At 71.4% G+C, this 57,671-nt stretch carries 40 protein-coding genes, 1 tRNA gene and 1 pseudogene (2 of these 42 only partly in view); 33 read left to right on the top strand and 9 right to left on the bottom strand.

Features of this window, described 5'->3' with window-relative positions; all coding sequences use genetic code 11:
• The 5 genes from ACFFIA_RS25195 to ACFFIA_RS25175 all read left to right on the top strand — a co-directional run.
• Nucleotides 1-1,655 carry the end of an NACHT domain-containing protein gene (locus tag ACFFIA_RS25195; protein ID WP_377254480.1) on the top strand. 3,250 nt of this gene lie to the left of the window's left edge, so 1,655 of the gene's 4,905 nt are visible here — the last part of the coding sequence; its start codon lies beyond the left edge, outside the window; it ends in the stop codon at nt 1,653-1,655.
• Nucleotides 1,656-1,696: 41 nt separating this feature from the next.
• Nucleotides 1,697-4,351 (top strand): hypothetical protein, encoded by a 2,655-nt coding sequence (locus ACFFIA_RS25190; protein WP_377254478.1) that lies wholly within the window; start codon nt 1,697-1,699, stop codon nt 4,349-4,351.
• Between the two features lie 107 nt (nt 4,352-4,458).
• A complete protein-coding gene (locus ACFFIA_RS25185) occupies nt 4,459-4,971 on the top strand; it encodes a hypothetical protein (protein WP_377254475.1) in 513 nt (170 codons plus the stop codon).
• Nucleotides 4,972-7,659, top strand: coding sequence for a helix-turn-helix transcriptional regulator (locus ACFFIA_RS25180; RefSeq protein WP_377254472.1), 2,688 nt, complete (start codon nt 4,972-4,974; stop codon nt 7,657-7,659).
• Nucleotides 7,660-7,680: 21 nt separating this feature from the next.
• The gene (locus tag ACFFIA_RS25175; RefSeq protein ID WP_377254468.1) at nt 7,681-10,437 is read left to right on the top strand and encodes an AAA family ATPase; all 2,757 of its coding nucleotides are present in this window, start codon (nt 7,681-7,683) and stop codon (nt 10,435-10,437) included.
• Between the two features lie 7 nt (nt 10,438-10,444).
• Here the strand turns inward: ACFFIA_RS25175 and ACFFIA_RS25170 are convergent, their stop codons facing one another.
• Both ACFFIA_RS25170 and ACFFIA_RS25165 read right to left on the bottom strand, forming a co-directional pair.
• Nucleotides 10,445-12,844: a hypothetical protein gene (locus ACFFIA_RS25170; protein ID WP_377254465.1), complete on the bottom strand. Its 2,400-nt coding sequence runs from the start codon at nt 12,842-12,844 to the stop codon at nt 10,445-10,447.
• Nucleotides 12,845-12,850: 6 nt separating this feature from the next.
• A complete protein-coding gene (locus ACFFIA_RS25165) occupies nt 12,851-14,194 on the bottom strand; it encodes a hypothetical protein (RefSeq protein ID WP_377254463.1) in 1,344 nt (447 codons plus the stop codon).
• A gap of 124 nt (nt 14,195-14,318) precedes the next feature.
• Between ACFFIA_RS25165 and ACFFIA_RS25160 the strand changes: the two genes are divergently transcribed.
• The 5 genes from ACFFIA_RS25160 to mycP all read left to right on the top strand — a co-directional run bounded on the left by ACFFIA_RS25160 (nt 14,319) and on the right by mycP (nt 19,627).
• A complete protein-coding gene (locus ACFFIA_RS25160) occupies nt 14,319-14,609 on the top strand; it encodes a hypothetical protein (protein WP_377254461.1) in 291 nt (96 codons plus the stop codon).
• Complete coding sequence (locus ACFFIA_RS25155) at nt 14,606-14,866, top strand: hypothetical protein (RefSeq protein ID WP_377254458.1); 261 nt, start codon at nt 14,606-14,608, stop codon at nt 14,864-14,866. Before ACFFIA_RS25160 ends, ACFFIA_RS25155 begins: the two co-directional genes overlap by 4 nt.
• Before the next feature lie 181 nt (nt 14,867-15,047).
• Nucleotides 15,048-16,649, top strand: coding sequence for an RICIN domain-containing protein (locus tag ACFFIA_RS25150; RefSeq protein WP_377254455.1), 1,602 nt, complete (start codon nt 15,048-15,050; stop codon nt 16,647-16,649).
• Nucleotides 16,646-18,319 carry a S8 family serine peptidase gene (locus ACFFIA_RS25145; RefSeq protein WP_377254452.1) on the top strand — a complete coding sequence of 558 codons (1,674 nt, stop codon included), beginning with the start codon at nt 16,646-16,648 and terminating at the stop codon, nt 18,317-18,319. The genes ACFFIA_RS25150 and ACFFIA_RS25145 overlap by 4 nt, the downstream gene beginning before the upstream one ends.
• 108 nt (nt 18,320-18,427) lie before the next feature.
• A complete protein-coding gene (gene mycP, locus ACFFIA_RS25140; protein ID WP_377254449.1) occupies nt 18,428-19,627 on the top strand; it encodes a type VII secretion-associated serine protease mycosin in 1,200 nt (399 codons plus the stop codon).
• A 13-nt stretch (nt 19,628-19,640) separates the two neighbouring features.
• Here the strand turns inward: mycP and eccCa are convergent, their stop codons facing one another.
• Nucleotides 19,641-23,612 (bottom strand): type VII secretion protein EccCa, encoded by a 3,972-nt coding sequence (gene eccCa / locus ACFFIA_RS25135; RefSeq protein WP_377254447.1) that lies wholly within the window; start codon nt 23,610-23,612, stop codon nt 19,641-19,643.
• 231 nt (nt 23,613-23,843) lie between these two features.
• Between eccCa and ACFFIA_RS25130 the strand changes: the two genes are divergently transcribed.
• The 11 genes from ACFFIA_RS25130 to ACFFIA_RS25080 all read left to right on the top strand — a co-directional run bounded on the left by ACFFIA_RS25130 (nt 23,844) and on the right by ACFFIA_RS25080 (nt 35,735).
• Nucleotides 23,844-24,758, top strand: a complete 915-nt coding sequence (locus tag ACFFIA_RS25130; RefSeq protein ID WP_377254444.1) for a hypothetical protein — start codon at nt 23,844-23,846, stop codon at nt 24,756-24,758.
• 6 nt (nt 24,759-24,764) lie between these two features.
• Nucleotides 24,765-26,162, top strand: a complete 1,398-nt coding sequence (gene eccD / locus ACFFIA_RS25125; protein ID WP_377254441.1) for a type VII secretion integral membrane protein EccD — start codon at nt 24,765-24,767, stop codon at nt 26,160-26,162.
• 16 nt (nt 26,163-26,178) lie between these two features.
• The gene (eccB, locus tag ACFFIA_RS25120) at nt 26,179-27,591 is read left to right on the top strand and encodes a type VII secretion protein EccB (RefSeq protein ID WP_377254438.1); all 1,413 of its coding nucleotides are present in this window, start codon (nt 26,179-26,181) and stop codon (nt 27,589-27,591) included.
• 69 nt (nt 27,592-27,660) lie between these two features.
• Entirely contained in the window at nt 27,661-28,035 is a 375-nt protein-coding gene (locus tag ACFFIA_RS25115; protein ID WP_377254434.1) for a hypothetical protein, read from the top strand.
• Between the two features lie 53 nt (nt 28,036-28,088).
• Nucleotides 28,089-28,370, top strand: a complete 282-nt coding sequence (locus ACFFIA_RS25110; RefSeq protein ID WP_377254431.1) for a WXG100 family type VII secretion target — start codon at nt 28,089-28,091, stop codon at nt 28,368-28,370.
• A 90-nt stretch (nt 28,371-28,460) separates the two neighbouring features.
• On the top strand, nt 28,461-31,253 hold the full coding sequence (locus ACFFIA_RS25105; protein WP_377254428.1) for a hypothetical protein: 2,793 nt from the start codon (nt 28,461-28,463) through the stop codon (nt 31,251-31,253).
• A gap of 2 nt (nt 31,254-31,255) precedes the next feature.
• Entirely contained in the window at nt 31,256-32,170 is a 915-nt protein-coding gene (locus ACFFIA_RS25100) for a hypothetical protein (protein ID WP_377254425.1), read from the top strand.
• Complete coding sequence (locus ACFFIA_RS25095; protein WP_377254422.1) at nt 32,163-32,612, top strand: YbaB/EbfC family nucleoid-associated protein; 450 nt, start codon at nt 32,163-32,165, stop codon at nt 32,610-32,612. The genes ACFFIA_RS25100 and ACFFIA_RS25095 overlap by 8 nt, the downstream gene beginning before the upstream one ends.
• Nucleotides 32,605-32,919, top strand: coding sequence for a hypothetical protein (locus tag ACFFIA_RS25090; RefSeq protein ID WP_377254419.1), 315 nt, complete (start codon nt 32,605-32,607; stop codon nt 32,917-32,919). The genes ACFFIA_RS25095 and ACFFIA_RS25090 overlap by 8 nt, the downstream gene beginning before the upstream one ends.
• A gap of 183 nt (nt 32,920-33,102) precedes the next feature.
• On the top strand, nt 33,103-35,448 hold the full coding sequence (locus ACFFIA_RS25085) for a right-handed parallel beta-helix repeat-containing protein (RefSeq protein ID WP_377254416.1): 2,346 nt from the start codon (nt 33,103-33,105) through the stop codon (nt 35,446-35,448).
• 137 nt (nt 35,449-35,585) lie between these two features.
• A complete protein-coding gene (locus ACFFIA_RS25080) occupies nt 35,586-35,735 on the top strand; it encodes a hypothetical protein (protein ID WP_377254414.1) in 150 nt (49 codons plus the stop codon).
• Here ACFFIA_RS25080 and ACFFIA_RS42595 read toward each other — a convergent pair.
• Nucleotides 35,719-35,829: a hypothetical protein gene (locus ACFFIA_RS42595; RefSeq protein ID WP_512700722.1), complete on the bottom strand. Its 111-nt coding sequence runs from the start codon at nt 35,827-35,829 to the stop codon at nt 35,719-35,721. The genes ACFFIA_RS25080 and ACFFIA_RS42595 overlap by 17 nt on opposite strands.
• A 315-nt stretch (nt 35,830-36,144) precedes the next feature.
• Between ACFFIA_RS42595 and ACFFIA_RS25075 the strand changes: the two genes are divergently transcribed.
• The 3 genes from ACFFIA_RS25075 to ACFFIA_RS25065 all read left to right on the top strand — a co-directional run bounded on the left by ACFFIA_RS25075 (nt 36,145) and on the right by ACFFIA_RS25065 (nt 40,032).
• Entirely contained in the window at nt 36,145-37,257 is a 1,113-nt protein-coding gene (locus ACFFIA_RS25075) for a CPBP family glutamic-type intramembrane protease (RefSeq protein ID WP_377254411.1), read from the top strand.
• A gap of 175 nt (nt 37,258-37,432) precedes the next feature.
• On the top strand, nt 37,433-37,924 hold the full coding sequence (locus tag ACFFIA_RS25070) for a TSUP family transporter (RefSeq protein WP_377254408.1): 492 nt from the start codon (nt 37,433-37,435) through the stop codon (nt 37,922-37,924).
• 308 nt (nt 37,925-38,232) lie between these two features.
• Entirely contained in the window at nt 38,233-40,032 is a 1,800-nt protein-coding gene (locus ACFFIA_RS25065) for a bifunctional metallophosphatase/5'-nucleotidase (protein WP_377254405.1), read from the top strand.
• A gap of 727 nt (nt 40,033-40,759) precedes the next feature.
• Here ACFFIA_RS25065 and ACFFIA_RS25060 read toward each other — a convergent pair.
• From ACFFIA_RS25060 to ACFFIA_RS25045, 4 genes are all read right to left on the bottom strand, one after another.
• Nucleotides 40,760-40,831: transfer RNA gene (locus tag ACFFIA_RS25060), tRNA-Arg, on the bottom strand.
• A 62-nt stretch (nt 40,832-40,893) separates the two neighbouring features.
• Nucleotides 40,894-41,595, bottom strand: a complete 702-nt coding sequence (locus ACFFIA_RS25055) for a winged helix-turn-helix domain-containing protein (protein WP_377254402.1) — start codon at nt 41,593-41,595, stop codon at nt 40,894-40,896.
• 615 nt (nt 41,596-42,210) lie between these two features.
• Nucleotides 42,211-42,873, bottom strand: a complete 663-nt coding sequence (locus ACFFIA_RS25050; protein WP_377254399.1) for a DUF305 domain-containing protein — start codon at nt 42,871-42,873, stop codon at nt 42,211-42,213.
• 4 nt (nt 42,874-42,877) lie between these two features.
• Nucleotides 42,878-43,747: a thioredoxin-like domain-containing protein gene (locus ACFFIA_RS25045; protein ID WP_377254396.1), complete on the bottom strand. Its 870-nt coding sequence runs from the start codon at nt 43,745-43,747 to the stop codon at nt 42,878-42,880.
• 181 nt (nt 43,748-43,928) lie between these two features.
• Between ACFFIA_RS25045 and argS the strand changes: the two genes are divergently transcribed.
• The 3 genes from argS to ACFFIA_RS25030 are packed head-to-tail and all read left to right on the top strand — an operon-like array spanning nt 43,929 to nt 48,251.
• On the top strand, nt 43,929-45,572 hold the full coding sequence (gene argS / locus ACFFIA_RS25040; protein WP_377254393.1) for an arginine--tRNA ligase: 1,644 nt from the start codon (nt 43,929-43,931) through the stop codon (nt 45,570-45,572).
• Between the two features lie 4 nt (nt 45,573-45,576).
• A complete protein-coding gene (gene lysA, locus ACFFIA_RS25035) occupies nt 45,577-46,962 on the top strand; it encodes a diaminopimelate decarboxylase (protein WP_377254390.1) in 1,386 nt (461 codons plus the stop codon).
• Nucleotides 46,959-48,251: a homoserine dehydrogenase gene (locus ACFFIA_RS25030; RefSeq protein WP_377254387.1), complete on the top strand. Its 1,293-nt coding sequence runs from the start codon at nt 46,959-46,961 to the stop codon at nt 48,249-48,251. The genes lysA and ACFFIA_RS25030 overlap by 4 nt, the downstream gene beginning before the upstream one ends.
• A 794-nt stretch (nt 48,252-49,045) precedes the next feature.
• On the opposite strand, the gene thrC is transcribed toward ACFFIA_RS25030, so the two are convergent.
• Nucleotides 49,046-50,095 carry a threonine synthase gene (gene thrC / locus ACFFIA_RS25025; protein WP_377254384.1) on the bottom strand — a complete coding sequence of 350 codons (1,050 nt, stop codon included), beginning with the start codon at nt 50,093-50,095 and terminating at the stop codon, nt 49,046-49,048.
• 245 nt (nt 50,096-50,340) lie between these two features.
• On the opposite strand from thrC, the gene ACFFIA_RS25020 reads away from it, so the two are divergent.
• The 6 genes and pseudogenes from ACFFIA_RS25020 to rho form a co-directional block, all read left to right on the top strand.
• Entirely contained in the window at nt 50,341-53,559 is a 3,219-nt protein-coding gene (locus tag ACFFIA_RS25020) for an efflux RND transporter permease subunit (RefSeq protein WP_377254381.1), read from the top strand.
• A gap of 16 nt (nt 53,560-53,575) precedes the next feature.
• Nucleotides 53,576-54,802 carry an MFS transporter gene (locus tag ACFFIA_RS25015; RefSeq protein ID WP_377254378.1) on the top strand — a complete coding sequence of 409 codons (1,227 nt, stop codon included), beginning with the start codon at nt 53,576-53,578 and terminating at the stop codon, nt 54,800-54,802.
• A 40-nt stretch (nt 54,803-54,842) separates the two neighbouring features.
• The gene (locus ACFFIA_RS25010) at nt 54,843-55,715 is read left to right on the top strand and encodes an SPFH domain-containing protein (RefSeq protein ID WP_377254375.1); all 873 of its coding nucleotides are present in this window, start codon (nt 54,843-54,845) and stop codon (nt 55,713-55,715) included.
• Between the two features lie 13 nt (nt 55,716-55,728).
• A complete protein-coding gene (locus tag ACFFIA_RS25005; RefSeq protein WP_377254372.1) occupies nt 55,729-55,902 on the top strand; it encodes a type II toxin-antitoxin system antitoxin in 174 nt (57 codons plus the stop codon).
• A gap of 155 nt (nt 55,903-56,057) precedes the next feature.
• Nucleotides 56,058-57,001 (top strand): annotated as a pseudogene (gene thrB, locus ACFFIA_RS25000) (homoserine kinase).
• 218 nt (nt 57,002-57,219) lie between these two features.
• A protein-coding gene (gene rho, locus ACFFIA_RS24995; protein WP_377254369.1) for a transcription termination factor Rho crosses the window boundary here: on the top strand, nt 57,220-57,671 show its 5' portion. 1,453 nt of this gene lie beyond the right edge of the window; only the first 452 of its 1,905 coding nucleotides appear in the window; the start codon lies at nt 57,220-57,222; its stop codon lies beyond the right edge, outside the window.

Raw genomic sequence — 57,671 nt, 5'->3', positions numbered from 1 at the left:
CGCCGCGGGTGGGCCGAGCGGTGAGCCCGGACGACCAGCTGCTGACCAGGGTCTTCGGGTTAGACGCTGCGCCGACCGAGTTGGCGTACCGGCCGGTGCAGCCGGACCCGGCGGCGGCATTTGACGTACGGTCGATCACCCATGCCCTGCTCGATGCGGCGGACGGCGGCCCACCGGCGGCAGACCGGGCCAAACGCGCCGACAGCCTGGACAGGTTGGCCGGACACCTCGGCGTGACCCGCGCGGAGCTACCGTCCATCGGCTACCTGGCGGTCCGGGCGTACGGCGTCGACGGCGTCACCGTCGCCCGGCTCGCCGCGGCCCAGCGGGCGCTCGCCGAACTGAGCCGGGACCCGGACACCCGGCAACTGGTGGGGGAGCCGGCGGTCGAGCGGCTCCTGGCCGCGACGCGGGCCGACGAAGAAGGCACCGGTCCCACCATCCGGCTGATCCGAGCGCTGGAACTGGCCGCGCAGGCCCCGGCCGAGCCCGGAACCGCCACGGAGCTGGCCACGCGCTACGAGCAGTCCGCACGACTGCTGAGAGAGTCGGTCACCGTCGATCCCATCGACGTCGACGGCCGGGTGTGGTGGCTGGGCGACGACGCGCCACCGCAGATTCCAGCCGCGGAGGGGCATCTGGTGGTCGCCTACGCCGCCGACGCCGATCTCGTGCCGGCGGGCTGGCTGGTCCCCGGCGGTGCCGCGCTGCTCGCTCAGATCGGCGCCGCGGTCCGCGGCGCACTCGACGACGACCCGCTGCCCATCCGGCTCGTGCCGGTCACCGACAGGCCGGTGGACGGCGCCGGCCGGCGAGCCGAGTTGGCGGATCTCGACCGTCGCCTCGGCCTGGAACTGTCGATGTCCGACCCGGTCGACCGGAACACCCTGCCGCGGCCGTCGGTGTCGTCGGCCGCCGGGACGGAGTCGTCGCTCGGGCAGCCGTGGACCAGCGACGAGGTGGGCTGGTCACCGGTGGCCCCGGATGGCACCGCGCTGACCGTGGTGGGGGAGACCCTGCCGGACGGTCAGGTCCGGCAGGTCGCGGGGCGGCTCGTCACACCGGACACCTTCGCGATTCTCGACCCGGCCACCGGCGCCGACATCTATCAGCTCAGCCGGGGCACCGACCGGTTCGGCAACCAGACCTGGACCGGTGACGCGCTCTCCCCGGCGGACGTCCGGCACTTCTACCGGGTCGCCCGGGAGATCGGCTGGACCTCGGCGGACAGCCGGTGGGAACAGGCGCGGCACCGGCTGAAGCGGGCGATCGGCCGGCGTACGCCACAGGACAAGGCCTGGGAGTTCGTCCAGTGGCTGGTCCGCGAGGGCCAGCGGGTCCGGGACGACTTCCTGCTTTCCCACCACGGGGTGTACCAGGCCACGGTCGGCGGGCGGCAGGTGCTCGTCCGCGCCGAGGTCGACGCGGCTGGCCACATCGTCCGGGCGTTGCGCCCCCTGCCGGTGGACGAGGCGTTGCTCCGCGCCGGACTGACCTGGCTGGTGAACGACCTGACGCAGGCGGGCTGGCAGGTGCGGCACGGTCCGGGTGAGCAGATCACCGTCGAATCCCGGCGCATCGGCGTGAACGTCTACAGCGAAACGGACACCAGCGCCTTCCTGGACGCCCACAACGCGATGCTCGAACGGGCGTAACGTTCGAGCATCGGCACTTCCGGGCCGCCGATCCGGCGCTCTTGGCCGAGCGTGTCGCCGACCCGGCCACGTCCGATCCGCGGCGGGCGCGGCGGGCATTGCTGGCCGTGGGATTCGAGGCCGCACGCGAGCACGGGATCGGCCGACTGACCCGGCCGTTGCTGATGCAGACCCTGCCGCAACTGCCGGCGGATCGGGGGGAGCCGGCTGCGCCCGTCCAGGACCTGGTGGACGACGGTGAAGGCGGATTCCTCGCCGACGGCGACCCGTTGATCATGCACCGCGACGTCGCCTCGGGGCGGCCGGTGCGGGCGTTGCTCTCACCCGGAGAGTGGGACCGGGTGTCGCGCGGGGTACGCGATCCGGGCCAGGCCGACCGGCGACCCGGGGAGCCGGCCCGTAGCTGGCTGCCAGCCGGTGGTCTGCCCGTGGTCGTGGTGCACGGCGAGGGCGAGTTCGTCCGGGCGCCCGTACGGCGTGGTCAACGGAACGTGGACGTGCTGCTGACGGCGGAACAACTGGCGGTGGTGACCGCGGACCTGCCGCCCGACGTGGCCCTGCTGGCCTGCCGGATCGGCGAACTCGACGAGGGCTTCGCGCAGCGGCACGCGAGCGCCCGCGGCGGCACGGTGTTGGCGCCCCGCGACGACCTCTACGTCCCGACCACGGCGGCGTCGTCCTCGGGTGACCAGCGGCGCGCCGATCCGCAGCTGATCACCCGGGCCGACAACGACTTCGAAAGCGCCCGTTCGTGGGTGCTCTTCGTCGGAGACGGCGTCGGCGGAGGCTGGGACACGATGAACGACGTGACCCTGGAGGAGGTCGGTCGCGACATCGAGTTCGACGGCTTCCACTCGGTCGACTCCGGCGAGGACGGCATGCGGCTCGGCGGCGGCGTCGAGGAGGAGGAGACGGTCCTGTTGTTCTTCTCCGACGGCACCGATCCGGGGTCGGTCCGGGGCGAGACACTGGCCCTCGCCCCGGACGGATCGTTCCGGGTCGTGGTGGAGACCAAGGAGTTCTACGAGTCCGGGGAAAGTTATTACCGCACCGAGGACGACGCCACCGAGGACGACGACAACGAGGCGGACCGAGTGAGCCCGGTGACGCTCGGGTTGATCGAGCGGGTATCCGACGTGCTGCGGGTGCACCCACACGAGACCGGCCGTTTCGATCCCGACCGGGTGTTCGCGGCGTTCGAGCGAATGGCCGGGTTGGCCGACCGGATCCCGGGGGAGCCCGGCGCCGGGCCCACGATCACCCTGACCGACCTGTACCGATCCGAAGGGTTGGTCTTCACCGAGTTGGGGGAGAAGGCGCTGATCGGTCCGCGGCCGATCGGCGACGACTCGGGCAACCACTTCCACTTCACCTTCGGGTCGGTCCCTTCCGGGCTACGGGAGTTCGTCAGGTACGCCGCCGACAACGTCTGGCGGGACCAGTCGGTCGGGTACTATACGAAGGATCATCTCGACGACGGCCGGGCCCTCGGAGAGCGGGCCGCCGCGCGGTTCCTGGCGGCGTCCCTGCAGCAGGGCCAGTTGCCACCGGGCACGACCACGCCGTCGTTTGACATCCGACAGGTCCCTACCGACCACCGCGTGGAGGCCGGGATCATCGCCGGCTATCTTGCGCTCGTCTACGACACCGCAGCCGGCGGGCTGCAGGCCCCGATCCGGCCCGAGCTACTCATCAAGGCGCACGTCGCGTTGCTGTCGCGCCAGGACGCGTTCCAGGACAGCCTGGTGGAGTTGCCGGACCGGGTGCGCTCGTATCTGCTGGCGGACGCCCCAGCGATCAGAGCGCTCGTCCAGGAGACGTTCCGGGCACGGATCCCAGACTACGAGCAGCAGCGGGGTGGAGCGCCGGGCATCCGCGTCGACCTCGGCGGCATCGACATCGGCCGGGGCGCCGCGGGTCGGGTCACCATCGACGAGTTTGTCACCAGCGCACTGGATCCGACTGCCCGGCGGATCCGCCAGACCGACGTCATGGTTGGTCTCGGCACGGTACCGGGGCCCGACTTCGGCGGGGGCATGCTGCTCGTCCCGCACCTGGTCGTCGAGGTGCGCTCACACGGCGAGCGGCACATGTCCACCGCGGCGGCGCGGCGGCACTACGCCGGCATCGCCGACGTCGTCCGCCAGCAGTACCAGCAGGCCATCACCGTTGCTCCCGATGTCCAGCGCCGGGACAGCGACCTGTGGCTCTCGGTCCCCGTGCCCATGCAGGCCCAACCGGACCTGCGATGGATCGGCTACGGCGATGCTCCGTGGTGGGCGGGCGACCTGGCCGAAGCTGCGGCGCAGTACGGTCGTACCCTGGTCGTGCTCGGCCCCGGCCCGGTCGGCGGCCTGTCCCCGGACCAGGTCACCGTCCTCACCGAACTGCTCTCGGCCGACCCCGCGCTGGCGAGAACCGCGCTGTTCCTGACCGCCGCCTTCGATCCGGCCGTGCACCGCCTGCGCGGCCGACACCGGTTGACGATGATCGTTCCGGTGCTGGGCAACGGACTCGTCCCGACCGCCGACGGCACCGAGCTGATGGTCGATGGCGGGTTCTGGCGGGCGATCGCGTTCGACAACAGTGTCAGCGACAGCTACAGCGTCTCGCCGTACCGCATCCAGGAGGTGCTTGTGTGGGCGAACGCCACGGCTTTGCAGATCCGCGACGGGCAGCCTCCGGCCGCCGGCTGAACCACGCGAGGTTCGGGTTCGCCGGCCGACCGTGAACGGATCGCCCGTGGATCTCGTTCCTAAAGGCGCGGCCGGTTGACGACCCCGGTCGTGCGGAGGTGGAGACCGTGACCGAGCCGGACATCTGGCGTCAGCGGTACCGGATGGTGTACGCCGCGGCCGGTCGACACCTCACCGCGGACGAACCCGAACTGCTCCTCAACGAACTGATCGACGGGTATCTGGACCTGCCGGAGCACCTTCGCCACCGGGCCCGGATCCAGCACGCCGAACGGATCCGCGGCCGGCTGCAACAGCGGGTGCTCGCCGCGTTTGGCCCCAGCGGCCTCGCCCCCGACGAGCTGCGCGCCTTCCTCCAAGAGGCGGCACCGACGCGGGTACCCGCGTCGTGGTCGGCGGCGGTACCGGTGATCCTTGTCGACGCCCACTTCGCCGACGGCCCGCTACCCAGCCGGTCCGCCGGCCGGATCGTGTGGCTGGACACCACGAACGATGACGAGTACCTACGGTCGTTGGCCATCGCCGGGGAGATCTTCCTGATGATCCGGCAGGACCCGACCGCCGGCGACGCGATCGGCGGCCCGGGGCCCGGGGCCATCGGATCGGCGGTGGGGGCCTAGATGCAGCGGCGGCATTCGGTCGTGGGCCGGCAGAGGCAACTGCGCGCCCTCGACGAGGCATTCCGACAGGCCCCGGCCGGCGGGCGGTTCGCGCTGGTGACCGGGGCGCCGGGCAGCGGGCGGACCGCACTGCTGGACGCCGCCGCCGACGCCTGGTCGGCGGCCGACGTCATGGTCCTGCGGGTGCCGCCGCCGGCGGACCCGCACGACCCGGTGGCCGGCTTCGCCGCGCTGCTGCACGTCCTGCGCGAACAGTACGGGCAATTCGCGAACCCGTTGCTGACCGGACCTTTGAGCGCCATCGGCGCGGCCTGTGACAGTCGGGCGTCGAGCGTGCCACACCGGCTGCTTCTGCTCGCCCAGGAGACCGCAGCCGCCATCGCGTTGATCTGCCGGCCCGGACCGGCCGTGCTGATCGCCGACGACGTGGACGCCAACCCGGGGTTGACCCCGGCGCTGGCCGCCGCCGTCCGGAGCAACTGTCTGGTGGTCGCCGCCGGCACCGGCACTGCGAGGCAGTCCTCCCTCGCCGACACCGTGGTCGAGCTGACTCCGTTGGCCGCCGAATCGGTGCGGGAGATACTCGCCCGCCGTCATGGCGCGCCGGTCGACGAGGCGGTCCTCCCGGCGCTCACCACGGCCCTCGGCCCGCTGGCCGGTAACCCCGCCACGATCCTGCAGACCACCGACGAGCTGGCCGGCAGCGGCCGACTCGTGGTCGTTGCGGACCACCTGTGTCTGCTCGAACCGCACGCGCCGATCCCGCTGCCGGTCGACCATCGGTTGGTGGCCTCGGTGCGGCGGCGAGGTGTGGTGGCCGTCCGGCTGGCCACCATGGCCGCCGTCACCCGGTTCCGCCTCAACGACCTGCCGTTGTTCGCCGACGCGACCCTGGGTCAGGTCGACAACTACGGTGCGACCCTGGACGAGTTGGTCGCCGACGGGGCGCTGCTGGTGGGGCCGGACGATGTCATCAGCCCGAGCTGCCCGGCCGCCGCCGCCAGGTTCGCCGCCGAGGCCGGGGCGGTCACCCGGCTGCATCGGGCGTACGCGGCGGCGATGCTGCGGCGTGCCGGATCGGGCGTGCCGGCCGACCGGGCGGCCCTCGCCGATCATGTCACCTCCGCGGGCGGCACCATGCCGACCGGCCGCCGGACCGCGCTGGCCCTGGCCGCCACCGCGGCCAAGGTGATGGAGCGTGAACCGGACCGGGCGGCCAACTGGCTGGACGCCGCGCTGCGACACGCCGGCGGCGCGCCGGTCGACGAGGATCTCCTCGGCTGGCTGATGCGCCTGCTGATGCGCACCGGCCAGTTCGCCCGTCTCGCGGAGGTGGTGCGGGCGGCGCCGGCCGACCGGGCCGATCTCCCCGCCGCCGGGGTACTCGCCGCGGTGCACGCCGGCGTCCCGGTGGCCGAGGTGCTCTCGTCACCACCTGACCGACGGGCGATCGCGCCCTGGGCGGACCGATGGCTCACCCCGGCCCCCGTAGTCGTGACCGGGCCGGTCGGTCCAACGACGACGAGGAGCTCGACCGGGTCGCTCGACTGCGGCCCGGCGCTGGTCACCGACGCCGAGTTTGCGCTGGTCGGGTGGGCCGTCGATGGCGGCGACCCGCCCGGGCCGTCCACCGAGGACCGGCCGGGCGGCGCGGACCGCCAGCAAGACCAGCTGCTCGCCGCCGGTGCGGCCGGGGACCTGGCTCAGGTCTTTCACCTGGTTCTGGGCACCGAGCGATACCGGATACCCGCCGACGGGCCACTCGCCGCCTACCACCGCATGCTGTCCGCCCGTACCCGGGGTGACCTGCCCGGGGTGGTCTCCGCAGCCCGGCAGGTCCAGCTCACCAGCGGCCGGGCGCCCGCGCTGTGTCACCTGGCCCGGATCTGGGCCGCCGAGTCACTGGGCCTGCAGGGCCGCTGCGCGGAGGCGGCGACCTGGCTGAGCTCGGTTCCCGACGAACCGCCCTACGCGGCGTTGCGCTGGTGGGTGACGAACGGGCTGGCCGGTGAGCCTGGCACCACGGCACAGGCCCGGCACCGGCTGGACGCGGCCCGACGGGCCCGCGAGCGGCAGCTGGCGTACGGCAGCCGGATCGGTGTCGCCCAGCTGATCGTCCGGGCGGCCGGGATCGCCGGCCGGTTCGGACTTGTCGCCCAGGGGCGTGAGATCGTCGAACTGGTCGATCCGGCTGCCGCCGGGGGGCAGCGGTTCGACCTCGGCACCGCCCTGCTGGCGCAGGCGTTGGCGGCCTCGGACCTGCCCGCCGCGGCCGAGGCGATCGGCCTGCTGCGGGGCGGTGGAGACCGCGTCGGGCTGGCCTACGCCGCCCTCGACCTCGGCCGGATCGCCGCCGATCCGCTGCCATGGCTGCTCGAAGCGCTGCACACGGCTGAGGAGATCCGCTCGCCGCGGCTGCGTGCCGCTGCCGTCGACTCGATGCGGGCCCGCGGCGTACGCCGGTCTCGTGGCCAAACGTCTCGGGCGGTGCTCAGCGCGATCGAGACGGAGATCATCGCGCTGATCCGTAGCGGACGGACGAACCGGCAGATCGCCGTCCAGATGCGGATGAGCGAGAAGACCGTCGAGAACTATCTGACCCGTCTGTTCGCCCGGACCGGCTGCCGGTCGCGGGTAGAGCTGGTCGCCGCGAGCATCACCTCCGACACCCTCGACATCGCTTCCTGATCCTCGACGGGAGACGCTCCGATGACGGCAACCCCTGCGGCCCTCGCGCCAGTGCCTGGTGGTGCGGCCGGTCCGCTCCGGCCCGCACTCACCATGATCACCGGGCCGTCCGGCAGCGGCCGAACCCGCGCCCTGCGGGCTCTGCGCCAGTCGGCCGAGGCGGCCGGCCAGCCGGTCCTGGAGCTACGGTTGGCACCCGAGGACCGCGACGAGCCCTGGCATCTGGCCGCAGGTCTGCTCGCCGGCCTCACGCTGCCGCCCACCCGGCTCGCCGCCGGCCGAGCCCGGCGCGCGAACCCGGAACCACCAGCGGCGATGCTCGCCCGAGCGTTGCGGCACCACCGCGCGCTGACCATCCTCATCGACGACGCGCAGTGGGCCGACCCGCACTCGGCCGCTGCGTTGCTGGCCGCGTTGCACCGCGTCGACGGGACCTCGGTGCGCGCCGTCGTGACGGTGCGCACCGGCTGCGGCGCGCAGACCGCCGCCGGTGTGTGGGCCACCCTGCGCCAACTTCGTGCCGCCGGGCTGGCGCGGATCGCGCCGCTGCGGCCACTCACCCCCGCCGAGTCCGACGCGTTGGCGGCGACGGTCCTGCACGCGACACCCGACGACGCGTTTCGGGCCCAGCTGCGGCGACTGGGCCGAGGTCGGCCAGCCGCGCTGCTCGCCGCAGCCGAGGGCTATCAGGGGTCGTCCGCCGTGCGGGTGCTGGACCGGCGAGCCTACCTGACCGATCCCGCCGCCGTGCCGTGGATCTCCGCCGACCACAGCCTGCTGCGACCGGTCCGCCAGCTGGGCGAAGACACCTTCGCCGTCGCCCGGGCACTGGCTGTGCTCCAACCGCTCGGCCCGGCCGTACCGCTGCTGGTCGGTCGCGGGACCGGACGGACACCGGCGCAGGTCGCCGAGGACCTGGCGGTGCTGCGGGTGGCGGGCATCGCGACCAGCGACCCACAGGGTCACTGGCGGATCACGGTTCCGATGCTGGCGGTGGCCCTCGTCACCGGTCTGCGGCCGTACGAACGACGGCGGCTGGCCCAACTCGCGGTCGAGGCGATCTGGGCCGGCGAGGCGACCTGCGCCGACCCGGACTTCCTGCCCGACCAGGCGGCGGTCGCCGGCCGCCTCGTCGATGCGCACCGGGCGAGCGTGCTGCTGCGGACCTGCGCCACCGCCGCCGAGTCGACCTCGCCGGCGGCATCCGCCCGCTGGTGGGCTGGCGCCGCGGAGCTGAGCGCCGCGCCGCGGGATCGGGCTGAGGCACTGCTCGCCGACGCCGCCGCCGAGCTACATGTGGGGCGCCACGCCGCAGCGCAGCCGTCGCTGTCCCGCCTGCTCGCCGATCAGGTCGGCGAACTGTCCGCGGCGGCCCGGCAGGAGGCGGAGTTGCTGGCGCTCGCCCGCGCCAGCGGGGCCGACGACACCGGGACGATCCAGGACGTCGCGGCAGGCGAATTCTGGGGGCCGACCCGGCCGCCGCCCACCCCGGTCACCCGGGCCGCCGCGCTGGCCCTGCAGGACCGCTGGACGCAGGCAGCCGACCTGCTCCTCGCCGGCGGGTCCGGTCAGCTACCGAAAGCCGGCGCCGGCCAGGTGGATCCGGTCACCGAACTGGTCGCCACCCAGATCGCGGTGGTGACCGCACGGTCTCGCGGGCCGGTCCCGCCGGTCTCGTCGGCACCCGACACCGGTCCGGCTCGGTGGTCGGCAGTCGGGCAGGCCCCGCCGGCGGGTGCCGCCGCCGGTGACCGCCGGCGGCAGGTGGCGGCGGCCCTCGGCAGCTACCGGCTGGCGGCCGCCACCGGCGCCGGAACGGTCGTCGACCGGGTGCTGGCCGAGGCGGGGCTGACCCGGGCCGACCTGCCGACACCCGAACGTTGCCTGTACGACTGGCGCCGCGGACAGTGGACGGAGGCGTTGGAAGCGGCCCGGGTCAGCATCGCCGCCGACCTGGTGACCACCCGGCCGCCGGTGCCGGCGCTGGTGCACCGGGCCGCGGCAGAGGTGCTGCTCGGGCGGGGCTGGCTGACGCGGGCCCGCGCGATGATCGACACCGCGCGTACTCGCGGCATCCCGTTGCCGCACCTGACGGACGTGGTGGTCGTCGACCTGGAGCGAGCGCTCGGGAACACCGCCGCCGCCGCCACGGCGGCCGCCCGGGCGCTCGCCACCGCGGCTCGATCCGGTGCGGTGGTCGGCACCGACGAACTGTGGTTGGTGACCACGGAGCTGGCGGCCGAACGTGGGGAGACCGCCGCTGCCCACGCGGCCGCGGATGCCGCCAACCGCGCGGCGGCGGCGCTGGACAACGGCGCCGCGGCGTGGCGGGCGGCAAGCGCTCGCCTCGTGGCCGGTCGGGACACCGACCTGGCTGCGCAGGTCGTCGGGCTGGCCCGCGACCTCGGCCGGCCCTACGAGCTGGCGGGCACCCTGGAACGGGTGGTCCGCTGGACCGGCTACCGCCCGGAACTGCTCAGCGAGGCCTATGAACTGTACGGCCAGCTGGGGGCGACGCTGCACCGGTCCCGGCTGCGGCAGGTGATGCGGGAGCACGGCGTCGCGGTGCCAGGCCGGAGCGACACCCTCGTCGAAGGTGAGCGCCTGCTCGCCACGTTGATCGCCGAAGGTCTGTCCAACCGGGAACTCGCCGCGGTCACCCAGAGCAGCGCCAAGAGCGTCGAGGGGCGCCTGTCGAGGCTGTTCACCCGGACCGGCTACCGCTCCCGGGTGGAGTTGGCAGCCGCGGTACTGGTCGGTGACTATCGGGTCGACTGAACGCCGGTCAGGCCAGCTCCGACCCGAACAGCGCCGAGAGCGGCAGGTCGACCTGGTCGGGGGCCGGCCGCCACCGGGTGCCGTCGGCGTACCGGATCTGGTTTACCCGGGTGTGCTGGTACGAGGCGGGGGGCAGCGCCACGTCGATTCCGCTCACCAACAGATCGGGCAGGCGACTACGGGCCGAAGCCAGACCGCTCAGGCCGGCGGCGCTGGCCGCTACGTCGATTGCCGCGCCGGCGCCCAGCCGCAGGCGAGCCAGCCGATGCCCGGCGCGGACCTCCGGGCGCCGCGGGTGCACCTCGACGAAATCTCCCTGCGGTGGGGCGGGCGGCAGCACGACCCAACCTTCCCGGCTGCTGGCCGGCCAGCGGACGACCTCGTTGGGCAGACCGTCGACGCCGTGCGCGGCGCCGGCGCAGCGCAGCAGCACCGGTTCGTCGGGCAGTTCGACGTGGTCGCGCGGCCGGCCGTTGGTGTCCACCCGGTAGCCGGCCAGTAGCTGGACCTGGCCGAGCCAGGCGGCGGGCAGCAGGAAGGAACCGACGCCTGCACTGTCGCCGATCTGTTGCCGCAGGTTGTCCGGCATGGCGTCGATCCGACTCAGATCGATGGCGCTACCGGGGCCGACGCGCAGGCAGAGCAGATACCGACCCGGATTGGCGCGCGCCACCCGCGCGCCGTCGAGGTCGCCGATCAGGAACAGGTCCGCCGTCGGAATCCCCTCGACTGCGGCGCGCCCCGGTGGCCAGGCGCAGGACAGCCACATTCGTACCGGTTCGGCGTTGACCTGCGGCTGCTGCGGGATCCAGGGTACGCCGTGCGCGTCGCCGAACCCGCTGGCCGGCCGCACCTGATACGGACTCGGCGGCGGCAGGACCGGCTGCGGTGGCGGGGCGGCGGAGGCGGGCGCCGGGATCGGAACCGTCCGTTCGCCGGCTGTGGACTGGTGGTCCGCGACGAGTCGACCGTCGTCGTTGCGCCATCGGCTGCCGATGGAATCGGCTGCCGGCCGGCCGGCGCGCAGCCAGTCGGTGGGGCGCCCCTGCTCGTCCACCGCCCGGGCCGTGCCGGCGGCTGCCACGACGGTGGCGCCCGGCGGCAGGGACCAGAACTCGGTGCCGAGCTCGGCTTCGAGGATCGCGAGGTGCTCGCGCAGCCCGGTAAGGGCGTTCGGCGCCACCGGGGTCAGCAGCAGCAGATCTTCTCCGGTCCAGCCGCGGCTGGCCAGTGTCGCGCGCAGAACGCCGCCGCCCACGGCGAGGTGACCGCCGTCGAGGTAGGACATGGCGAGCCGGCCATCGGCCAACACGGTGAGGTCCAGCAGCGCGGTGCCCTTTTCGGCGGTGAGGCCGGCGTACCGGGAACGCAACGTCCCGGCTGACTCCCGCCGGGTACTGACGATCGTCACCCCGCCGATGGTGGTGGCCGCCGGGTCGGCAGTCGGCACCAGCCGTCCGTCGAGGTCGGTGGTGAACCGCGGAGCTTCTCGGGCGTGCGGCGGGCGGTAGTCCTGCCACCTGGCGACGTTGCCGCTACGGTCCCGGGAAGACAGGTCCCGGCAGCCGTGCAGCAGCACCGCCGCACCGCCGGCGGCGGGGGCCCACACGGTGGCGCCGGTCGCCTCGGCGAGCGCGGCGAGCTGTGTCTCCAGCTGGTTGTGCTCGGCCGCGTCCTGCGGCCAGCTGAGCCAGAGCCGCAGGTCGCCACCGTAGAGGTGGATCGACGACAGCGCGGCGGCGAGGTCCTGGCCGCCGTAGCCGTCGGGGTCGGCCCGGTCGTCCTGATCGAAGGTCGAGAGCTGGAAGCGGCCAGCACGGGTCGGCACGGCGACGGTCACCAGATCCGAGTGGCCACGACCGAGCCGGGCCGCCGCAGCCCGACGCTCGACGAAGCTGCTCCGGTCGACGAACTCGAGCCCCTTCGGTAGGGGCAGTGTCGCCAGCCCGGCGCGGGTCAGTACCAGCCCGCCCACCAGGTCGAACCAGCCAGGCAGCGTGGTGGCCAGACTGGCGGGCTGTACCAGGGCCCATTCGACGACGTCGCCGGTGCTCCGATCGACCGGCACCGCGTCGCCCGGCGATCCGTCGGGGCCGGCAAGCAGATCGACGGACGCACCGGCCGGAGTAACCAGGATGTCGCATTTGAGTAGATCGGCGACCTGGCTGAGCAGGGGTTCATGACAGGCGCCGTCGTTGACGAGCAGCCGCAGCTGGCCGCCGGTGTCTGCGGCGGGCCCGACGTGGCCGGCCAGCTCCACCGCGGACAGGGCGACACCGGGCGCGTTCGGGTGGGCGAGACCGCCGCCGGGCGCCGGAACCAGGACGAGGTCGTGCAGCCCGTCGACGGGTCGCGGCAGGTCGGGACCGGCGGACGACGTGGGCTGCGGCTGGCTGGTTGACAACATTCCTCGCTAGGTTCGGTCCGCCGGCAGTGGCCGGGACTGGTCGGAGGACGGCTGCCGACTGTCGTGCTCGGCCGTCGGGCGCCGGCGGCCAGCAACGCCCAACTGGATCGACCATCGCGCGGCCGGTGCCGGCCCGACGATCAGCGATACGGTGCGCCGGCCGCCGTGCTTGGCATCCCGCAACTGTCTGCGCAATGCCGGCGCGTCCGCCGCGGAGCAGACCACCACCCGGATCCGGGCCATCGACCGGCCGGCGTCGAGGTCTGCCGGCGCGGGAAGCCACCGGGCGGCGCTCGGCAGCACATCGCCGAGGGCGTCCCCGATGACGACGACGTCGGTCTCCCCATTGAGTTGACTCACCAAAGTCACCGCGTGCCGCCGGGCGGCTGCGGGGTCGCCGCCGACGGTCAGGGCGTCCGGGGCGTGTGCGAGGTCCGCCCAGAGCCGTCGATCGTCCTGCTCACCCAGGATCAGCGGGACGGTCGCCGGGGGCGGCTGCTGGTCGCCGGACAACCAGCGGTACGCCGAACCCCACCTACCTGGACGCGATCCGATCAGGCGGACCTGGGCTGGCCGGTCGCTGCAGGTCAGCTCGGTGGTCAGCACCGCGAACGGGTTCGGCGTCGTGGCCGGTCGTAACACCGCCGGGCCGAGGGCGGGCATCGGCGGCACCGCCTGGTTGCCGGCCAGGACCGGCTGGCCGGGGGGGCCCTCGGCCTGGCTGACCGGTGGCGGCGCGGGCGAGCCGGCGGACTCGGCGGCGGGTGGCTGCTCGGCCGGGTCGGTGGCGATGCTCGGGCCGGTGGCGACGGGACGCCGTCGGTGTCGCGCCCACAGCGTCACCTGCGCCCAGATTACGAACAGCGCTGCCAGCACGAGCAGCGTGATCCGCAGCCCGGTGGTGAGCCAGGTGCCGCCGGAGGCCGCATCCGGTCCGCTGGGCGCGGCCGTCGATCTGGTGGTCCCGGGTAGCGCACCGGTGATGACATCCGGGCCCTGGGCATCGGCGGGAAGGATGAGAATCCAACCCGGCTCCACCGTGGTCGCGTCGACCATCTGCCCCCCGTCGGGCTGTGGCCGCCCCTCGTTCAGGTCGAAGATCTCGCGATACCGTCTGCCGTCACCGAGGGTCTTGGCCGCGATCGCGAACAGGAACTCCCGCTGACCGTTGACGGCTGGGCCGACCACGTAGTACTTCCCGGTCTCGGTGACCTCGGTCCGTGGCGGGACCGGCTCGTCCGTCGGAGCCGCCGCGGCCGGGGCTGCTCCGAGCAGCACGGCGCCGAGGAGCACGACGACGCACTTGACGACCATGACCAGGACGTGCTGCGTCGGGTGGCGTGGTCTCATCGGTGTCGTCTTCCTTCGTCGAGCTCGGTGATCGTCCTATGGTGCCCGCAAGTCGTGCGCCGAACGGTGAACGGAGACTGGGCGCCTGTCGTTGTCAGGGTGATCCCCTGTACATGGAGGCAGTATGAGCGGGATTACACCGTATAAGCCGGGGGCGGGCAACGCAGCCGAGAGTTGCCTGGCCGCCGCGGCCGACATCGGGGCGCGACTGCTCCAACTCCGCAACCAGCTTGCGGGCCTGGACCGGGCCGGACTGGCGGACCTGCCCCCAGGTCGGCTACGGGACCTGCTGGCCGGGTACGACGTCTACGCCCGCATGCTCGACGACGCGCTGCGCGACATCGCCCGTGACCTGCAGGGGATGCGCGCCACCGGGCGGTCCGGCGTGGAGCTGGTCGGAGGTGATGGCCGATGAGTGGCGGTGCCCCGGTCGACCTGGTCGCCGTCGGTCAGGCCATCGACGAGGTCGCCGGCGATGTCGCGCAGCGCCTTGCGGCCCTGCGGCAGGAGCTGGGATCCACCCTGGAGCTGTGGGCCGGTGCCGGGGTCGACCTGAACCCGGTGGACGAGTGGACCCTGGCAGCGGATGGGCTGCTCGGCCCGGACGGCATCCTCGGCCTGATCAGCGGGGCGCTTCACAAACCCTCGGCAACGAACTTGGCGACGTCGTGAACGGCGCGATGTCCCGCACCGTTCAAAGGGCATATCCGGTGGAGAGGGGTAGTCAACCGTGACATCGAGAGCTGCATCTGAGCCCCCTTCGACGCCCGTACCCGGGCCACTGGGCGCGATGCGTTCCGCGGCCAGGCGGGCGTGGCGTTCGTTGCGGACCACGCGTCGTCGCGTCGAGACCGTGGTGGCCTTCACTGCCGCCGTCGCCTGCATCGTCGCCGCCGGCGCGCAGGTCGGTCCGGCGCTGGCCGAAACCAGGATCGAGGGCAAGCCGGTCCCTGAGGACGTGTTGGCGGCGATCGTCGTCGGAGCGACCTCCTGCCCGGCGTTGACCGGCCCGCGACTCGCGGCGCAGATGATGGCCGCATCCGGCTTCGAGACCGGCGCGCGGACGTCGTACGGCGAAGGTCTTGCAGGCATGGACGCCGAGGCATGGCGGGCTTGGGCGCCGTGGACGTCGGCGCAGCGCGTCGACTTGCGGGCGAACGTCCTCGCCCTGGCCCACCGGACCTGCGCGACGATCGGCCAGGTCCGCCATGCCGGGATCGATGGCAATCGGTGGGAGGTGGCGGTCGCCGCGGAACGCGTCGGCCTGGACGCGGTTCTCAACGCGAAGGGCATCCCGGAGGCTGCCTCGCAGCACGTCGACACGGTCGTCGGGTACGCGAACTGGTACGCCGAGCAGCCCCAGTTCACGAACGACACGCCGACGCCGGACAAGTCGGCCGAGTCGTCCGTGGGTGAGGTCGTCGTTCCGGAGGAGTACGTCGAGCTGGTGATGTCCGCGGGGCAGGTGTGCCCGGAGGATGTGTCCCCGCCGCAGATCGCAGCCCAGCTGATGGCGGTCTCCGGCTTCAACGCCAACCTCAGAGGCGACCACGGCGGCCAGGGCATAGCCCAGTTCACCGAGGCGATGTGGAGCGAGTACCGGCCATCGGCCAGGGCGTCGGTGTGGGATCCGAGCCAGGCGATCCCGGCGTTGGGCAGCGCGATGTGCGATCTGACCAATCAGCTGTCGAATATGCAGACCGACGACGCGGACTCGTACGAGCTGGCGCTCGCCGCGTACCAGTGGGGGGCGACGGCGGTTCGCGCGGAGGGTGGCGTGCCCCGCAAGGCGGCCATCCCGCAGCTCGTCGACCTGGTGCACCGGTACCTCGGCGGCTACTCGAAGGACACCCGGCTGATGGAGCCGAGCCCCTCACCCAGTCCGTCACCCAGCCCTTCGCTCGGCCCGTCGCCGAGCCCGGAGTCCTCCACCGCGGAGCCGTCGCCAGCCGAGTCACCGAGGACGCAGGCACCCAAGACCGGGGCGTCCCCGGCGCGGGTCTGGAATCCGACGGTGCGCTACCAGTTCATCAACGCGTTGAACGGCAGGGTGATGGAGGTCCCCGGAAGGGACCTTGCCGGGGTCAAGGCGGGCACGACCGTCCAGCTCTGGGAAAACCCTGGGGGTGACGACCCATGGTGGAACATCGCCGACGCACCGGACGCCGGCTGGGTGACCATCACCAACGTGCACACCAAACTGGCCCTCGGAATCAGGGACGCGTCGCTGGAGAACCGGGCCAAACTGGAGCTGCAGACGCCGGACCGCAAGGACCACAACCAGCAGTGGCGACTGCAGCCGGGGCCAGACGGCACCTACCACATCCTCAACCGCAACTCCGGCAAGGTGCTCGACATTCTCGGCGTCGACTGCTGCGCCAACAACGGCACCCCGGTGACCCAGTGGGACCTGCAGCCACACGCCGTCGACCAGCGTTGGACGTTGAGCAGGTGAAATCGGTACAGAACGCGAAAGCTTCCCGGCACGCGGGCAGGATCGCGGCGACCATCGCCGCGATCCTGCTCGCGTCCGTGGTGGGCGCCGTACCAGCACGTGCCGATGAGCGCGTCGCGTACTACACCGTGGCGTCTTCGCATCAGGGCCGACCCGAAAACCTGCGCGACATCGCCGCCCGGCTGCTCGGTGACTCCGCGCGAGCCACGGAGATCTACAACCTCAACGCCGGCCGGCGTCAGCCGGACGGTCACGCGTTGTCCGATCCTGATTCGTTGCGCGCCGGATGGCATCTGGTACTTCCCTGGGACGCCGCCGGCTCCGGGGTACGGCACGGAGTGCTGCCCACCGAGGCGCCGGCGCCGACGAATTCCACCACTACCACCACCCCCACCGCGCCCGCGGCATCCCCTGACCGCAGCGAACCGAGCCGGCCCGGTGGCGTCGCGCCGTCGAGGGACGCGAGTGAGCGGCCGGCACTGGACGGCCTGCCGCCCAGCCCGGGGCAGGTGCCGACAACGCCGCCAAGCCCGCCGACCGAGCAGGGCGAGTGCGTGACGACGACCGCCGCGAGCGGGTCGTCGGACTGGGCGATGGCGCGGATCGCGGCCGACCTGGCCTGGCCGCACAGCCGTGGACACGGGCAACTCGTCGCCATCGTCGACAGCGGAGTGGACGGGCGCAGCGAGCAGCTCAGCGGCCGGGTGGCCATCGGCGCGAACATCGTGACCGGTGACGGGCGGGGCGACAGTGACTGCCTGGGCACCGGCACGGCGATGGCCGGCCTGGTGGCGGCGGAGGCGGCTGCGGACGACACCTTCGCCGGGGTCGCTCCCGAGGCGGTGGTCATGCCGGTGCAGCTGGCGGTGGATCAGACGACGGCCGAACCGGCCGTTCAGGCCGCCGCGATCGAGGTCGCGGTCTCCGCTGGCGCCACGGTGATCGCGCTGGGAGCCTACGCCGACGCCACCGCCGAATCGGTGGCCGACGCGATCCGGACGGCCCTGTCGCACGACGTCGTCGTGGTCGCCGCCGCGCCGGTGCGGGACAAGAGCGCCGGTGAGGTCGAGCCGCCGGACGAGGTGATCGTCGTCGGCGGCATCGGCGTCGACGGGATGACCGCCCAGGACTATCTCCCGGCCGCGGTGGACGTGGTCGCGCCGGGAGTGAACGTCAGCAGCATCGGCGTCGGCGGAACCGGAACCTTCACCGGCAGTGGCACCGAGTTGGCGGTGGCACTCGTCGCCGGGGTCGCCGCGCTCGTCCGCTCGGCACATCCGGGGCTGACCACGGCCCAGGTGGCCCACCGGGTCGCGGTGACCTCGGACAAAATGGGCGACGTGCAGCCGGATCCGCGTTACGGCTACGGGATGGTCAACCCGGAGGCCGCAGTCGTCCGGGAACTGCCCGAAGAGGTGACGGCGATCTCCGACAACGGCTCGCCTGGTGCGGCCGCCGACACCGGGGCGGTTCGGTTCGTCTTCCTGATCACCCTGTTGGCGGCCCTCGTCCTCAGCGGGCTGCTCATCGCTCGGCTGCGAAGGGCCATGCGTCAGGCGGACGACACCGGCGACGGGCTGGACGCCCAGTGGCCGCAGGGTCGACCGCCCGACCCGGTCGCTGGCCATGACCACAGGGGAGGTTCGACGGAGGTGATCGCGCATGGCTGACGGTGGGTGTGGCGAGCCCCAGTTGCGCGACGCACTCGGCCTCTACCAGGGCTGACCGTGTCACCCGTGGCGCCCGTCCGGGTGTTTGCCGCAGGCCGGCCAAGGGCTTTGCTCCCCGCCCTTGCCGCCCTGCTGATCACCGTCGTCACCACCGGGGCGCCGGTCACGGCGGCACCTGCGTTGCCCGACCCCGGTGTCGACTGCCTGCGCCCGCCCGAGAGCGTGGAGGCCGGCCTGCCCTGGGCGCAGTCCTGGCTGGGGGTGGAGCGGGTCTGGCCGTTGACCCGTGGCGCCGGAGTCACCGTGGCCATCGTCGACACCGGGGTGGCGGCCGACAGCCCGCAGCTGCACGGCCGGGTGCTGCGCGGTGTCGATCTGACCAGGGCCGGCGCGCCCCCCGCCGACAACGACTGCTTCGGCCACGGCACGTTCATCGCCGGCATCATCGCTGCCGCGCCGGCGGACGGAACCGGCTTTCACGGGGTCGCTCCCGATGCGCGAATCCTGCCGATCCGGGTGGCGAACAGCATGGACGACGGCACCGCCAGGTTGTTGGCGCAGGGGATCCGGGCGGCCGTCGACGGCGGTGCCGCCGTGATCAACGTATCCGCCAGTACCAGGGCGCCCGAACCGAGTCTGGTCGCGGCGATCGAGTACGCCGAGCAGCGCGACGTCGTGGTGGTGGCCGCCGCGGCCAACAGCACCGGGCAGGATCAGCTGATCGCGTACCCGGCGGCGCTGGCGACCGTGATCGCTGTCGGTGCGATCGACTCGACCGGCACGCGCGCCGCCTTCTCCCAGACCGGAGACCACCTCGGGCTGACCGCGCCGGGCGTCGAGGTGGTCAGCGTCGGACCCGGCGGCCCCGGGCACTGGCGCGGCAGCGGCACCAGTTACGCGGTGCCTTTCGTGGCGGGTGCCGCGGCGTTGATTCGGGCCTACCGGCCGGATCTGTCCGCCGCCGAGGTACGACATCGGCTGCTGACGACCGCCGACCACCCCGCGGTGCCACTGCCGGACCCCGGCTACGGCTGGGGAGTGGTCAACCCGGCGGCAGCCGTGTCGGCGGCGCTCGCCGAGGAGGGCGCCCGTGGCCCCGCCGCACCGGCCGCCGCCGCCCGTCACCCCGATCTGCCGCCACCCGATCCGATCGGGCCGACGATGGCCGCGCTCGCCGCCGGGATGGCGATCGTGCTGATCGGCCTGGTGGCGCTGCTGACGGTCCTGCTGCCGGCGGGCCGGGCCCGAGGCTGGCGACCGGCCCGCGACGCCACCGCGGCCCGCGGATCTGACGACGACGTCCGGTAGGTCGGCCCGCCGTTCAGGATTCCGACGGTTCGGGGAGTGGCACTTCGGGGGTCTGCACCAGCCGGACCGTCCGGCGGCGGTCGACGTACTGGCCGCGGCCCGGTGGCAGGACTCGGGGCCGGATGTTGCCGAGGAAGGCGCCCTCCTCACGGGGGCAGGAGAAGAGGACCGCTGGCGAGCCCAGTTCCCAGGCTCGCCGCAGCAGCGGGTTCATCATGGACCGGCCGGCCCCGGCCGTGCTGCGGGCGATGATCAGGTGCAGGCCGATCTCGGCGCCGTGCGGCAGCAGCGGCAGCAGCGGGCCGAGCGGCGAGTCCCGGCTACCGCCCTCGAACAGTTCGAAGTCGTCGACGAGGATGAACAGCCGACCACCGGTCCACCAGTCCCGCTTGGACAGCTGGCTCGGCGGGATGTCCGGTCCCGGCAGGCGGGAGGTGAGCACCTGCCCGGCCTCGGCCATGGTGGCGGCGAGCCGCTCGGCCGACATCGAGTAGCCGATCTGGTTGGCCTGCGGGACGGCCTCGTGCAGCTCACGCCGGGAGTCGCCGAAGACGATCCGGGCCTCCTTGGGTGTGTGGTGGGCGACGACGCTGCGGGCGATGTGCCGCAGCAGGTTCGTCTTGCCGCTCTCCGTGTCACCGAAGATCAGCAGGTGCGGGTGGGCGTCGAAGTCGTGCCACATCGGCTCCAGACGTACGTCGTCGAGGCCGAGCGGGATGCGGATCTCCGCCTCCCGTGACGGCGCGGTCGGCGCGGGCAGCTCGGCGACGAGCAGCCGATCCGGCAGGAGCTTCACCTTGGGGGCGCGATCCGCGGTCGGCACGTCCAGCGCCTCGACCAGTTCCGCGGTCGCCTCGGACAGATCCTCGGTGCTGGGGTCCCCGTCGATGCGAGGTAGCGCGGTGAGGAAGTGCTGCCGGTCGGTGGTGATACCGCGCCCTGGGATCGCCGGGACAGTGGCCGCGACCCGACTGTTGACCTCGGACTCGACCGGATCGCCGAGCCGCAGTTCGAACCGGGTGCCGAGCACGTCGCGCAGCCATGGTCGGATCTCCGACCACCGGCCGGCGGACACCAGCATGTGCACGCCGAAGCCGAGTCCGCGCGCCGCCAGCTCGCCGAAGCGGTCGTCGAGCTCCTGGAAGTCCTGTCGGGCGGTGTACCAGCCATCGACGACCAGGAACACGTCGCCGTACGGGTCGACGTCCCGGAAAGCGCCGGTGGCGCGGGCCCGCCGGTAGCTGGCCATCGAGTCGATCCCGTGCTCGGCGAAGAGGGCCTCCCGGCGGGCCAGCAGGGTGGTCATCTGCAGCACGGTACGGGTCACCTTGTCCCGGTCGAGCCGACCGGCGACGCCGCCTACGTGCGGCAGTCGGGACAGCGAGGCCATCGCCCCACCGCCGAAGTCCAGGCAGTAGAATTGCACCTCGGCGGCGGTGTGGGTGAGCGCCAGCGCGCAGATCAGGGTCCGCAGCAACGTACTCTTGCCCGACTGTGGGCCGCCGACGACGCCAACGTTGCCGGCGCTGCCGGCGAGGTTGGCCTGCAGCAGTTCGCGGCGCTGCTGGGCGGGCAGGTCGATCAGGCCGACCGGGACGGTGAGCTGCCCGGTACCGAAGCCACCGATCGGCGCCAGCCCCATGGTTGGGTGTTCGACCAGCGGCGGGAGCAGCTTCTCCAGCGTCGTGGTGTCGGTCAACGGTGGCAACCACACCTGATGGGCAGCCGGTCCGTGTCCCTGCAGCACCTGGAGGAGCATGTCGGCCAGGATCGGCGGCTTCTCCAGCCTGTCGGCCCCGTCCTCGGGCTGCGGGTCGACCGGCTGCTCCGGACGCAGGTGTTGGGTGCCGAACGGAACAACTCCACCCTGCCCGGAGGTGCGGCGCCGCTGGTTCGGCGGGTGCCACGGCCCCGAGCAGTAGGCCGCCTTGAACCTGATCAGCGTCTGGGTGTCTGGCCGAAGGTAGCCGTTGCCGGGGACGTTCGGCAGCTCGTAGGCGTCCGGCACGCCGAGTACGCTGCGGCTCTCCATGGAGGAGAAGGTCCGTAGACCGATCCGGTACGACAGGTGCGACTCGATGGTGTGGATGCGACCCTCGTCGACCCGTTGGCTGGCCAGTAGCAGGTGCACGCCGAGGCTGCGGCCGAGCCGGCCGATCATGCCGAAGACGTCGATGAACTCCGGCTTGCTGCTGAGCATTTCGCTGAACTCGTCAACGACGATGAACAAGGCCGGCATGGGTTCCATCGAGACGCCGTCGGCACGGGCCCGTTCGTAGTCACGCCGCGAGGGATACCCGCTGGCCCGCAGATGTTCCTGACGCCGGTTCAGCTCACCGGTCAGCGCGTCCTGCATCCGGTCGACCAGTTCGAGTTCCTCGGACAGGTTGGTGATCACTGCCGAGGTGTGCGGCAGCCGTTCGAAGCCGAGGAACGCCGCACCGCCCTTGAAGTCGACCAGGACCAGGTTGAGCTCCTCCGAGGTGTGTCGGGCGGCCAGGGCGAGCACCAACGTCCGCAGCAGCTCGCTCTTACCGGAACCGGTCGCGCCGATCAGCATGCCGTGCGGGCCCATGCCGCCCTCGGCAGCCTCCTTGATGTCCAGCTCGATCGTGCTGCCGGTCGAGGTCATCCCGATCGGAACCCGCAGCCGCTGTGCCGCCGTACGGCCCGCCCGGTAGACCGCGGGGTCGAAGGTGGTCAGGTCACCGAGTTGCAGCAGGCCGGCCAGGTCGTAGTCGGTGGCCAACGGCTCCTCGGTTTCGCCGCCCTGGCCGACGCGATGCCGGGCGATGGTACGGGCCAGCGCCGCGGCGGAGGTGATGCTCATCTGATCCGGACGGCACAGTGAGCTGCTGCTTGCCTTGCCGAGATGGTCGAAGGAGACGACGTTGAGCTGGTCCTTCGTAGCCTGCAGCAGCAGGGTGTGCGGCTGGGACTCCCAGCCGAGAGTGGCCCGCACGTCGAGGGTGACGAGGTTGCGGTAGCCGTCCGTGCCGAGCCGGTGGCCGGCCGGCAGGGCGGGGCCGTCGAGGACGAGCACCACCAGCGGCTCGACGGCGGTGACCGGGGTGTCCGGCTCGAAGCCGGGCCGGTCCGGTATGCCGAGCGCGACCAGGATTTCGTCGACTTCGTCGGGCTGGTCGACGACCCGTCGTCGGGTGCCGGTGACGTCCGGGACCGAATCGTCCTGCACGTGCGGCAGCCACTTCACCCACTCCCACGCCGGTCCGGTGGCGGCGACGACCAGGTACAGGTCCTGCGGCGAGTGCGCGATGGTGAGCTGGGCCAGCATCGCGCGGACGGTCGCGCGGGCGGTAGCTCCGTCGCCCTGGAATCCGATCCGGGCGAAGCCGCGCAGATACAGGGCGATCGGTGCGTCCTGCAAGGTGGCGTAGGCGCGCAGGAAACGGCGTAGCGCGTGCGCGGCGAGCGGCTCCAGGTCGCTTATCGGTTTGCTCTGCGGCGCGACCAGCCGGGTGGTTGATCGTCGGGCTCCCAGCCCGACCCGGACCTCGCCGAAGTCCTCGTGGGAGGTGCGGCGTTCCCAGAGCCGCTGGCTGAGCGCCATCGTCCAGAGCGCGCCCGGGTCGGGGTGCAGCCATCGCGCCGCACGGCGCTCCTCAACGAGTGAGTTGCGGACCTTGCGCCTTACCTGCCCGAGGTAGCGCAGGTAGTCGCGGCGTTCGCCGTTGAGCCGATGCTTGTGCTGCCCGGCGTTACGCACCAGCGGCACGATCATCATCGTGATCGCGGCGAGCACCATCAGGCAGACCCCGACGTACGCCAGCGCACCGGCGTTCGGGCGCAGGAACATCAGGACCATGGCCAGCGATGCGATGCCCATCGGGGCCAGCATCAGCACCGCGCTGATGCCGCGTTCGGCCGGCTCCGGGATGACCGGCGGCTCCTGGAGGGCGATCTCCTCGACTGGCGCTACGGGGCCAGCGCGGCGGGCCTTGCGCGTGTAGGGGACTGTGCCCACGGGCGTCTCCTTCGGTGAGGGGTTTCCCCTCGATCGGCCCGGCGCCGACCCGTGCGTGTCCGCGTACGGGCCTGCCGCGCCTACCGTCTCGTGGGTTCTGGTTTCGCTGGCCAGGGCGACCGGGGACCCGAAGGAAGACGGACCCACCATAGCAGGAGGGGGGCGTTCATGGCCGAAACGCGAGTCGAGCCGGAGGAGCTGCGCAAGGTCGCCAAGGCGATCAGCTCCATCATGGACGACTATGACAAGATCTTCCGCAATCTGAGCACGATGGATCCCAACGCCGGCAAGTTCGACGTGGCCGAGTGGCTGGAGGATCTGTTCGTGGACCGACGCGACGCGATCGTGACCCACGCGAAGTATCTGGGGATGTCGTTCGACGAGATCAGCCTGGGTCTCTACAAGGTCGCTGACGCGTTCGAGGGCGTCGACATGAGCAACGGCGACGCGGTGGCTGCCGCGACCGACATCGCGAAGACTGCGGTCGAGGGCATGGCCGATGCCGAGTTCACCCCGACCGAGATGAAGGCCAAGGACGACTACGACACCGGGGACAACGAGGACCTGGGTGACGAGAAGCTGTACAACCTCGAAGACGGCGAACGGACGACCAAGTTCAAGCCGGAAGACATCTACGGCATGAGCGACGAGCTTGAGGTCGAGGACCTCGGCAAGGACAAGGACGAGGATATCGACCTGGCCGACGGCGAGACCATCGAGGACGCCGGCGAAGGCAAGAAAGGCATAGACCTGTCGCCCGACAAGGACGACGACAACGGCGACGAGAAGGACGACAAGGACGACAAGGACGACGACAACGGCGACGAGAAGGACGAGAAGGACGACAAGGACGACGACAACGGCGACGAGAAGGACGAGAAGGACGACAAGGACGACGAAAGCAAGCCACCACCGCCGACCGGCGACAATTTCGTCGCTGTTGAGCCGGACCAGAGCGTGTACACGGAATGGGAGGAGAAGAAGGGCCCGCCGCAGCGGACCTATCGGAGCTACCTGATCGACGGCGAGGTTCAGACGGACTCGGCGGGGCGGCAGATCTACTGGTTCAACAGTGAGCCTTATGTCTACATCCCGAGGAGCAGAGGCAACTCCTTCAGTAAGTGGACAGAGCCCGACGAGGACTAAGCCAGCATGGAAAGTCTCGCTCGGCAACGTCTGGCCGCGCCGGTCCGGCTGCGTTTCGTCCTCGGCGTACGGAAGGCGGACATCGTCCTGCCCGGCGAGACCCCGCTTGTCGACCTGCTCCCCGAGGTGCTGCTCCAACTCGACCCGGACGCCGCGGACCACGGTGCCGAACACGACGGTTGGGTGGTGCAGCGCCTCGGCCAGGCGCCGCTCGACGAGGAACGGACAGCTGTCGAGCTGCACCTGCTCGACGGTGAGACGTTGCATTTTCGGCCCCGGGCCGAGCAGTTGCCACCCATCGACTTCGACGACCTGGTCGACGGGGTCGCGGATCAGTCGCGCACCAGCCCGTACCGCTGGTCGGTTCCCCGCACCCGGGCGATGCTGCTCGCCATAGGCGCGCTGGTGCTGGCCGGCGGTCTGCTGGTGCTCGGGTTGGACGGGCCGGTGGGGCTGCGGGCCGGCGTCGCCGCGCTGCTCGCCGTGCCCCTGCTCGCCGCCGCCGGGCTGGTCAGCAGGGCGGTGCCGGATCCGCAGACCGGGACCTTGCTGGCCGCTGCCGCGACGGCCTATGCGGCGATGGCCGGCTGGCTCGGCGCCGAGGCACTGGCACCGTACTCCGACACCGCGGTCCGGGTTTCGTTGGCCAGCCTCGCCGCGCTCGTGATGCTTGTCGCCGGTGCCGCGCTCGTCGCCGCCGGAGCGCTGCTGTTCACCGGGGCGATCTCGTTCGTCGCCACCGGTGCGGTGACCGCCCTGCTGGCCGCAGTGGGGCCGGTGACCCCGCAGGAGGCCGCCGCCTGTGGACTGGTGCTGACCCTGCTGATCGCGTTGATGTTGCCGCCGCTCGGATTCCGGCTCGGTGGTCTGGCGCTGCCGCTGCTGCCAGGCAAACCGGAGCAACTCTCCGAGGACATCGATCCCGCGCCGTACCGGATGGTGGTGGACCGGGGATCCGCCGGTCTGGCCTACCACGCGGCGCTGACCGTCGGGGTGGGCGCCGCGCAGACGGTCGGCGCGGCGGTGCTCGTCGCCCCCGGCGGGGGGTGGCCGATGATCCTGGCCCTGGTGCTGGCCACGCTGATCAGCATGCGGTCGCGGCACCTGAGTGGTCTGGTCGTCCGCTGGGCGACGTTGACGCCGGCCCTCGCGTTGGTGCTGTTCGACCTGTTGCGGTTCGCGGCGGACCGCACCGATCTGGCCCGTACGGCGGTGCTGGCGCCGGCGGTCGTGGCCGTCGCCGGCGCCGTCCTGACCGCTGCCGGCACCCTGCCCGGCCGGCGACTGCGACCCTACTGGGGCCGGACGGTCGACATCCTGGAGATCGTCATCGCGGTGTCGCTGATCCCACTGCTCGGCGCGGTGCTCGGGATCTACCAGATGGTCCGCGCCTGGGCGAGTTGACGGGAGATCGTCGTCGATGGAGTCACGCCGGGATCAGGTCCACGCGTACTTCTACATTCTGGGCCGGCTCAACGCCGCGCTGATGATGGGCCGGCCCGATCCGTACGAGCCACCCAACCGCCGACCGATGATCGGTCTCGTGATCGGGATCCTGCTGGCGGTGGTTATCGCGGGAGGGTTCGGCATCTACGGGATATTCCGGCCCGGGGGTGACAGCTCCTGGAAGCAACCCGGGGTGATCATCGCGGTGAAGGAGTCCGGGGCGCGTTACCTGCTGCTCGACGGGACCCTGCGGCCGGTGCTCAACTACGCCTCCGCCCGCCTGGTGCTAGGTGGCGGGATGGACGCCCGGATCGTGCGCGTGTCCCGGCACTCCCTGACCGGGGTGCCGGTGGGTGCGCCGATCGGCATCGTCGGCGCTCCGGACGCGGTGCCGGCCGCGGACCGGCTCTACCGTGGCTCGTGGACGGTCTGTGCGCCGCCGCCGTCGCCGGCCGGGGTGCCCGCGGTGACGCTGCTGCTGGGCGACCTCGCCGATCCGGTGCCGCTCCGCGACGACCAGGGGTTCCTGGTCCGCACTGCCGACGGGAACAACTACCTGGTCTGGCAGGGTCGCCGGTATCGGACGGCGGCGGCGACCGCGGTGGCGCTCGGCTACGCGGCTACGGCGCCGATGCTGGTGACGCCGGCATGGCTGAACCCGATTCCGCCCGGCCGTGATCTGATCTTTCCGATCGTCGACGGGCGAGGCCAGCCAGGTCCGCCGGTCGGCGGACGGCCGACCCGGGTCGGCCAGGTGTACGAGGTACGCAGACCGGCGAGTGAGGCGACCGAGCAGTTCCTGGTCCGCTCTGACGGCCTGGTCCGGTTGAGCCCCACGGCGGCCGCGTTGGTGCTGGCCGATCCGGCGATCGGGGAGGCGTATCCCGACGGAGCGGTGGGGCCGGTCCCGGTACGTCCGGACGAGCTGGCGGCGGCACCGGTCGCCGCGACCACTGAGTTCGTTGAGGGGTATCCGCCGATCCCGCCGCAGCCGATAAGCGGCGGCGGCGGGCTGCCCTGCGTCGGTTTCGAGTCGGTCGGTCCCACCCTGGCGGTGCGGCTGTACCGGGTGCTGGCAACCGCGGTGGCCGGCGCACTGCCGATCCCGCGGGCGGCGACCGCGACCAGCACGGCGGACCGCATCATGATCGCGCCTGGAATGGGAGCTCTGGCCAGGAACCCGTACGCGCCGGGCACCGTTGGCGGCGCGATGTTCCTGATCTCTGAGTACGGCGTGAAGTACCCGCTGTCTCCGGCGGGTGCCGAGGCGCTCGGGTACGGCGGCGCGCAACCGGCCGACGTCCCCGGTGAGCTGCTGGAACTGTTGCCGACCGGCCCGGTGCTGGACCCGGCGGCGGCGCTGGCCAGCCAGGTCTGGGGCAGTTGACGGGGGATATCCCCGCCGTATATCGCACCCGTCCGCGGCGGCCCGCACCCGTGAGTCCTGACTGGTTGCATGGTCGCGAACATCGACGCTTTGTCCGAACGGGAGGGGAAGGCATCCATGGCCGCCAATCAGAACACCGACCTCGACCCGGTGGTGGCGAACAAGGTCGCCAACGATCACCGGTCGACGGCCGACGACGTGGACCGGCAGAAGGCCAGCTTCAGCGATGCGGTTGACCTGATGGACGACGCCTGCGAAGGCGACATGATCAGGGCGTTGGTCGACGCTCGGGAAGCCTGGGTCCATGAGGTGAACCTGATCGTCGCCGACCTGCGGGATATGGCCGGCAACGTGGACGGCACGACGGGGGACTTCGGCGTGCAGGACCACGCCAACGCGGGTGGGATCGGCGCTGCCGGCGTGGACATCCTCCGGGACATCTGAGCCGCTGGGCTGCGGCCACCGAGACGAAGGGAACAGCAGTGGCAAACGGGAGAATGAGATACGACTACGATGTCCTGCTCGACGGCATCACTCAGATGCAGGGCATCAACCGCAATGTCGAGGCGTTGATCGAAGGTCTGGCGCGGGAGACCGGGAATGCCCTGGACAGCTGGACGGGGCCGGCAGCCGCAAGCTACAACATGATGGCCAGGCGGATCGAGCAGAACTTCGGCGACATGAACACGATCGTGTACGGGTTGGCCAAGGAGCTGCAGCTCCGGTCGGACGACATGAAGCAGCTGGACATCCGTTCCGGTAACCGGTTCAACAAGTAGCGAAGTGAGTGGCGCCGGGGTCCGAGGGATTCCCGGCCGCCCTCGACGTAGTGATCGTGGTGACCCTCGATGACCTGGGTGGAGTGAGTCGTGGCCGTTGGTGAAGTCGGCACCTTCGACGAGAAGAGCCCACCGATGGGCCAGACGTTCGCGCAGGTCGAGACCATGGACGACATCGAGGATTACATCTCGGACATCAAAGGCACCGGGCATTATGTCGCGCCGCCGTGGTGGGATGCCTCCGAGGCCGTCAAGAAGGCCACCACGGCCCTGCAGGACATCCATGAGGACCTGGACGACCAGGTCAAGAAGCTGACTTCGGGTAACTCTCCGGTCTTCACCGGCGAGGCCGCCACCGCCTTCACCGAGCACGTCAACACACTCAAGAGCAAGAGCCGTGAGGGCGTCTACCACGTCCTGGACAGCAGCCGCTATCACAAGCAGGTCCACGACGTCGGAGACGCCCTCTACCACTTCAAGGCGACGTTCTGGAAGATCGTCGAGATGGGCCAGCGGCTGCGTACGGCATTGAAGGCGGACGCTCGGCGAATGGTCGAGGAGATCTACGACGGAGTCGACGGCGCGGGCGCGGCCAAGGCGAAGGACATCGAGCGGGCCGAGCAGGCTGCCGTCGCTGCCGCGAACCGGTGGATCGTGTCGCAGATCCGGGTCCGGCTGGTGGAGTTGTCCGATGAGTTCCGCGACATCGGTGGTCGGATGCGCAAGCTGGAAATCGGCCTGCTTGAGCCGATCGACACCACCAGCAACGACACGACCAAAGCCCTTGCTGCGCACAGCCGCCGCTTCGCCGGCACCGGGGAGGGTGACGGCACGGGTGAGGGTGACGGCACGGGTGAGGGTGACGGCACGGGTGAGGGTGACGGCACGGGTGAGGGTGACGGCACCGGTGAGGGTGACGGCACCGGTGAGGGTGACGGCGCGGGTGAGGGTGACGGCGCGGGTGAGGGTGACGGCACCGGGGAGGGTGACGGCGCGGGAGACGGCAGCGGCGGCGGCAGCGGAGACGACGTCAGTAAGAAGGCATACGATGACGCCAGCGACGCCGTCGAAGACGCCATCAACAATCTCAAGAACGGGAATCCGGAGTACGACGCCGCGCTGGACGAAGCGAACGATGCCGCCCAGGACGCTATCGACGAGCTTGCGAACGGGTCTGCGGACGACTCCGAGGGTGCCGGCGGCGGTGAGGGGCTCGGGCCGGGCAGCCAAGCCAAGATGCACGGTGGGCAGGGCGACGGGGCCGGCGACAACGGGGTGGCGGCGCGCAACAAGGCGTTGGAGGATGCCCGCGACGCCGCGAACGACGCCATCGACAACCTGGGATCCGGCGGTTCCGACTCCCCGGGTTCCCACACCCCGGCTTCCTACGCCCCAGGATCCGACGCATCTGACTCGGACGGCTCCGGTCCGGATCCGGCCGCGGATGCGCGCAACAAGGCGTTGGAGGACGCCCGCAAAGCCGCGGACGACGCGATCAGCGATCTGATGGGCCCGGCGGCGGGCATCGGCGGCGGCTCACCGGGCGAACCACTCGCCAAGTCACCAGGCGGCTCCCGGAGGTCCGAGTCCAGTCCGGCGGACCGGGCCTACAACGACGGGCTGGCCGACGCCCGCGACGCCGCCAACGACGCGATCAATGACCTGATCAGCGGCGGAACCGGCGACGGCGCCGGGAAACCTCCGCCGACTTCGTCGTCGAACCCGGTCGCCGACGAGGCTCGCCAAGCGGCGTTGGACGATGCGCTCAAGGCCGCCGACGACGCCGTCAAGGAGCTACTCGATGAAGAGCCGACCGGGGATCCCGAGGTGGACGAGGCCCGGCGGAATGCGCTGGAGGCCGCTCGGGAAGCGGCGGCAAAGGCCATCGACGACCTCGGCGAGCAGGGCGCCGGTGACGTGTCGCCGGAGAAGGCCCGCGAGCAGGCGTTGCAGCAGGCCCAGGACGCTGTCGACGACGCGATCCGCGATCTCGCCAGCGGCGACGACGTGGACGGCGACGTGCTCGACAAGGCCCGGGAGGCCGCCGGTGATGCCATCGGTGACGTCGGTGACACCGGCCGAAACGGGCAGGACTCCGGCGGCGCCGCGGATGACGAGGAGCGGGCCCGCAACGACGCCCTGGAGGACGCCAAGCGCGCCGCGGCCGACGCCATCGACGAGCTCGTCTCCAGCGACCCGCTCGACGGGGAGGAAGGGGCCGGGCGCGATGGCAGCCTGGCGAACAAGGTCGACGCGGACGGCGACGGGATTCCCGACGTACTTGAGGAGGCTCGTGACAACGCGTTGGCCGAGGCAAGAGAGGCGGTTACCGACTCGCTCGACGAACTGATCGAGAAGGAACTGGCCGGCGAGGGCGAAGGCGAGACCGAGGCGGAACGCGAGGCGCGGGTCGAGGCACTGACCGATGCCAAGGAAGCCGTCGAGGAGGTGCTCGACGAGCTGATCGAGGAGGACGGCAACCATACGTCCATCTCGGACTTCCTTTCCGGTGACGAAAGTGACGATGACGCGGACCGGGCCGACGAGCGGCGTGAGGGTAGCCGTCTCTCCGCTGGTGACGGTGGCCCCGCTGGGAGAGATGGCTCCGGCGGTGGCAAGGGCGACCAGCCCGCGCCGTTGGAGTTGGCGCCGGTGACCGACGGAACTGTCGCAGTCCCCATGTCGCAGTCCACGGGCATGTCAGCGACGCCGATGATGCCGCACGGCGGTTCGGGGATGCCGATGTCCCCGCCGATGGGCGGCGGCATGGGCCACCAGGGCGACCGGGATCGGGAGCGCAACACCTGGCTGGTCGGTGAGGACGGCATGTGGGGCGAGGACGACTCCGAGGCCGTCTCGAGCACGGCGCTGGGTCGTGACTGAGCATGGGGGAGACGACGACCGGCCGGCCGTGCACCCTTGACCAGATCGCCGCGGCGCTCGACGCGGCCCAGTGCGCGGAGGTTGAACGCGGGGCGGGGCTGCTGGACGATGCGCGGCGTAGCCTGCGGGCCATCGCCGCCGCAACCGAACGGACGCTGAGCCGGCTGGAGGACTGCTGGCGCGGCCAGGGCGCCGACCTCGCCTGGTCTGGCGGGAATGTCGGGGTGTCGGGACTGGCCGCGCCGCTGCGCCGAACCCGCGAGCTGCTGCACCATCTCGATGAGAGTGAGTACGGTCAGCAACTGCGGCGAACCGCGAGCGCGCTTGCCGCCGGCCAGGCCCGGGTACGAGAGCTGCGGGCGCAGCGGGCGGCCGATCCGGATCCGGCCGGCGCGTACGACGAGCGGGCACAGCTCGTGCTGCACGATGTGGCTCTGGCGTACCAGGATGTCGGCCGCGCGCTCGGCGGTACTTCCCCACCGGCGCTGGCTTTGGTGGACGAGCCGTCGTTCAGCGTCGACGGGCGCCGGCAGGCCCGCGACGAGGAGGAGCCGCTGATCCTGGCGTCCGGCGCGGACATCGATGTCGAGCTGTTCCGGCCGGTCGGGCCCGCGATCGGGGCGGATCCGACCCTCCCTCCAGCTGGTGGTGGCGGCGGCGGAATGCCAATGATGCCAATGATGCCGATGGGCGGCATGGGTGGCATGGCGGGTGCCGGTGGCCTGCACCAGGAGACTGGCAACCAGCAGCGGCGGGCCAGCCACGCGATCCAGGGTGACCAGAGCGCCTGGGGGCGCCAGGACGAGGGCTGGAACGTCCTCGGGCGGCGCGACCGGATCGAGAAAGCCCAGGAGGAAGTTACCAAGGGGTTGGACCGTGAGTTCGGAAAGTTCCTGAGGGGAGATCGAGATGCCTGACGAGGACGGCCAGCGGCGCGTGTCGGGCCAGCTGGAGGCGATGTTCGCCCAGTTCGCCGAGGAGCAGCGCAAACTCGAAGAGTTCCACCGCAAGCTGGACGAGGCGAGCACCACGGTCGAATCTGCGAACAAGATGCTCACCGCGACCTTCGACGGCCGCGGCGAGGTGAGCCGGCTGACGTTCAACAACACGAAGTACCGAACGATGGCACCGAACGAACTCGCCGAGATGGTGCTGGACGTCATCCGGCGTGGCCGGTCCCAGGCCTTTGGCAAGATCGACACGATGGCCGGCGGAGAGGTGCTGCCCGGCGTCAACTTCGGTGACCTGGCCGCTGGCAAGGCGAACCTCAACGAGGTCGTCAGTGGCCTGATGACTTCAGCAATAGACCTGCCGGGGATCTTCCGGGCCGCCGACTCGAAGGGCAACGGTGATGGCTGACGAGACGGGGATCGACCCGGACGGCGCGCTCCGCATGTTCAGCCAGCTCTCCGGCATCGGCCAGGACATCGATGCGGCCCTGTCCCGGGTGGTCAACATCCGGTCCACCGTGGTCGAGCCATGGGGCAACGACGAGTACGGTCGGCCCTTCGGCGGCCAGCGCGAGCAGAATGCGTTGGACGCGCTGGACGGCGTCGGCGTCGTCGTCGAGGGTCTGACCGACCTCAGCAAGGTGGGCCGGGACGCGATCAACGAGTTTGTGAAGCTCGACGGGGAGAACGGCCAACGGCTCGGTCCGGACAACTGATCGATTGGACATCGACGGTCCTGGGAAGGGGCGTCGACGCTGGCCGGCAGGCGGTGATCCGCGGGAAAAGGAGCTGACCGGGTAGTGGGTGGAGGTAGGGCCAGCATGAGCCAGCGCAGGATTACCGTCAGCCAGGCTGCGGGGTCTGGCTATCGAACGCTCGGTGAGGCGGTGCGTGCCGCCGTGGACGGATCAGTGATCACGGTGCAGGCGGGTACCTACACCGAGAACCTGGTCCTGACCAAGGTCGTTACAATCGCCGCTCAGGACGGACCGGGCACCGTGAGAATCAGCCCGCAGTCCGGCATCCCGGTGGTGCTCGGCGCCGAGTCGGCGGCACTGTCCGGGCTGACGATCACCGCCTCGGACAGCGACAGTCCCGCGTTGGCCCTGACCGCCGGACAGCTGAGTGTCTCCGAGTGCGAGTTGACGGCATCGGCGTGGGCGGCGGTCTTCGTCCGCGACCAGGGATCGCTGACCATGCGGGGCAGCCGGGTGACCAACCAGGTCGGTGCCGGAGTGGTGGTGACCTCGGCGGTCGGCAGCATGCTCGACGACTGCCGGGTCGAGCAACTCGGCACCTCCGGGGTGGTCGTCGCGGAGCATGGTGAGCTGCGGGTACGTGCCTGCGTCGTGCGGGAGGCCCGCGGTAACGGCATTTGCCTCAACGGCCATGGCCGAATCTCGATCGAGGACACCGAGATCAGCGGTACGAGCAAGCCAGCGCTCGCCGCCGAGCAGCAGTCCGAAGCGACCGTACGGCGCCTGACCGTGCGCAAGACCAGGGGAGTCGGGGTCTACCTCGCGACCACCGGCACCTCCGTACTGGAGGACTGCGTGGTCGACGGCAGCGCCGCCGACGGGGTGTTCACCGGTGAACGATCCGCCCCCACGCTGCGCCGCTGCCGAGTCAGCGGCACCCGACGCAGCGGATTTCGCTTCAGCGGCCGATCTGCCGGCCGGTTGGAAAGCTGCGCCGCCAGCAACGTCGCCGGGGTCGGCGTCAGCATCGGCGACCGGAGCGTACCGGAGTTGACCGGCATGGTGGTCACCGACTGCACCGGCGGCGGCGTACGCCTGGACGGCGGAGCCGACCCGCTGCTGCACCGCCTGGAGGTGTTCGGTTGCGACGGGGCGGCCATCGAAGTCGTCGACGGCGCACGCGGCCGCTTCGAGAACGTCACGATCGAGCGGTGCGGTGGCGTCGGGATGACGATCGGCAGCGGGGCACAACCGTCGGTGACCGGGCTGAGCCTGCGCGGCGGAGCCGGTGCCGGGATCGTGGTCTCGGACGCCGCGGTGTCCTTCACCGACTCCGAGATCGCCGGCGTGGGCGCGGACGGGATAACCGCCGGCCCGGGGGCGAACATCTCGCTGACCGCCTGCCGGGTACACGACGCGGAGGGTGCTGGCCTGGTCCTCGCTGACGGGGCCTCCGGAGCCGCGGTCGACTCGGAGTTCACCGCGAACGCCGGCGACGGCATCGTCGTACGCACGCCGGGCAAGATCCGGATCAAGGATTGCGAGGTGCGCGACAACCAGGGGTCCGGCCTGCGGCAGCACGATCCGGACGCCCAGCTGACCGTGGACGGGTTGACCAGCAGCCGCAACCGGCTGCCGGACGCCTACGGCGCGAGTACCGGGGCGGCCGCCGCCCCGGCGCCGACGCCGGCCCCAGGCGAGGAACGTCAGCCGGTGGCGCGCGGGTCCGACCCGTTGCGCGAGTTGCAGTCGCTGGTCGGACTGCACGGTGTCAAACAGGAAGTGACCTCACTTGTCAACCTGAACAAGATGGCCAAGCGCCGCCAGGAGGCGGGCCTGTCCGCCCCACCGATGGCACGACACCTGGTCTTCGCCGGCGCGCCCGGGACAGGAAAGACGACAATCGCCCGGCTGTACGGCCGCATTCTGGCCGAGCTCGCGGTGCTGAAGAAGGGGCACCTGGTCGAGGTGGCACGTGCCGATCTCGTCGCGCAGATCATCGGTGGTACGGCGATCAAGACCACGGAGGCGTTCAACTCGGCGCTGGGCGGCGTGTTGTTCATCGACGAGGCCTACACGCTGAGCACCGGGCGCGGCGGCACCGGTCCGGACTTCGGCCGGGAAGCGATCGACACGCTGGTGAAGTTGATGGAGGACCATCGCGACGAAGTGGTCGTCATCGCCGCCGGCTATTCGGCCGACATGCAGCGCTTCCTGCAGGCCAACCCGGGGCTCGAATCCCGCTTCAGCCGGACGATCGAATTCGCCAACTACAGCCCGGCCGAGCTGGTGACGATCGTGGAGAACCAGTGTTCCCGGCACGACTACCAACTCGACCCGGGAGCGGCGTCGGCGCTACTGACGTACTTTGACCGGATTCCGAAGGACGGCACGTTCGGTAACGGCCGTGAGGCGCGGAAGGTCTTCGAGCGGATGGCCGACATGCAGGCGTCCCGGCTGGCGGTCGCCGCCGACGTCAACAATGCCGAACTGGCCCTGCTCACCGTGGAGGACCTGCCGGTGGCCATCAACGACGCACTCGGGTAGTGGGGGAGGCCGCAGGAGTAGGGATTCCCCTCACGTGATTCTCGAACTCACCATGGACCGCGTTCGTTACCTTGACGAAATGGTTCGTCGAGCGAAGGTGGGTGCGATGGGAACCGGCGGCGATCGGGCGCGAAATCATGGTCCACACACGAGCATCCGGCGGTGACACCGCGCGGCAGGACCTGCTCGGCTTGTACGTGCTCGGCCGGCTCGCGCTCGCGCACCGGCTACGGGAACGGGTCGCCAGCCGCGCCGGTCCGGCGCAGCACCTCAAGCGGCTCCGGTGATCACGGTCACCCTGCGACCTGCCAGGGTGGTGGCGACGGCTCGAGCGATCCGCAGCCCTTCCTCACTTGCCTTGCGACTGCCGGCGACGGCCACTGCCTGCCCGCTCGTGGGTGACCGTGGGGCCCGAGTTCCGCAGTGCGTAGGAACACGAGCGTGATCAGTTCCGTATAGCGGACAGGGGTGCGAGGCCAACCAGTAGCGCGCCTCGTGTCAGCTTCTGGTGCAGCTGACTGCGGCGCATGAGGCGTTGGGGACATCCGACCGTCCAATCCGGACCGACAGGCCGGCTGCCGACGCGGCACGGCGAGGTCGACGACGATCAGGGCGCCGCGAGGCACAACCTGAGGTATAGGGCGGATCGTGCCGGCGGGCGACGCGATGGACGCCGGCCCGCGACAGGCTGGCAGCATGACGAGTTCGCCCACCGGCCCGCGCCTGGCCGACCTGCCTCCCGCCACCGATCCACGCCCGCCGGCACCGTCGGCCTTCGCGTATCCGGGTGCCGCCGGGCCGCATCCGACGGCGCAGCACCCCCATCCGGTGGGGCAGTCCTTTCCGGCCGGGTATCCGCAGCCGTACCCGCAGTCCGGGACGGCGAGGCCGGGGCGGATCCAGCCGGCCCCGGCCGGGACGGCGTACCACCGGCTCGCTCGCACGCCCGCGCACCGCTGGTGGCGCCCGGTCGTCGGCACCCTGCTGGTGCTGGTGGGCATCGGTGTCCTGACGCTGCTGGTCGCGGTGCCCTGGGTGGTGGCCGCCGAGTTGACCGGGCAGCCGGACGGTTCGGACGGCACGCCGAGCTTCGGCCCGCTCGCCGACACCGGTTTCCTGCTGGTGTCGCTGGCGGTGCTGATTCCGGTGGTCCTGCTGGCCGCGCGTTGGGCGCAGGCCCGACCGGCCGGCAGTGTCTCCTCGGTGACCGGCCGGCTGCGCTGGCGCTGGCTCGGCCTCTGCCTGCTGCTGGCGGTGCCGACGGTCGTGCTGATGGTGGGCGGCTTCTCCGGCCTGCTCGTCGTCACCGGGGACTGGTCCACCGCCGAGGTCGGAGGAACGGGCTGGGTCGGTGTCCGGACCTTCGCGATCAGCATGGCGGTACTGCTGGCGCTGGTGCCGTTGCAGGCCGCGGCCGAGGAATACCTGTGCCGGGGCTGGCTGCTCCAGGCGGTCGGGGCGTATCTGCGCAACCCGTGGATCGCGATCGTGCCGCAGGCGCTGGTCTTCGCGGCGGCGCACGGCTGGGGCACCCGGTGGGGCTTCGCCGACCTGGTGCTGTTCGGCCTGGTGACCGGCTGGCTGACGGTACGTACCGGCGGTCTGGAGGCGGCGATCGGGCTGCACGTGGTCAACAACCTGGCCGGGTTGGGCCTGGCGGCAGCCACCGGGGAACTCGGCAGCGAGGCCACCGCCGCGGACGCGCCCTGGCAGCTACTGGCGGTGGACCTGGTCGTGGTGGTCGGCTACGCCGTAGTGGTGAACTGGCTGGCGACCCGCCGGCGGCTGGCGGTGACCGTTCCCGCCTGACCGCTCCGCCGGCCACCCGACCGATCACTCTCGCCGCCCGCCGACCCGCACGCCGCATCGGCGGGCGGCGAGCCGTCGGTCGACACACGCACCAACGGCTATTTGCTATCTAGCCTCGCATCTCGGGCAATCGTGGCCCCCGGCCGCCGTCGCCAAATTTCCCGAGGTCAGGCCCTTGACCATCCCGGTGCGCGGATTCTGGTGGGCGACGCCGTGCGGGCGAACCGGGCCGGGGCCGGTCCACTCGGCCAGCACGGGCCTTCACCGTGGCGATGAGTGCGGTGAACTCCGGGTCGTCGGCCGGGGTAGTGCGGGCCCGGCCGGCGCGGTTGGGCTGGTCACCGGCTTCCTCGGCGTCGGCGGCGGCTTCCTCGTCGTACCCGTGTTGGTGCTCGGGTTCGGTTTGCCGATGCCACTCGCCGTCGGGACGTCGTTGCTGGTGATCCTGGTAAACAGCGCGGTGGCGCTGGCGGCCCGGCTCCACCACGGGTCCGCGCCGCACTGGCCGATCCTGCTCTGGTTCGCCGCGGCGGCGGTGGCCGGCGGGCTTGCCGGTGCCCGGGTGGTGTCCCGGGTCAGCCCGCAGCGGCTTTCCACGGCACTCGCGGTGGTGCTGGTGGTGGTCGCGACGTACGTCGGGGCACGCAGCGTCCCGTCGCTGATCTAGAGAGCTTCCGGGGTCACAGGCGGGAATCGACGCGGGACGCGTCGGCACCCTGACACCGGTCTCGGCCCTTTGGAGGATTCTATGAACTGGCGCCCAGCGGCGGTACCTGAGTCTGCAACATGTGCCGATGGCCAGATCGGATGGCGGGCGTTTTACTGCTACGGAACCAATTGCCACCCGTCGTCCAGCCGGCGGCCTGACAACGCTCTACAACAGAGCGACACGCACACGAGATGGAGCAGCAACGTATGAGACCTATCCCTCGCCGCGTAGTGTTCCCTCGCCGCGTCGTGCGTGGCCTGGTCGCCGTGACCTCGGTGGTCGTGCTCGCCGTGACGGCGGTCGCCGGCAGTGCGACGGCGGCGAGCGCCCATCACGGCCGGTCGCCCGATTTCACGCTCACGGTCCTGCACAACAACGACGGCGAGTCGCAGTTGGTGAACGCGCCCGGCAACCCCGACTTCGGCGGTGTGGCACGGTTCAGGACTGTGGTGGACGAACTGAGGTCGGACGCGACGCGGGGGCGGACCCCGCGAGGCCAGGCCGCCCGGCGGGGCGTGGTCATGCTCTCCTCCGGAGACAACTTCCTGGCCGGTCCGGCGTTCAACGCGAGCCTGAGCAAGGGCGTACCGTTCTACGACTCGCTCGCGCTGAAAGCGGTCGGCTATGACGCCATGGCGATCGGCAACCACGAGTTCGACTTCGGCCCGGACGTGCTGGCGGACTTCATCACCGGCTTCGGTAAGCACGGGCCGCCGTTCGTCTCCGCGAACCTCGACATGAGCGACGAGGCCCGCCTCGCGGCGCTCGTCCGCAAGCGGACGATCGTCAAGAGCACGACCCTGTCTGAACGCGGTGAGCGCATCGGCGTCGTCGGCGCCACCACTGCGGCGTTGCCGTCCATCTCCAGCCCGCGCAACGTAAAGGTCCTCCAAGACGTCGCCGGTCTCGTGCAGGCCGAGGTCGACCGGTTGACCCGGCAGCGGGTTGACAAGATCATCCTGATCAGTCACCTGCAGGGCCTCGCCGAGGACCGGGAACTGATCCCCCTGCTGCGCAATGTGGACGTGGCGATCGCTGGCGGCGGCGACGAGCTACTCGCCGCCGACGACACCCCACTCGTCCCCGGCGATGTCATCTCCACCGACCCGACCACCGGCGACAAGCTGCGCTACCCGCTGCGCCTGCGCGACGCCGCCGGCAGCGACGTGCCGGTGGTCACCACCGCCGGCGACTACAAGTACGTCGGCCGGCTGGTGGTCAACTTCGACCGCCGGGGCAAGGTACTCAGCGTGGACAGCACCAGCGGCCCGGTCCGTGTCTCCGGAGTGGCCCCGGACGCGGTCGCCGCCGACCCGTACCTGCAACGCTCGGTGGTGGAACCGGTGGTCGCCTACACCAGCGCGCTGGCCGCCACCGTGGTCGCCCAGTCGCAGGTCGCGCTGGAAGGACGGCGCGATCCCGGTGTGCGCACCCAGGAGACCAACCTCGGCAACCTGCTCGCCGACGCGCTGCTCGCCACCGGACGGGCCAACGCCGCCGCGTACGGCGTGACGCCCCCACAAGTAGCGCTGCAGAACAGCGGTGGGATCCGGAACAACTCGCTGATCCCCGCCGGTCCACTCACCGAACTGGACACCTTCGCGATCGCGCCGTTCGGCAACTTCGTCGCGGTGGTCCCGAACATACCGCGGGCGCAGTTCAAACAGATCCTGGAGAACGCCATCTCCAGCGCCCCGGCGGCCGACGGGCGCTTCGCGCAGGTGGCCGGCTTCCGGTTCAGCTACGACCCGAGCCGCACAGCTCAAGTCGTCGACAACGACGGCAACGTACTCACCGCCGGCGACCGGATCCGCTCGGCAGTCCTCGACGACGGCACGGTCATCGTCTCCAACGGCGCCGTCGTCGACGGAGCGGCGATCTCGCTGGCGACCAACGACTTCTCCGCCCGCGGCGGCGACCAGTACCCGTTCCGTGGCCTACCGTTCACCACTGTCGGGGCGACGTACCAGCAAGCCCTGTCCAGCTACCTCACCGACAACCTCAACGGTGTGATCAGCACCGCCGCCTACCCCGAAGGCGGCTCCGGCCGCATCACATCCCCCTAAGGATCGGGATCGTGAACGCCAAGCCCCGCGACGGCGCACACACCGTCGCGGGGCCCTCCTCCGCTTGATCCGCGGTTCGGGGTTGGAGTCCCGGTGCCCGGCGGATTCCCCGATCGACAGGTCCGGCCGCGATGGCCAGAGCTTCAATCACGTTCGCGCAGCTCACAGCCGGCCGCTCGATCCGTGTCGGGGCGCATCCCGGTCCTGGAAGGAGGGCACGACCCGCGCACCCACCCCAACGCGGTCCGCATAGGACAGAGTTGCAGGCACATACCGGCCGCCGACGACCACACCAGCCCCCAGTAGCGCCAAGCCTAGACAGCTTTTTGGGTCGAGGTCTGAGTAGATCATGGTGCTCGTGGACCGCGGACCCTGCCCCGGACTCCGCCGCACCGGACAAACCAATAGAAAGCAGCCATCCGCCAGAGACCATTGTGGACAGAACCGAGACCCTGACGCTGGATATAGTCGACTTTCTGCCGTCCCAGAGTCTACGCCAAGTGCCTCGATCGTGGCGTTCAGCGCAACCGCCAACGGGTTCAACAGGCACTTGGCCACGGGTAGGCGGCCCCCGGACGCGCCTAAACGGTGGCGTGCCGGTGGCGTGACTGGCCGCTCATGACCGGACAGCGCCAGTGACAGCCGGACACGATAACGGCGCCACTGACCCGCATCCGCGCTGGTCAGTGGCGCCGTTTCGGCTGCTAGAAGATGATTTGATCGAGGGTGCCCCCGGCAGGATTCGAACCTGCGCTCCCGCCTCCGGAGGGCGGTGCTCTATCCCCTGAGCTACGGGGGCTCAGTGACCCACGAAGAGTAGCAGGCTTGCCGCCTCGGGGCCGAACCGACACCGCCTCGTCCCTACCGCCCCCGCTCGCACGTGGGCAGTGCGTGCAGCACCACGCCTTCCGGTACGCGGCGGGGCCACTCGGTACACGACCATGAGCCGTCCACGATCACGTGTGCTGGGCGGCCCGAGGTTGGGAGGAGACGGGTCAGGAACTCGCGGGGGAGGTCGGCCTCGGTGGTGACCATGAAGCGGATGCGGCCGCGGGCGGAGACGGCCGACACGACGTCGGTGGCGGGGGTCACGCCGTGGAGGCGGGTCTTGCCGGCCCAGCAGAGTTCGGCGCGCTGCCGCTGTGCGGTGTGGCTTATCGCCTGGTACTCCTGGGCCTGCCAGCGAACGACGGACGCGGCACACAGCGGGCAGGCGCGGTCCACCGGTTCGCGCGGTGTGAGGCCCCAGGCGCGCAGGTAACGGGCGGTGGCGGCGGGGCTCAGCGGGATGCCGTAGAGGCGTTCGACGAGGGCGGCCACGGTCTGGCGGCTCCACAGGGGACCGGTCAGCTTGAGCTGGTCGGGGAAGCGGTCGCGGATCGTCTCGATCAGGCGGAGTTCCTGGGCGCGGGTGAGTACGCCGTAGCGGCGGCGGGCGGCGGCCACCGTGCCGTCGCCGCCGGCCCGGTTGCGGCGGCACCAGTGGGCAGCCTGGCGCCGGGCGTCACCGAGGGAGCCGCGGCGGGCGTCGCCGCCCGAGAGTCGCGCGCTATCCAGCCTCACGGCCTCCGGACCCGAGCGGTCCAGCCTCACGGCCTCCGGGCCCGCGGCCTCCAGTCGCGCGCCCTTCGGCCCCGCGCCGCGCGAAGCCGCGCCGCCCTTCAGCCCCGCGCCGCGCGAAGCCGCCCCGCGCGAACTCGCGCCGGCCAGCGCAGCGCCGCCCGGCCTCACGCCCTCCGGATCCACACCAGCGTCCGCACGGGCGGCCACGTCCGCGCGGGCCACCGCCACCGAGGCCGGGCGCCGCGCGCTGTCCGGAGCTGCGACAGTGCCCGCGCGGACCGCCGCCACCGCGGTGGGGCGCGCGCCGCGGGAGGTCGCGGGAATCCCCGAGGTCGGACGCGGGTCGCGGGGCGCCGCCACCGGTCGGTGGGGTGACGCGGGCGGCGTGAGAGCGGACGGCGGCGGCGTGGGGGGCGAGCGGAACGCCACCGGTGTACCGGGAACTGGCCGGGCCGCCGGGTCGGCCGACGAGGGCTGGGGACCGGCCGGGTGCGAGAACAGTGGTTCCAGGGCAGCACCGGCGGCCGGACGGTTTGACGACTGAGCAGCAACAACAACCCCCACGCCGGCACAACGACGGCGAAAAGGGTCAGGTCGCGCTAAGTAACCAGAAAACTACTTAATGCGATCGAGAATGGCCCGCATGTTGTCGAGCTCGCCCTGCTGCGTGTTCTTCATGCGCTGGGCGGCCTCGGTGACCTGGTCGTTGCTGGACTGGTCGAGAACGGCGTCGACCATGTGGATGCCGCCCAGGTGATGCTTGATCATCATGTCGAGGAAGAGGAGGTCGAGCTCATGACCACGCGCGGCCTCGAGCCTGTCCATCTCCTCCTTGGTCGCCATGCCGGGCATCAGCCCGCCCTCGCGCATGAACTGCTCGCCATCCGGCATCCACGCCATCGCCGGCTCGGAGCGGGTCGGGTCGAGCCGCCACTGCCGCAGCCAGGTCTGCATGATGCCGATCTCGCCCTGCTGGCCGGTGGCGATGTCGACGCCCAACTGGGTGACCGCGCTGTCCTGCCCATGCTTGAACGCGACCAGCGCCATCTGCACCGCCTGCGTGTGATGCGTGGTCATGTCGCGCGCGAACCCCGCCTCGGCCGAGGTGTCGCCGGGGCGGGTGAGGGTCGGCGTGAGCCAGCCGGCGGCGTATCCCAGGAGGAGGCCGACCGCGATGGCGAGTGCCAGTGCCGCGGTGCCGAAACCCCGCCCGCCGACCCGCGAGGGGCCGTCGGGCGAGGTCACGGCTTCGTCGTGAGACGTGGCGGTGGCCACCACTTGGTCAGCCGCCCTGCTGCGGGGGCTGGAGGTTGCGCGGCTCGGTGCCGGTGGCGGTGATGCCCTGGGCGCAGAGGGCGGTCGGGCCCTCGACCGAGGCGTTGACCCGCAGTGCCTTGATGAACTCGTCGATCCGGCTGTCGCTGGCGTTGTCGACCTTGAGCTGGTAGCCCCACGCCTGGAGCGAGATCGGCTTGTCGAGCCCTTCGAACGGGCTCAGCATCAGTTTTTCCGTGCCGCGAACCTTCTCGGCGAGCTGCTCGACCTGGTCCTGCGGCAGGTTGGGCTGGTAGGTGATCCAGACCGCGCCGTGCTCGAGGCTGTGCACCGCGTGCTCGCTGGCGATCGGGGCGTCGTAGACGTCGCCCATGCAGTTTTGCCAGTCCTGGTTGTGCGGGCCGCCGGCCGGGGGGTTGACCGGGTATTCGATCTTGCCGGGCTGGTGCTGCCCGCCCTGGGCCATCTGCGGGTCGGACTCGCGGAAGTTGACGATGCCGCTGATGTCGGCCGCACGGTCTTCCCAGGAGCGGGAGCCCTGGAACGCCGCGTACGCCCCGTAGCCGATGATGCCGGCCGCGAGCACGCCGACCGCCACGAAGAGGGCGATCGGGCCCCAGTTGCGGCCCTGGCTGACCTTGACCGGCGTGATCGGCTTGCGCGGGCCCTTGCCACCGCCCTTGCCGCCGGAGGCGCCACCCTTGCCACCGGACGGGCCGGAGCCGCCCTTGCCGCCGCCGCCGTTCCCGGACTTGCGCGCCGAGGTGGTGGCCGACTTGGCCGGGGTGGTCGACTTGGCGGCGCCGGCCGGTGCCTTCTTGCCGGTGCTGACCACGGAGGGACGGCGCTGGTCGCCGGCCGGGGTACTTATGCTCACAGCCGTCCTCGCTTCGCTGCGGGCGCCCATGAGGCCCTAAATGCGCGTTGCTGGAGGATTCGCTCGCTCATGGTGCCTCGTCTGGTCGGTCGGTCACGGGGGTGGCGGATCGAGCGCGGGCACAGCCGGTCGAACAGGGTCGCCGCCGAGGCACCCACTGTACCCCCGCTAGCATTGCTCAGTGACTCCCGCCAAGCTCGCCGAGGCTGTCCTCGCCGCTGCCCGCGTGCTCTTTTCGGAGCGCGGGCTCGATCCTGCCGCCCTGCCAGCATCGACCACCGTCGAGCGACCGCGCAACCCCGAGCATGGCGACTACGCATCGACGATCGCGCTTCAGCTGGCCAAGAAGGTGGGGGTCCAGCCTCGTGAGCTGGCCACCGGCATCGCCGACCACCTGGGTCGGGCACCGGGGGTCAAGTCGGTCGAGATCGCCGGTCCCGGCTTCCTCAACATCCGTCTCGACACGGCCTCCGCCGGGCAGCTCGCCCGCGTCGTGGTGCAGGCCGGCCGGGAGTACGGGCACAGCGACCGCCTCGCCGGCCGCCGGATCAACCTGGAGTTCGTCTCGGCCAACCCCACCGGACCGGTGCACATCGGCGGTGCCCGGTGGGCCGCGCTCGGCGACGCGCTCGCCCGCCTGCTCCGCGCGACCGGCGCCGACGTCGGCACGGAATACTACGTAAACGACGCCGGTGCGCAGATTGACCGTTTTGCCCGTTCGCTGCACGCGGCGGCCGGGGGGCGTCCGGTGCCGGAAGACGGCTACGCGGGGGCGTACATCCAGGAGATCGCCGACGAGATCTCGAAGGAGCACCCCGACGCCGACGAGGCGACCTTCCGGGCCGAGGGCGTCGCTCGGATGCTGCGCGAGATCCGTAGCTCGCTGGCCGAGTTCGGCGTGCCGTTCGACCTCTTCTTCCGCGAGTCCGACCTGCACTCCCGGGGTGAGCTCGAGGTGGCGCTGGCCCGGCTGCGGGAGCAGGGCCACGTGTACGACGCCGAGGGCGCGATCTGGCTGCGCACCACCGACTTCGGCGACGACAAGGACCGCGTGCTGCGCAAGTCGGACGAGGAGTGGACCTACTTCGCCGCCGACTGCGCGTACTACCTCGACAAGCGCGAGCGCGGCTTCGACCGGCTGGTGATGCTGCTCGGCGCCGACCACCACGGCTACATCGGGCGGATGCTGGCGATGGCCGCCTGCTTCGGCGACGACCCGGACCAGACGCTGGAGATCCGCATCGGCCAGCTGGTCAACCTGGTCAAGGGCGGCGAGCCGCTGCGGATGAGCAAGCGGGCGGGCACCGTGCTGACGATCGAAGACCTGGTCGAGGCGATCGGGGTCGACGCCGCGCGGTACGCGCTGGCCCGCTTCTCGTTCGACTCGCCGATCGACATCGACGTCGATCTGTGGACGCGGAGCACGCGCGACAACCCGGTCTACTACGTGCAGTACGTGGCCGCCCGCACCGCCAGCGTCGCCCGCAACGCCGCCGAGGTGGGGCTGACCCGGGGCGAGGTCGACGACTTCCGCCCCGAGCTGCTGGGGCACGAGAAGGAGCAGGACCTGCTCAAGGCGCTCGGCGACTACCCCGCGATCGTGGCAACGGCGGCCGAGCTGCGCGAGCCGCACCGCGTGGCCCGCTACCTGGAGGAGCTGGCCGGCGCGTACCACCGCTTCTACGACAACTGCCGCATCCTCCCGGTCGGTGACGAGCCGATCGGTGACCTGCACCGCGCCCGGCTGTGGCTCAACGACGCCACCCGTACCGTGATCTCCAACGGTCTTGACCTGCTGGGCGTCTCGGCGCCGGAGAGGATGTAGCGGCGTGCGAGCGCACGAGGCGGGGGCACTCCACGGCGAGCTGGGCAGCCGAGGGCCGGCCTGGCTCCGTACCCCCGAAGACGTCAACGTGATCCTGCCGCAACTGTGGCCCGCCAGCGTGGCGCGCGCTGCCGACGGCGCGCTCGCGGTCGGCGAGGTCAGCGTGCGAGAGCTGGCGGAGGAGTTCGGCACTCCGGCATACGTCCTCGACGAAAACGACATGCGGGCCCGCTGCCGCGACTTCCTCGCCGCGTTCGCCGGCTGCGACGTGTACTACGCGGGCAAGGCGTTCCTGTGCCGGGCGGTGGTGCGGATCATCGCCGAGGAGGGGCTCCACCTCGACGTGTGCACCGGCGGCGAGCTGGCCACCGCGCTCTCGGCGGGCATGCCGCCGGAGCGGATCGGCTTCCACGGCAACAACAAGTCGGTGTCAGAGCTGACCCGCGCGGTCGAGGCCGGCGTGGGGCGGATCATCGTCGACTCGTTCCACGAGATCGAGCGCCTGACCCGCATCGCGCGCGAGCTGGGCAAGCGCCCGAGCGTGCTGCTGCGGGTGACGGTGGGCGTGGAAGCGCACACGCACGAGTTCATCGCGACTGCGCACGAAGACCAGAAGTTCGGCTTCTCGCTCGCCGGCGGCGCGGCGCTCGACGCGGCCCTCCGGATCATCGACGAAGACGTGCTCGACCTGCGCGGGCTGCACTCGCACATCGGCTCGCAGATCTTCGACACGAGCGGCTTCGAGGTCTCCGCGCGCCGGGTCCTCGGGCTCCAGGCGCAGATCCGCGACGCGCGCGGGGTCGAGCTGCCCGAGCTCGACCTGGGCGGCGGCTTCGGCATCGCGTACACGACCCAGGACGACCCGGCCGCCCCCTCCGACCTCGCCAAGCGCCTCGACAAGATCGTGGCGGACGAGTGCGAAGGGCTGCGGCTGGCCCTCCCGCGCCTCTCCATCGAGCCGGGGCGGGCGATCGTGGGCCCCGCCGTCTTCACGCTGTACGAGGTCGGCACGGTCAAGGACGTCGACGGCATCCGCACGTACGTGAGCGTCGACGGCGGCATGAGCGACAACATCCGGGCGGCCCTCTACGGCGCCACGTACTCGGCCACCGTGGCCTCTCGCACCTCGACCGCGCCGCCCATCCTCGCCCGCGTCGTGGGAAAACATTGCGAGTCCGGGGATGTGGTCGTTAAGGATGAATTCCTGCCCGCCGACGTGCAGCCCGGAGATCTTCTCGCCGTGCCTGGCACCGGCGCGTACTGCCGGAGCATGGCGAGCAACTACAACCACGTGCCACGCCCCCCGGTGGTCGCGGTGCGTGACGGGCGGGCGCGCGTGATCGTCCGGCGAGAGACCGAGGACGACCTGCTGGCATTGGATGTGGGATGAAGCCTGTACGGGTGGCGCTGTTGGGGTGCGGCACTGTTGGCTCGGAGGTGGTACGGCTACTGCACGAGCAGGCCAGCGACCTCACGGCACGGATCGGCGCGCCGGTGGAGATCGCCGGCATCGCCGTGCGCCGGCTCGGCCGTGACCGCGGTGAGCTGCCCGTCGACGCCGCGCTCTTCACGACCGACGCGCTCGGCCTGGTCAAGCGCGACGACGTCGACGTGGTGGTCGAGGTGGTGGGCGGCATCGAGCCGGCCCGCACCTGGCTGGTCGAGGCGCTCAAGGCCGGCAAGAGCGTGGTGACCGCCAACAAGGCGCTCCTCGCCGAAGACGGCGGCACGCTGCACGACGCGGCCACCGAGGGCGGGGCCGACCTGTACTACGAGGCCTCCGTCGCCGGCGCCATCCCGCTGCTCCGCCCGCTCCGCGAGTCGCTGCACGGCGACACGATCACGCGGGTCACCGGCATCGTCAACGGCACCACCAACTACATCCTCTCCTCGATGGACGCCACCGGCGCCAGCTTCAGTGAGGCGCTGGAGGAGGCGACGGCGCTCGGATACGCCGAGGCCGACCCCACCGCCGACGTGGAGGGCTTCGACGCGGCGGCCAAGGCGGCGATCCTCGCCTCGCTGGCGTTCCACAGCCGGGTGAGCGCGGCCGACGTGCACCGGGAGGGCATCACCGAGGTCACCGCCGCCGACGTGGCCAGCGCCAAGGCGATGGGGTGCACGATCAAGCTGCTGTGCATCGCGGCCCGGATCGACGGCTCGGTCAGCGTCCGAGTACACCCCGCGATGATCCCGCGCTCCCATCCGCTGGCCAGCGTCGGCGACGCGTTCAACGCGGTCTTCGTCGAGGCCGAGGCCGCGGGCCAGCTGATGTTCTACGGACGAGGGGCCGGAGGCGCGCCGACCGCCAGCGCCGTGCTCGGCGACATCGTCGCGGTGAGCCGCAACAGGCTCGCCGGCGTGCGCGCGGCGAGCGAGTCCCGCTACGCCGACCTGCCCATCCGCCCGATGGGCGAGGCGGTCACGCGCTACCACATCAGCCTCGACGTGGCCGACCGCGCCGGCGTGCTCGCCGCGGTCGCGGGCGTGTTCGCGAAACACGACGTGTCGATCGCCACGGTGCGCCAGTCCGGCCGCGGCGACGAGGCCGTGCTGGTGATCGTCACTCACGCCGCCCCCGACGCCGCCCTCGCGGCCACCGTGCGCGAGCTCCAGCAGCTCGACATCGTCCGCTCGATCGCGAGCGTGCTGCGCGTGGAGGGCATCGACGCCACCTGAGTTCAGCCGCCGCCGAGGGTCTGATCTCGACAGATTCGAGCTACCGCGACCCTCGCAACCGCCGCCGATCGCGGCCGTCCTGCGCCGCCAGGCGTGCCGGGTCGCGGCGGGTTTCCATGTCGCTGGCCCTGCATTCGTCTCGGGAGGCTCCAGGGATTCGAAATCTAGAGATTTCGGCCTCGAGGTGATCGCGGGGCTGGGCCGCGTTCGGACCTGATGTCGTGTGTTGGCGAAGCTGTCGAGCTGGGCGCACCGGTGCGCCCAGCCCGGACGGATGCCGGGTCGCGGCGTGGATGCCGGGTCCGGTGGGTTGCCGCGCCGGACCTGGCAGGTGTGGGGGCTATGTCGGGGACACAGCCCCTTCAAACCGGCCGCAAGGGGCTATGTCCCCGACATAGCCCCCGCGGGGCGACCTGGATCTCCACGACCGCGAGCGTCCCGCGCCCCAAGCACGCGGATACGCCCTCGATCGAGAAGCACTACAAGAGCCGAAGCGACGCGAATCCGGACGGCTCTGGAGCTTCGGGTCGAGGTTTCAAGCGTCCAGCGCCTGTGCGAGCGCGTCGCCGACCACCCTCAGCTCCGCGATCGGTCGGGATGGTTCGTCGGACCGGCGGCGCTCGGGCAGGGCAACCCCTGGATCAAGACGAGTTATGGCTGCGATGACGCCACAGGTCGTCTAACTCCGGCGGCTTCGTCGCAACATCCCGTGAGCGCCGGGCGGGGGCGCTGGCTCGCCGCGCCGACGTGCAGCCTGATGGGCCGGACCTCCACATCGAAGGCTCTTCAGCCCGCTACGCGAGGTCGAGGGCGCGGGCGGCGGCCAGCACGTCGAGCTGGATGGTGGTGGGGGAGGGGGCGGTCGAGATGGCCCACTCCGGGTCCTTGAGGCCGTGGCCGGTGACCGTGCAGACGATCGTCGAGCCGCGTGGCACACGGCCGGCCTCGGACTCCTGGAGCAGTCCGGCCACGCTGGCCGCGCTCGCCAGCTCGACGAAGACGCCCACCTCGCGGGCGAGCAACCGGTAGGCGGCCAGGATCTGCCGGTCGGTCACCGCGGCGATCAGGCCGCCGGAGGTGTCGCGGGCGTCGACGGCCTTGGTCCAACTGGCCGGGTTGCCGATGCGGATCGCGGTGGCGATCGTGGACGGCTCGGCCACCACCTCGCCGGTGACGATCGGGGCGGAGCCGGAGGCCTGGAACCCGTACATCTTCGGCAGCCGCGTGGCGTTGCCCTCGGTGTGGTCTTCCTGGTAGCCCATCCAGTACGCCGTGATGTTGCCAGCGTTGCCGACCGGCAGGCAGTGGATGTCGGGCGCGTCGCCGAGCGCCTGGACGATCTCGAAGGCGGCGGTCTTCTGGCCGTGCAGGCGGTCGATGTTGACCGAGTTGACCAGGGCCACCGGGTAGTCGAGGGAGAGCTTGGAGGCGAGCGCCAGGCAGTCGTCGAAGTTGCCGCTCACCTGGAGCAGCCGGGCGCCGTGCACCAGCGCCTGGGCCAGCTTGCCGAGCGCGATCTTGCCCTGCGGCACCAGCACCGCGCAGGTGAGGCCGGCGCGGGCCGCGTACGCCGCGGCGGAGGCCGACGTGTTGCCCGTGGAGGCGCAGATGATCGCCTTGGAGCCGCCCTCCACCGCCTTCGAGACGGCGAGCGTCATGCCCCGGTCTTTGAACGAGCCGGTGGGGTTGGCTCCCTCCACCTTGAGGTAGACGTCGCAGCCGACCCGCGAGGACAGCACCGGAGCTGGTACGAGCGGCGTGTTGCCCTCGTGCAGCGTGACGACCGGGGTGGACTCGGTGACCGGTAGGCGGTCCCGGTACTGCTCAATAAGACCCCGCCACATGGCGCTTCTCCCGTCTCGCGTTGCCCGTCCAGGATGCCCCACTCTCCCGTTCAGGGGTGTTCCCCACTCGGCCAATAACCACCTACCGGGACGGACCCGGCCGCCATAGGGCGACGAAAGAGTGAAAGACGGTACGGCTGGGGCAGGTGAGGCCGGATGTCCTACACCGCACCAGAGTGACGCCCGCTATCGTGAGCGCCGCATCCCCTCGTGCGTTTCCCATCCCCCTTGGAGTGAGCTCCGACATGTCGCTGTTCGCCAGACTCAGCCTCGCCAACCGCGGTCTGGTCGCGCTCGTCGCGGTGGTCATCACCGCGTTCGGGGCGTTCGCCATCCCCTCGCTGAAGCAGCAGTTGCTGCCTTCGCTGGAGTTCCCGGCGGCGTTCGTGGTGGTGCCCTTCCCGGGCGCCGCACCGGAGATCGTCGAGCAGCGCGTCACCGAGCCGATCGAAAACGGCGTGCAGGGGATCGCCGGGCTCAGCAAGGTGACCTCCACGTCCCGTGAGGGCTCGGCGAGCATCCAGGTCGAGTTCGAGTTCGGCACCGACCTCGACGACGCGGTCAACAAGCTTCAGACCACGCTCAACCGGCTCGGGCCACAACTGCCCGCCGGGGTGGAGCCGCAGGTCTTCGCGGGCAGCACCGACGACCTGCCGGCGATCGTGCTGGCCGCGGCGAGCACCGGGGGCGGCGACCAGAAGGAGCTGGCCGACCGGCTGAAGCGCACGGTCGTACCCGATCTGGAAGGGATCGACGGCGTCCGCACGGTCGAGATCACCGGTGCGCGCGACCAGGTGGTGACCGTCACGCCCGACCCCGCCAAGCTCGCCGCCGCCCGCGTCGACATCCGTGCCATCAGCGCGGCGCTCCAGGCCAACGGCATCGCGATCCCCGCGGGCGGGCTCACCGCCGACGGCCAGACTCGCACGATCCAGGTGGGTACCCCGATCTCGACCATCGACGACCTGCGGCAGCTGTGGCTCGCCCCCGGTCCCGGCGCGGCGCCGGTGCAGTTGGGCGCGGTGGCGGCGGTGGAGTCGGGGCTGGCGCCGCCGACCGGGTTCACGCGCACCAACGGCCAGGAGAGCCTGGGCATCGCGGTGACCGCCGCGCCCGACGGCAACGCGGTGGAGATCTCGCACGAGATCCGTGACCGCCTCGCCGCGCTGGGGGAGAGCGGTGCGACCGAGCTGACCGTGGTCTTCGACCAGGCGCCCTTCGTCGAGAAGTCGATCCACAGCCTCACCACCGAGGGCCTGCTCGGCCTGCTGATGGCCGTACTCGTGATCCTGGTCTTCCTGCTCTCGGTGCGCTCGACGCTGGTCACCGCGGTGTCGATCCCGCTGTCGGTGCTGGTGGCGCTGATCGCGCTCTGGATCGGCGACTACTCGCTCAACCTGCTCACGCTCGGCGCGCTCACGATCGCGGTGGGCCGCGTGGTCGACGACTCGATCGTGGTGTTGGAAAACATCAAACGCCATCTGGGGTACGGCGAGGACAAGCGCCGCGCGATCCTCGACGGCGTGAAGGAGGTGGCCGGCGCGGTCACCGCCTCGACGCTCACCACGGTCGCGGTGTTCGCCCCGATCGCGCTGGTCGGCGGCTTCGTGGGGCAACTCTTCGCGCCGTTCGCGATCACGGTGACGGTGGCGCTGCTGGCTTCGTTGCTGGTCTCGCTGACGATCGTCCCGGTGCTGGCGTACTGGTTCCTGCGCCCCGCCACCGGCGCCGGCGACCAGGCATCTGTGCGCCGGGCGGCCGAGGAGCGGGAGCGTACGAGCTTCCTCCAGCTGGCCTACCTGCCGGTGATCAGCTTCGCGACCCGGCGACGGTGGGCGACGGTGGGCATCGGGCTGGCGGTGCTGCTCGGCACGTTCGGGCTCTCCACGCGCCTGGAGACCAACTTCATCGACGACTCCGGCCAGGACACGTTCGTGATCAGCCAGGAGCTGCCGCCCGGCACGAGCCTGGACGCCACCGACGCGGCCGCGAGCAAGGTGGAGAGCGTGCTGGCCAGCCGGGACGACATCGAGTCGTACCAGGTGAGCGCCGGTGGCGGTGGGCTGTTTGGCGGCGGCGGGCTTACCGCGGCCAGCTTCTCGGTGACCGTCAAGGATGGCGTGGACGCCGGCGAGGTGCAGGACGAGTTGCGCCAGCGCCTCGGCGACATCAACGACGCCGGCGAGATCACCATCGGCGGCGGTGGTGGCGGACCGGGCGGCGGCGCGGCCGACGAGCTCCAGGTGATCGTCCAGGCGTCCGACCCCGCCGCGCTGGCGCTCGCCACCGACCAGGTGCACCTGGCGATGGTCACCACGCCCAACATCGCCCAGGTCTCCACGAGCCTCACCGACGACGTACCGCGGCTCGACATCGTGGTCGACCGGGCCGCGGCCGCCCGTGCCGGCCTCACCGAGCAGGCGATCGGCCAGTTCGTCGCGCAGGTCATGCGGGGCGCGCCAGTGGGCCAGGTGACGATCGACGGCGTGCAGCAGGACGTGGTGGTCCGTCCGGCCGTGGCACCGACGACGGTGGAAGACCTGCTCGCCTACCCGATCGGCGGCGGCCGGCTGGACGACGTGGCGGACATCAGCGAGGTCTCCGGCCCGATCGCGGTGACCCGGATCGACGGCGAGCGGAGCGCGACCGTCACCGGCACCGCCACGATCTCCAACCTGGGCGCGGTGACCGCCGCGCTGACCGAGCGCCTCGAGGGTTTCCAGCTCCCGCCGGGCGCCACGTACCAGATCGGCGGCGTGAGCGCCGACCAGCAGGAAGCCTTCGCCGACCTCGGGCTCGCCGTGCTCGCCGCGATCGCGATCGTCTTCGTGATCATGGTGGCCACGTTCCGCAGCCTGATCCAGCCGGTGATCCTGCTCGTGTCGATCCCGTTCGCGGCGACCGGTGCGATCAGCCTGCTGCTGATCACGGGCACGCCGCTCGGCGTACCGGCGCTGATCGGCATCCTCATGCTGGTCGGCATCGTGGTCACCAACGCGATCGTGCTGATGGACCTGATCAACCAGTACCGCCAGCAGGGCATGCCGGTGCTGGAGGCGGTCGTCGAGGGCGGGCGGCGCCGGCTGCGGCCCATCCTGATGACGGCGATCGCGACGATCTTCGCGCTGCTGCCGATGGCGCTTGGGCTGACCGGCGAGGGTGGCTTCATCTCGCAGCCGCTGGCGATCGTCGTGATCGGTGGCCTGATCAGCTCCACGCTGCTCACGCTGGTGCTCGTACCGACGCTCTACACGATGGTGGAGACCTTCAAGGAGCGGATCGGCGGCGGTGCCGGGCCGCAGCCCGCGTACGCCGCGCCGGTGCCGCGCACGCCCAACGGAAACGGTGGCGGTGGCGAGTCGCTCGTCGCCCCGCCGCCCGCCAAGCCCTCGGCCGCATTGATCGAGGGGACCGACCAGTTCGAGGTGCTGCGCCTGCCGAAGATTAAGAAACCCATGCAGTGACGTAACGTTCGCGTACGTGGCGTCCCCCCTTTCGCTCCTTACGCGCAACCGCGATTTCCGTAACCTCTACGCGGCCGAGATGGTCGTGTTCGGTGCGGACTGGTTCGTCATGGTGCCGCTGCTGGTACTCCTCCCGGAGCTGACCGGCAGCGGCGTCTGGGGCGGGCTCGTGCTCGCGGTGGACACCGGGCTGGTGGCGCTGCTGCTGCCGCTCACCGGCACCGTTGCCGACCGGGTCGACCGCAAGACGCTGCTGATCCTCTCCAACATCGCGGCCCTGCTCGCGGTGCTGCTCCTGCAAGCCGTACGCGGTCCGGCCGCGGCCGCGGTGGCGCTCGTCGCGATCGGGGCACTGGCGGTGGCGAAGGCGTTCTACTCGCCCGCCGCACAGGCCGCGCTCCCCAACGTCGTCGACCCCAAGGACCTCGCCACCGCCAACGCGATCGCCGGCTCGTCGTGGGGCACGATGGCGGTGGTCGGCGCCTCGCTCGGCGGTGTGCTGAGCGCGGCGTTCAGCCCGTACACCTGCTTCTGGATCGCCGCTGTGAGCCTCGGCTTGGCCGCGGTGCTGGAGTGGCGGATCCGCCGTCCCCTCCAGGCGCCGAGGGAGAGCGCCGGGGCCACGCCGCGCACGTGGACCGCGATCCGCGAGTCGCTCGCCTACATCGCCCACCGGCCGCGTGTGCTCGCGCTGGTGACGGTGAAGTCGGCGGTGGGGCTCGGCAACGGGGTGCTGACCGTGTTCCCGTTGCTGGCCGGCCGCTTCGGCGTGGGCGCGGTGGGCGCGGGGCTCCTCTTCGGCGTACGCGGCGCCGGTGCCCTCGTCGGCCCGCTCGCCATGCGCAAGGTGCTCGGTCACCGCTCGTGGCTGCTGCCCGGGCTGGCGATCTCGATGTCCGCCTACGGCCTCGCCTACGTCGGCGTCGCCGTCGTCCCCTGGTTTCCGCTCGTGCTGGCGCTGGTCTTCGCGGCGCACTTCGCCGGCGGTACCAACTGGATCCTGTCCAACTTCGCGCTCCAGGGCGAGGTGCCGGACCGGCTGCGGGGGCGGGTCTTCGCCGCCGACCTGATGCTCGCCACGCTCTCCATCTCGGTCAGCCAGCTCGCGGTCGCCGCGCTGGTCGACCACGTCGACGGGCGGGCGCTGATCGCCGGCTGCGGGCTGGTCACGGTCGTCTACGCCGTGGGCTGGCGGATCGCGACCCGCGGCCTCACGCCGGCGGTGGCGGAGGAGGCTCCCTGACGCTATCGTGGTGATATCACTTTGCTATCGAGGAGCGCTCATGGAGAGACCTGCCTTCCGGGTATCCGGGTTCGTCGCCGTCGCGGGGCTGCTGGTGCTCGCCGTGGTCGGCCTGGTTGTGATCCTCGCTACGGCCGGCGATTCCGACGCGTCGACGGCGGTGAGCACCGTGACGGTCGCCTCGGTGTTCGCGCTGGTGCTGGCCGTGGTGGCGAGCGGATTTACGATCGTCAACCCCAATGACGCGCAGGTCGTGCAGTTCTTCGGGCGTTACGTGGGCAGCATCCGCGCGGCCGGTTTTCACTGGACCGTGCCGCTGACCGCCAAGCGCCGCGTCACGCTGCGCGTGCGCAACTTCGAGACCGCGCGGCTCAAGGTCTCCGACGCCGACGGCAATCCGGTGGAGATCGCGGCCGTCGTCGTGTGGCGGGTTGTCGATTCGGCCCGGGCCGCGTTCGCCGTCGACGACCACGTGGAGTACGTGGCGGTCCAGTCCGAGGCGGCCGTGCGGCACATGGCGACCAGCTACCCGTACGAGGCGCACGACAGCGGCCGGGCAAGCCTGCGCGACAGCTCGGTGGTGAGCGAGGAGCTGACCCAGGAGCTGCGCGAGCGGGTCGAGCTCGCCGGCGTCGAGGTGCTCGAGTCGCGCACCACGCACCTGGCGTACGCCCCCGAGATCGCCCAGGCGATGCTGGCGCGGCAGCAGGCGAGTGCGATCGTGAGCGCCCGGTTCAAGATTGTCGAAGGCGCCGTCGGCATGGTCTCCAACGCCCTCGACCGGCTCCGCGACGAGCACGTCGTCGAGCTCGACGAGGAGCGCAAGGCACAGATGGTGGCCAACCTGCTCGTGGTCCTGTGCGGCGACCGGGCCGTCCAGCCCGTCGTCAACACGGGCTCCTTGTACAGCTGACCCGAGGAAGCTCATGCCCGAGCGCAAGAAGCTACTGCTCCGGCTTGACCCCGACGTCTACGACGCGGTGGCCAAGTGGGCCGCCGACGACCTGCGCAGCATCAACGCCCAGATCGAGTACGCACTGCGCCTGGCCCTGAAGACCGCCGGCCGCGCCCCCCGCCGCAGCCCGCCCTCCGACGAATAGACCACTCGGCGCGAGACCCGTGGATCAGCGGGGGAGCGGGTCCCCGGGCTCGCCGCCGGTCCAGGGGACGGGATGCCGATCAAGGCCCTGGGCTGCCAACCTCCGCGACGAGGTGTGCGGCGGGCACCGATCGGCACAGGCTCTAGCATGAGCGCGTGGCCCCCTCCTTCGTCCCCGGCGCGGTGCGCGCACAGGCACCGGCGACCAGTGCCAACCTGGGTCCCGGCTTCGACGCGCTGGGGCTGGCGCTGGCGCTCCACGACGACGTCTCGGCCCGGGTGACGGCCGGCGGCATCGCCGTGGAGGTGACCGGTGAGGGCGCCGGCGAGCTGCCCACCGACGCGTCCCATCTGGTGGTACGCGCGGCGCTCGCGGCCTTCGACGAGCTGGGCGGCCGCCCGCCCGGTCTCGCGGTGTCGTGCGTCAACCGCATCCCGCAGGCGCGCGGGCTCGGCTCCTCGTCGGCCGCCATCGTGGCCGGCATCCAGCTCGCCCGAGGCCTGGTCGTGGAGGGGCGGCGGCGGATGGACGACGCGGCCGCGCTCCGCCTCGCCGCACGCATCGAGGGGCACCCCGACAATGTCGCGCCTTGCCTCCTCGGCGGTTTCACCATCGCGTGGACGGAGGAGACGGGCGCGATCGCCGTGACGCGGCGACCTGCCGAAGGCGTACTCCCGACGGTTTTCGTGCCTACGGAGCGTGGCCTGACCGCGGAGGCCCGGGCGGCGCTGCCGGATTCTGTGCCACACGCCGACGCCGCGCGTTCGGCGGGGCGGGCGGCGCTGCTGGTCCATGCGATGACCGTGGATCCCGCGCTGCTGCTGCCGGCGACCGAGGACCGGCTGCACCAGCATTACCGGGCGCCGGGCATGCCGGGAACGTTTGCGCTGGTCACGGCGTTGCGTGAGGCAGGTGTGGCGGCGGTGGTGAGCGGTGCCGGACCGTCCGTGCTCGCGCTGTCACCGGTCCCGGAGAGTTTCGCGCCGGGAATGGGCTGGTCCGCACAACGGTTGGAAGTAGATGTCACCGGTGCCCGCGTTGAGGGGGTACACTGGGACACGCCGAGCGGCCCACTGTTGCCGCAGGTCCGATGAGTTGATTACGCTCTGGCCCTAGCACAGTCGCGAGGCAATAGATCTCTGCGTGGCGGCGCACCCCGAAGCTTTCGGCGGTCAGTTCGTCTTATCCGCTGCTTAGGCCCACCGCTGCTGTGTTACAAACTCCCGCCCTGATCACATGAGGCGGGTGCACCGAGGCCGCCCGGCCACCTAGGATCTTCGATCCGGGCAGCCCCGGCCTATCGAGGGAAGGAATCCATTGAGCGACACCACCGACGTGACGTCGGATGTCACCAACGTCGCTGAGCAGGCCGCCACTGGCACCGTGCGCCGTCGGCGCAGCGGCACCGGGCTGTCGGCGATGCTGTTGCCGGAGCTGCAGGGCCTGGCCGCGTCGCTCGGCATCTCGGGTACGGCCCGGATGCGCAAGGGCGAGCTGATCGCCGCGATTTCCGAGCGCCAGGGCGGCGGGGCCGAAGCCGCCGCGGGCGCACCGCGCCAGCGGGCCGAGGTCGCGGCCGCGGTCGCGCCGGTTCGCGAAGAGGTCCGCGCCGAGGTGCCCGACACCACCACCACTGAGCCCGAGCGCCGTGGCGGCGACGTTCCGGCGACCGTGACGGCCCCCGAGCCGTCGACCGACGGCGAGGAGCGCGAGCCGCGCTCGCGCCGGGCGAGCCGTCCGGCGGGTCCGCCGGAGTCCCGCACCGAGAC

It is taken from the genome of Phytohabitans kaempferiae, from assembly GCF_042433955.1.
Taxonomy (GTDB): Bacteria; Actinomycetota; Actinomycetes; order Mycobacteriales; family Micromonosporaceae; genus Phytohabitans; species Phytohabitans kaempferiae.
Note: the sequence above shows the minus strand (reverse complement) of the source record. Positions and strands in the feature narration are given on the sequence as shown.

Excerpts from the sequence above, each read along its gene's own strand:
- thrC (WP_377254384.1), bottom strand. The coding sequence starts at position 50,095 with ATGTGGCGGGGTCTTATTGAGCAGTACCGGGACCGCCTACCGGTCACC.
- ACFFIA_RS25155 (WP_377254458.1), top strand. The coding sequence starts at position 14,606 with ATGAGTGGCGGTGCCCCGGTCGACCTGGTCGCCGTCGGTCAGGCCATC.
- ACFFIA_RS25080 (WP_377254414.1), top strand. The coding sequence starts at position 35,586 with ATGGTCCACACACGAGCATCCGGCGGTGACACCGCGCGGCAGGACCTG.
- ACFFIA_RS25030 (WP_377254387.1), top strand. The coding sequence starts at position 46,959 with ATGAAGCCTGTACGGGTGGCGCTGTTGGGGTGCGGCACTGTTGGCTCG.
- ACFFIA_RS25165 (WP_377254463.1), bottom strand. The coding sequence starts at position 14,194 with ATGAGACCACGCCACCCGACGCAGCACGTCCTGGTCATGGTCGTCAAG.
- ACFFIA_RS25175 (WP_377254468.1), top strand. The coding sequence starts at position 7,681 with ATGACGGCAACCCCTGCGGCCCTCGCGCCAGTGCCTGGTGGTGCGGCC.
- ACFFIA_RS25100 (WP_377254425.1), top strand. The coding sequence starts at position 31,256 with ATGGGGGAGACGACGACCGGCCGGCCGTGCACCCTTGACCAGATCGCC.
- ACFFIA_RS25160 (WP_377254461.1), top strand. The coding sequence starts at position 14,319 with ATGAGCGGGATTACACCGTATAAGCCGGGGGCGGGCAACGCAGCCGAG.
- ACFFIA_RS25130 (WP_377254444.1), top strand. The coding sequence starts at position 23,844 with ATGGACGACTATGACAAGATCTTCCGCAATCTGAGCACGATGGATCCC.
- ACFFIA_RS25010 (WP_377254375.1), top strand. The coding sequence starts at position 54,843 with ATGGAGAGACCTGCCTTCCGGGTATCCGGGTTCGTCGCCGTCGCGGGG.
- eccB (WP_377254438.1), top strand. The coding sequence starts at position 26,179 with ATGGAGTCACGCCGGGATCAGGTCCACGCGTACTTCTACATTCTGGGC.
- ACFFIA_RS25090 (WP_377254419.1), top strand. The coding sequence starts at position 32,605 with ATGGCTGACGAGACGGGGATCGACCCGGACGGCGCGCTCCGCATGTTC.
- ACFFIA_RS25005 (WP_377254372.1), top strand. The coding sequence starts at position 55,729 with ATGCCCGAGCGCAAGAAGCTACTGCTCCGGCTTGACCCCGACGTCTAC.
- ACFFIA_RS25095 (WP_377254422.1), top strand. The coding sequence starts at position 32,163 with ATGCCTGACGAGGACGGCCAGCGGCGCGTGTCGGGCCAGCTGGAGGCG.
- ACFFIA_RS25180 (WP_377254472.1), top strand. The coding sequence starts at position 4,972 with ATGCAGCGGCGGCATTCGGTCGTGGGCCGGCAGAGGCAACTGCGCGCC.
- ACFFIA_RS25110 (WP_377254431.1), top strand. The coding sequence starts at position 28,089 with ATGAGATACGACTACGATGTCCTGCTCGACGGCATCACTCAGATGCAG.
- ACFFIA_RS25075 (WP_377254411.1), top strand. The coding sequence starts at position 36,145 with ATGACGAGTTCGCCCACCGGCCCGCGCCTGGCCGACCTGCCTCCCGCC.
- ACFFIA_RS25115 (WP_377254434.1), top strand. The coding sequence starts at position 27,661 with ATGGTCGCGAACATCGACGCTTTGTCCGAACGGGAGGGGAAGGCATCC.
- ACFFIA_RS25170 (WP_377254465.1), bottom strand. The coding sequence starts at position 12,844 with ATGTTGTCAACCAGCCAGCCGCAGCCCACGTCGTCCGCCGGTCCCGAC.
- eccD (WP_377254441.1), top strand. The coding sequence starts at position 24,765 with ATGGAAAGTCTCGCTCGGCAACGTCTGGCCGCGCCGGTCCGGCTGCGT.
- ACFFIA_RS25020 (WP_377254381.1), top strand. The coding sequence starts at position 50,341 with ATGTCGCTGTTCGCCAGACTCAGCCTCGCCAACCGCGGTCTGGTCGCG.